Raw genomic sequence first — 45,502 nt, 5'->3', positions numbered from 1 at the left:
CTCGATATGACAAGCTCAAAAGAAATTATCAAAGTGCTGTTGCCTTAGCCTGTATATTTTTATGGCTACCTTTATAGGTTTAATTATGAACAGTAAATGTCAACAGACCCTAGTCAATCTTGAAAAAATAATTGGGATGATTCTTTGATCATTTATTTAATTTTCAATGTGCTGAATATTATTTCAAATGAAAAGAATAACTCGAAAAATCACACTTTCTTCATCCTGAGTTACTTATGCTTTGTTGGGAAATTTAACAGATTGATATTGAACGACAGCGAAGTGATTTCATTTTATGTTGAATACTAAAAATTATGATGATGGTGACCTTTCAAGAATTATTGAAATGGCATGGGAAGATCGAACACCTTTTGAAGCGCTAGAGCGCGAATATGGTCTGAATGAATCTGCTGTAATCAAACTGATGAGGCAAAATTTGCAAGCCAGTAGTTTTAAACTCTGGCGTAAACGGGTGACGGGTCGAAAAACCAAGCATTTGCAACTACGTTCACCTGAGATCAGTCGTGGCTACTGCTCACGTCAATATAAGCACCATTAATTTTGCGTTTGCTATCCTCAATTGTCCTTTTGGGGATTGCTAGCATTTCTATTGATATATCTCATGTTATTGAATTTAAGGTAATGTAATGTCAAATCTATCGATTGCTTATATTTTTCAGCAACAACAACTTTTAGTTGATGAACAGTTTCAATTACCACGAGTTGAAAAATTGCACAGTGATTTAGTACTGTCAGAGGACGAGCAGGTCGTTGCGCGAGATCTATTACCCAATGAAAGCATACCCGTTGGCTATCAGCTGGTGCCGATACGTCAGCTTTTACAATATTGGAATCACCAACAGTTTGAGCAAGCAAGTCGAGCTGTACAACTTTTAGAATGGCGACGTAACCATCAGTTTTGTGGACGATGTGGTGACAAGACACAACAAAGCACTGATCAGTTTGCGATGATGTGTCCAAGTTGTGGTTATAACCAATATCCACGTGTTAACCCTTGTGTGATTACGATTATCACAAGAGGGGATGATGAGATACTGCTTGCAAGAACAACGCGCAATAAGACCATGTATAGTCTGATTGCAGGCTTTGTGGAGGTAGGTGAAACCTTAGAAGAAGCAGCGCGTCGAGAGACTTTGGAAGAGGTTGGTTTAAATATCAAAAATATTCAGTATCTCGCCAGCCAGCCATGGCCATTTCCAAGTAATTTAATGGTTGCATTTAAAGCTGAATATCACTCAGGCGAAATTAAAATACAGGAAAAAGAAATTAGTGATGCACAGTTCTTCAAATTTGATCAACTGCCTGAAATTCCATTTAAAGGAAGTATTGCCTATGCAATGATTATGCACGTTATGCATGGAACGCCAGTCGCGGATGATACAAGTGAATGGTTATGAGCCTATACCTTTAAAGCTTATTGATCGCAATCATTCGGAAAAATGAGTTCAAAGCAAATACCATCTGGAGTGTTGTAAGCCAAATATTCACCTTGATGAAGGGTCATAATTGAGGCAACGATGGATAAACCAAGACCTCCAGTTTGGCTGCTTTGATGGCGGCTAGAAATACATTGATAAAAGCGTTCAAACAGAGAATCAAGATGCTCGTTTGCAATGCTCGTATCACTGGTGATCACATATAAACTAGTCGTGGAGCTTGGTTCATTTTTTTTGTTGTTTCGACTGCCAATATAGATCTGACGTTGCAAACCACCATGTGTCAGTGCATTCGAAATTAAATTATAAAGTGCTCGTTGCAGTAATTCTGGATCAGCCAATATTTTGGTTTGTTCTAACTGCAAAAGAAACTGACAAGCTTGTTCTTCAGCTTGATGCTCAAAAATGTCACAAATCGTCTCAACCAAGTTGGGTAAATCGACCCATTGTTTATTTAACATCACCATCTGACGATCCGCACGTGCAAGAAACAGCATACTATCAATCATTCGTTTTAGGCGTTGGTAATCTTCTAAATTTGAATACAGCAGTTCTTTGTATTGCTCATCTGTACGCTCACCCATGAGCATGATTTCCGTTTGTCCAATCAGGTTGTTGAGTGGAGTACGAAATTCATGTGCAATGTCTTCTGAGAATCGGTTGAGCTGCTGGTATCCGATTTCAATTCGGTTCAGCATGGTATTGATGTCTGCTGTCAGTTGTTCAATTTCTGATGGAGCTTGATCAAGCTGAATTCTTTGCTGCAATTGATGGACATTGATTGCCTGAGTTTGTTGTTGCAGTTTTCTTAAAGTACTGAGTCCAAAATGGCTAGCCAGAGCAGATAATATAAAAATCAGTACAACCCCGATGCTCACTGAAACCAATAAACCGTTACGGAATGGCTGAAGAATATTGAGACGTTCAGACCATTGCTTGCCCGCAATGAGCACATAAGGCTTTTGATGAATGTTGATCGTTTTCCATGACAAGCGTGTTGGGTGTTCGGTCTGAGTCAAATCTGTAAATTGGATGCTGCTTGAGGTTGCCAATTTGGGAAGGGGAATATTTAAGGGATTAATATCAATTAGACGTTGATTCTGATCCATTAAAATAAACAAGTTATCTTGGTTGCCTAACATATTTTGATAGAGCTTAGGACGAGCAACAATTTGATTTATATTTTCACTATCTTGTAGAAGTGTTTCGAGTCGTTCAATTCGGTCCGTCAGATCACGATCTTGTTGGATAATTAAAATTTGATTAATCCCAACATAACTAATCATTGCCACTACGCATAAAACGAGAGCGCTGCAAAAAGTCACCAGTAGGGTGAGTCTCAATTCTAATGAGCGAAAGATATGATTCATCATGCTTGAACCGATAGCTTATAACCTAAGCCCCGAATCGTATGAATTAACTTTAAATCATGTCCATCATCAATTTTGCTGCGTAAGCGGCGTACAGCAACATCGATAAAGTTAGTATCTGTATCAAAGTTAATATTCCAAACTTCTGATGCAATTTGGCGGCGCGTAATAATCTCATCTTGATGCAAAAGCATAAATCGAAGTAGGTTAAATTCCTTCTTACTGAGGTCGATTAATGCATCTTCTCGCCAAACTTTGTGTTGTGTTAAATCCATCTTTAATGACGCAATCGAGAGCTCATTTTCTTGATTATATTGTTGGCGTCTTAAAAGACTTTTGATCCGAGCAAGTAATTCAATATAGGAAAATGGTTTTGCTAAATAATCATCTGCACCTAGCTCTAAGCCTTTGACACGATCTAAAATCTGATCCTTTGCAGTTAAAAAGATCACGGGAACCTTAGAAAATTGGCGAAGTATTTTCAATACATCCCAGCCATCAAGATCAGGCAACATTACATCTAAAATCACCAAAGAATAGGATTTCATTTTTAATCTTTCCAAACCTTCTAGTCCTGAATGGACGCACTCCGCTGTATAGCCTGACTCAATTAAGCCTTTTACTAAATAAGACGCGATCTTCGTTTCATCTTCGATAATCAGAATACACATTTTTGTTCAGACTCTTTGTGAACATGACAATTTTGTAATGTGATTGTCATGCTGTGGCGGAATGGATTTGTTTAAGATTTTCAAAGCATATCAGGCAGGAATCAATATGAGTAAGCTTAAAATTCTTGGTTTAACGTTACTGCTCAGTAGCACTGTTGCACACTCTATGGAGTTGAAGCAAGTTTATTCATTGGATCTTCAAACAGCCAAAGTATTAGCCAGTGAAGCTGAGCGTGTATGCAAAAAATTCAGCAAAATATTGCAGTCGCAGTCGTTGATCAAGGTGGTAATACGCTTTATGCACACCGCCATGAGTCTGTGGGTCCACACAATTTAGACGCTGCAGAGCAAAAAGCATTTACAGCATTATCAACGAAAACAGCGACCTTGGCTTTGAGTCAAACAGCAAATAGCAATCCTGATGCAAAAAATTTGACCACCGTTTCTAAGCTGTTGTTATTGGGTGGTGGATTACCTATTCGATACCAAAATCAAGTGGTCGGAGCTATTGGTGTTGCTGGAGCAGGCGGTGCTAAAAACGATGATTACTGTGCTACATCAGCCATTCAAATATTGAAAAATCTGTGAGGAGTTTGTGATGTTAAAGAAAATCTTACCTTATTCGCTTATCTTATTCAGTTCAGCGGCATTTGCTGAACAGAACCCATTGAGTGTCCATGTTCTTAATTTAGAAAATGGTTTACCTTCAGCAAATGTTGAAGTTGTTCTTGAAAAAAGCTCTGGTGATCAGTGGATTAAATTGAATCAGAAACTTACGGGTGAAAATGGGCGGATTACTGCGCTATATCCTGAGAACAAAGCGTTGGAAAAAGGGGTTTACAAAGTGACCTTTAAAACTGAGGCTTGGTTCAATCAACAAAAGCAACAGACCTTTTTTCCAGAAGTTCCTGTGATTTTTAAAGTGGATGGAACGGTTAAACATTATCATATTCCTTTATTACTCAGCCCTTATGGTTATTCAACTTATCGCGGAAATTAGTACAAATATTGGCTGCTTTGGCAGCCTTTTGTTTAATCAGTTTTCTTGTTCTACTTTTTCAGTGTTACACATAATTGTAAATCTATATTTTTTATTTCAATCACTTAGATGAAAAATTAACAGTCTGTTAATACTTATAATATTTCTTACAACCCGTTGTTAGACAGACTTTGATCTATAGGGCATAGTCTAATCAGGAATTATTATTAAATGAGGAATACTATGAATAAGGTGACAGTGGTCGTAAAAGACCAAGAAGAAAATGAATCAATTGTAATTGCTCAGCTTAATGACCTTGAAGATAAAGACATTCCTTTTTTTAAGCGAGTGGAACATATTGAGGTAGATGGTGAAATTATTCATCCAAATATCGATTTGCTCTTTGAAAATGAGGCAGATGGAAAAATTTATAAACTTGTTGCTCCAGTAAATGATAAACGCTTTATATAAATCTTGATGAAATAAAAGAAACCACTTAAATCAAGGTTTAAGTGGTTTCTTACTGAAATATCTTTTATTGATCATGAGTCTTTTATATGAATTATTTGCTTAATATCTGAATGTGTTGCTTGTACTGTATAAATTTACACGAACGGAAACTTGTTTCGTATCTGAGCTAATTTGCATGAATGATTTTACTGAATTGGATTTAGTCCTTGAATAATATCTTGAAATTCAGAACCATTGAGCCAAAAAGATTTCTTTAAAAATAAAGTTGTCATAATACTTTCAGCCGCCTCACTATTGGGGCTGTCACAGAATAATCCATAACAACTACCCAAAACGGTATTGTTTTCAATGAGACGAATAAAATAAGCGTGTTTTTCGTCAGCATAGCCAAGAATAGCATCACGTTGATTGTTCATTTTTCATGTCTCCACATCAAAAAATCTTGAATAAAACCTAACTGCTGAAAAGATCAAAATAATCAATCTGTTAAATCAAATACTATCAAAGCGTAAGTTGCCTAAATATATGATTTAATTATCGAAAGTTAGTTTGTTTGACATCCTTGTTAACTTAAACAAGCCAAAATCTGATCTATGAAATTTATTCTTATGCAAAATTAATTTTTCGTCAACTTGAATTTGTAACTTTTTCAAGTTAGATTAAATAAAGGCGATGAAAACAAGGGAGGGGTCAGTTATGTCCAAAAAAACTGAGTTTGAACATGGTGGGGCTCGAACCAACGCTGGTCGTAAAGCTCAATTTAGCGAACCCACCAAAGTAATACGTGTTCCTGAATCACAAGTTGATTTCATTAAAAACTGGTTATTGAATAATGCCAAGACAGGTATTAATACCGATCTCAGCACTTCTTTGAAAGTTCAGAGTGTTCAAGCAAAGAATGATCGAATTTACCATATTCCTTTGGCGACGGAACGTGTTGCAGCAGGTTTTCCATCGCCTGCACAAGACCATGTTGAGCAAGCTTTGGATTTAAATGAGTTTTTAATTAGAAATGAAAACTCGACATTTATCGTAAAAGCAAATTCCTTGTCCATGTTGGATGCTGGCATTGATATTGATGATCCCTTAGTGGTTGATCGAAGTATCCCTGCAAAGTCTGGCGATATCGTCATTGCACTGATTGATAATGACTTTACGGTAAAGCGTTTGATGATTGATCATCATTTCAGTCCACCCAAAGTTTGGTTAAAAGCTGAAAACCCTGATTATCAAAATATTTATATACAAGAGGGACAGGAGTTGGTGATTTGGGGCGTCGTGACCTATAACTTAAAGCCGATGAGGTGATCCCATGCCATTGCCACAACGTATTTTTGCCTTGATTGATGTGAATAATTGTTATGTGAGTTGCGAGCGCGTATTCAATCCGAAGCTAGAAAAGCATCCCGTTGTGGTACTTTCAAATAATGATGGCTGTGTGGTATCGCGTTCGCATGAAGCAAAACAATTGGGTATCAAGATGGCGGTTCCCTTTTTCCAGATCGAAGATATTATTCGAAAGCATCAGGTTGCCGTTTTCTCAAGTAATTATGCGTTGTATGCAGAAATGTCACGGCGATTTATGAATATTTTGGGTAGTTTCGTTGCTCCATGTGAACAAGAAATTTACTCGATTGATGAGTGTTTCCTTGAGTTAACAGCATATCAGCATCATTTCGATTTAACTGAATATGCCCAAACCATCCTAACAACCATAAAAAACTGGTTAGGATTACCTTGTTGTATAGGCATTGGATATTCCAAAACACAGGCAAAAATTGCAAATCATTTAGCAAAAACCCATCGATGTTTTAACAGTATCTGTAATATGGTTGATGAAGATCCTTGTGTGATCGAGGATTTATTGAGTCATACCGCAGTGGGTGAGGTGTGGGGCGTAGGTCGTAAGATTCGCCAACGTTTAGAAGTGATGGGTATTCATTCAGTTATGGATTTGGTTGAAGCAGATCCAAAAATGATAGGAAAACATTTCTCTGTTGTTTTGGAAAATACAGTTAAAGAGTTGCGTGGCATCGCCTGTTTAGAAATTGAAGACGTGTTGGCTGATCGACGACAGGTATTAAGTAGTCGTTCTTTTGGGCAATTAATTCAAGATAAAAATAGCCTAAGCGAAGCATTGACTGAATTTACCTTAAGAGCAGTTGAACGGTTACGGAAGCAAAATCTTCTATGTAAGGCGATCGGTGTTAGTATCCGTACAAATCGTTTTAATAAAGCAGAGAATTATCGTCCATTTACAGTGGTGTATTTGGCTGATTATAGTGATGATCGTTTAGAGATTTTGAAGGCTGTGCAAATAGGATTAGACCGAATTTATCAAAAAGGTTACCGTTATAAAAAAGCAGAAGTCATTTTGTTAGATATCATTCCACAACATAGTCATGCTGTTGATTTATTTCATGATACGGATGAAATGCTGGCACGTAAAAGTTTATCGATGACATTTGATCATATCAATGAAAAATTTGGTAAAGATAAAATGACGCTTGGGCGTTTGATTACGCCAAATGGACGAGCTTGGGCGATGTCTCAGAGCTTCAAATCTCCTAGCTATTTAACAAAATGGAATGAAGTGCTCAGAGTTAGCTAGATTTTTTGAGCAATATATAAATGTTAATATATAAAAAAGACAGGCTAAACCTGTCTTTTTTATACCTAAAATATTTATTTATAACGTTTTGGCGTAGGCTTCGAGTTGATCAACAACCGTTCCCCAACCACTAAAGAAACCCATATCTTCATGTTGTTGTCGTGCTTCAGGAGTACGATGGCGTGCAATAGCTGTGTATTTCGTTGATCCATTTCCGAGATCTTCAAATAGGATAATTGCTGTCATAAATGGATTTTCACTGGGTTTCCATTCTTCAGTATAAGCATCAGTAAATACTAATTTTTCGCCATCAACGACTTCTAGAAAAACACCATTATTGGGAATCTGATTGCCATCAACATCAAACAATGTGTTGAATTTTCCACCTACTTTTAAGTCTATTTCACAGGACACGATGGAGTGAGGTTTAGGAATAAAAAAGTGTTTTATATGCTCTGGAGTTGTCCAGCATTCTCAAAGTAACTCACGTGGCACAGCTAGAGTTCGTTCTAGTTTTAAATCTGTTTGGGGATCAAGATTCATTTTTTCTTTTCCTTTGTAAATTTAATGCATAGTTATCTAATTGATTTAAGCGTGTTTCCCATATGGCTTGTTGTTCTTGCAACCAATGTTGTAAAGGGCTAAACGCATGGGGGCGAAGAGCATAGGTTCTCACTCTGCCATTTTTTGTTGTTGTGATCAGTCCTGCTTCTTCCAATTTCTTTAAATGTTTAAGAAAAGAGGGCAAAGCCATCGTATGCTCTTCTGCAAGTGAGGTGGTTGTTGCTTCACCTGTTGCAAGACGAGTGAGTATTGCTCTGCGTGTAGGATCACTTAAAGCATTAAATAACAGATCGAGTTGAAAATCATACTTAGCCATATGGATAAGTATCTGGTTAAAAAAACAACAAGTCAAGTAAAAATTATCTAAATGGCTAAGTTTTAGATTTAATCTTAAAAAATTTAAGAGCTGAATAAAGACTCAGAAACTCTATCTGATTCTTTATTCGAATCGCTCAACGAATATTTGCCCACCATTGTTTGAAACTTTGTTGTTCATTATCGAGTTCAACCAATTCACCGATCATGGGGGGGGCAAGTCGATAATTTCTTTGTTTTGAATATCTTACAATACGATTAATTGGTTCATTCCAAGGGTGTTTTGCGAGGCTAAACTTAGAATGATGCACAGGTAGCATGTTACGTGCTTGGAGTTCTTCTGTCGCTTGTGTAACTTCATCTGGATGACAATGTACGGAGCGCCAAGCAGCATCGTATTGACCATTTTCCATCAATGCCCAATCAAAAGGTCCGTACTTTTTACCAATCTCCACAAAATGTTTGTCATAGCCTCCATCACCTGTATAAAAAATCTTTCTATTCGGTGATTGTATGATGAAGGATACCCAGAGATTTTTACCGCCTTTAAAGGCACGCCGTGAATCATGATGAGTTGTTTCGGTGATGATCGTAATACCGCCTTCAAATTCAATTTTGTCACCCCAGTCTCGTTCGATCAATTGTTCTTTTGAATAGCCCCAGTACTCGAAGTGTTCTCCGACACCGAGACCAGTAATGACATATTTGACTTTGTTCTTTAGTTGCAAAATGGTTTTATAATCCAGATGATCATAATGGTCATGTGAGATCAATAAATAGTCAATTTGGGGTAATTCCTCGACTGTATAAATATCTGTACCTCGATAAGCACGTGTTCCCCAAGGCAGAGGGGAAACTTTGCCACTCATCACTGGGTCAATTAAAAAGGTTTTGCCATTCAGTTGGATAAAAACAGAAGAATGCCCAAACCAAATCATGACATCTTGTTTGGGATCGAGTGTACGTAAATTGGTTTTGATAGAGGGAATAATGTCTTTGGGTCTACGATGAGGAATAGTTTTAATAAATGTTCTATACAGTTCAATAAAGGTGTGGGAGCAGTCAGCCATATCAGGTTTATCTAGTCGATTTCTAAATTGACCCTGACGATAGTTAGGAGAGTTTTCGATACGTTTGAGTCGTTCACCAGTAGGGATTTTTCCAAATAAGGGATGTTGTGTATATAAAATACTTATGCCAAGCAAGAGTAAAACAACGATAGCAAAAAGGATTAGCATAGATTCAGTCCACCTTTTCATTTGAGCATTCGGTCCAGACTAGTAATAAAAAGAGAAAGCGACAAAATGATGAAGAAGTTAGAATTAGTCGATAAATGGAAGGACCTAAGAATTTTGTGTCTGTATCTAAGTGGAAATAGATTTCAAATCTTGAAAGATGTCTTGATCAGAGAAGGGTAATTGGATAAAACGAAGCCATAAAGGGGGGAGCTGTTTATGGTAGACTATGTAGCATTACAAGTATTGTGATGATCTAACGTGGTAGAAAGAGTAGTCAAATGATTGGGCAGCAAAGAAACATACTAGCAGCGATAGGAATTGATATTTGGATTCCTAAAGATGTTGTGTGTGAAAAAAATACTGCTGCACATCTATGGCGAGATCAGGTTGTTGAAAATCATACACCTATTGAAGAAATTTCCTTCGCATCAGATCTTGTTGAAGCGCATGATTTAGAACCAATCATCTCAGAACCAATTGTTGAAGTTCAATCACAACCACAAGAAATTACGCCTAAACCAATTATTCGAGAGGTAATGACAGCTAAACCGCAGATAGTTGTTGAAGGTTCTGTACAGTCATTTGAATTACAAATGTATGTCTTAGAGAACTGTTCAATTTTGGTTGAGAGCAGTCAATTAAACGTTGAACAACAGCAACTTTGGCAAAATATTCAAAAAGCTAAACTTGGCTACTATGCTGAGCTAAAGTGGCCATTTCCTTTAGCTGAATTTCAGGACAGTCGTGGTTTACCATCCTATATTCAAGGATTTTTAGATGCGACTTCAAATAACAAGAAAATATTATGTTTAGGAAAACTTGAATTTATTCAACATTCTAATATTTTACATTTAGCCAGTTTAGAAGAAATGATTTCACAACCTCTACTTAAAAAACGGTTGTGGCAACTTATGCAATAAGGTTCGGAACTCTTATCATGAAGAAAGTCGTTGTATTCAGCCAAATCGATCAAGATGTATTACTCAAGTTACAGCAAGATTATCAAGTGGTCGTGCTGAATCCCAAAATGGGTGATATTAATGAGCAGATTCGAACAGAAGTTGCTGATGCTGACGCGATGATAGGAGCAGGTCGTTTACTCAACGAAACTAATTTAGCGACAGCACAAAAGCTCAAAATTATTTCAACAGTTTCTGTTGGTTATGATAACTATGATGTTAATTATTTAAATCAAAGAAAAATTTGGCTCGCTAATACACCTCATGTATTAACCGAGACGACTGCTGATTTAGCATTTAGTTTACTGCTGAGCGCAGCAAGAAAAATCCCTCAATTAGATGCGTGGATAAAGCAAGGTCAATGGAAGCGTACAGTATCAACCGAACAGTTCGGTATGGATGTTTTCGGTAAAACTTTAGGGATTATCGGGTTAGGGCATATCGGCGCAGCAATTGCTCGACGAGGTTTTCATGGCTTTAACATGAATATTTTGTATCACAATCGCCGTGAAAAAATAGAAGTTGCAGAAGCATATAATGCTCAATACTGTGATTTAGATCGACTGTTACAACAGTCTGATTTCATCGTGGTGGCTGTAGATTTAAATCAAGAATCTAAAGCTTTAATTGGTTCAGCTCAATTTGATTTAATGCAAAAACATGCTGTGTTCGTCAATATTTCACGTGGTTCTGTAGTAGATGAGTCAGCATTGATCGATGCATTACAACAAAACAAAATTTTTGCAGCAGGCTTAGATGTGTATGCAAAAGAACCTTTGCAAGAATCACCATTATTCCAACTACCAAATGTGGTGACTGCCCCTCATATTGGTTCAGCAACTCTCGAAACACGCAAAAAAATGGTTCATCTTGCCTATCAAAATCTTATTGATGCACTTGAAGATCGACAACCTCGTTATCTAGTCAATCCTAAGTTTGAATAAATTCTTACATGTTGATTGCTGAATTATTCATCTAGTCTAGCATTTTAAATTGGCTATTATTGGTACACTTGCGCCCTTTGAAATTGCGTTTGGGGTTGTTGTGTTCGAGAAATTAGCTGAACAAACTTTGGGTTTGATGGGGTGGGAAATTGATAATCACTGGGACTTGGATATTGACCAATGTGTCATGATCGCAGCGCCACATACCAGTAATTGGGATGCGCTATATGCACGATTAGCATTGAAAGCTTTAGGTGTAAATGTTCGTTTGACGATCAAAGACAGCTATATGAAATTTCCATTTGGTCCTTTTGTGCGTGCGATGGGCGGAATAGGAATAGATCGCAGTGCTAAGCAAGAAGGTCAGGAAAGACCAAGCATGGTTCAGTTGATGAGTGATCTATTTAAAACACATCCTAAACTTGTGATGCTTGTAACACCAGAAGGAACACGTGCGAAACAAGAACAATGGAAAACAGGTTTTTATCATGTTGCTGTGAATGCAGGTGTACCTATTGCATTGGCATATATGGATTATGCAAAAAAGAAAACAGGTATTGGTAAAATTGTTTATCCATCAGGTGATTATCAAAAAGATATGACTGAGATTATGGCTTTTTATGCAGAAATTAATGCTAAATTTCCAGAGAAATTCAGTATTGATCAACGTTATTCGCCTGACAAGTAATTCTTTAGAATTTCAAAAATCATAAAGTAAGACAGGATTTTCCTGTCTTTTATAACACTTCGTTGCAAATTTCTCCCAAATCAAATGGTATATTAAATTTTTCCAGTAGAATCATAGAGAAACCACTTGAGACCGTTGCTGCTCGCATGTGGCTTATTTGCCACGACTCAACTTAGTCATACACAGGTCTTTTTACCTCCGCAAATTTCAGGTCAAACTGAAATACCTGATATCGGTAGTGGTGTCGGGTTGCTTGATCAGCAAAAAGAAAAACTGATCGGAGAGAAAGTCTATCGGGAAGTGCGTCGTCAAATGCCAACTGTACAAGATGCATGGTTGGAAGATCAGTTTCTTCAAGTGTTTTCAGGTATTCTCAGCCAAACTCAGCTTGGGCAACCGATTGGTCTAGTGGTGATTAAAGACCCTCAAATCAATGCTTTTGCAGTTCCTGGTGGTCTCTTTGCATTAAACACGGGTTTAATCACTTCTGCGAAAAATATCGATGAGATTGCTGGTGTTATGGCTCACGAGATAGCACACGTTTCGCAACGTCACTATAGCCGATCTCAAGAAGCCTTCAAAGGGCAAGGATTGCTTGCTTTAGCAGGTATCCTCGTAGGAGCTGCGATTGCTTCACAAGCTGACGGTGATGTTGGCTCTGCTGTAATGCTAGGTACTCAAGCTGCCTTAATGGATAAGCAATTGAGTTATAGTCGTAATCAAGAGCGTGAAGCGGATCGTATCGGTATGCAATTCATGTATTCCTCTGGTTACAATCCACAAAGTATGGCTGACTATTTCGAAACGATGCATCGTGCTACTAGCCGAGTCAGTTTCCTACCAGATTTCTGGTTTACCCACCCATTAACCACGGAACGTATGAGTGAGGCACGATTACGTGCAAACCAGTTACCTCGAGTGAAACCAAAAATTTATGATCTCGATTTTGATATCATGAAATGGTACACCTATGTCGTATCAAATCAGGCGACAGAAAATCAGCTTCAAGCTTTGGCTAATCAAAAGAATATTGCGGGATTACTGGCGATCAGTAAGTTTTATTTAGAGCGAGGTGATTATGCACAAGCCCAGACCAGCCTTGATCAAGTCAAATTAAAATTAAAAAATCACATACTTATTCCATTGATCCAAACGGATATTTATCTAGGTCAAAATAAAATTGATCTGGCTTATAACAGTATAAATTCAATCCAACGGACTATGCCTGAAAATCGTGCTTTATCTTATAAATTAGCGGAAGTGCTTATAAGACAAGGTAAAGCAGCTGAAGCCCAAACCTTAGTACAACGATTTATACATAAAAATCAAAGAGACGTGGAGGGGTGGCAACTATTACAACAGGCAACCAATCTAGATAAGAGTTCACCTTTGCAAGCGATTAATGTTTTATGTTATCGAGCAGAAGCTGAATATTGGTCAGGTCATGAAGAAAATGCTATAAAATCAATGCTACATGCCCAACGTTTGGCGAAAGGTAATATGGCGATGTCAGCAAAAATTGATTCGCGTTTAAAACAAATGCAAGATGATCGCCGAATGAAAATTTAATAATTGAGGAAAATAATGATAAAAGGACAGTGTTTATGTGGAACAGTTCAATATCAATATGATGGGGAAATCGAACTGAGCATTTTGTGTTATTGCCAGCATTGTCAACAAGCTCAAGGTAGTATCGCAGGTTGGAATAGTCCAATTGATCAAACCAAATTCCAATTCATATCTGGACAAGATCAGTTAAAAGAATACTTTCATACGCCCAATAAAGCTCGTGTGTTCTGCCAGAATTGTGCAAGTCCAATTTACTCGTATCGTACTGACCTACCCAATATTATTCGTTTGCGTTTGGGCTCTGTTACAGAGGGCAAACTTCCTGCGCCAAAGGAAGAATTTTTTATTGAGCATAAGCCAAATTTTCTTGAATTAAGATAAGATGTCCTGCGTAAGGAATAACTGAGAAGTTAAAAGATTTATGAAAAAGATTTTTATTTTTATTTTTGCAATAAGCATGATCGGGGTGAGTTCAGCGAGTTCTGTTGAACAATATGTAAATTCTGTAGAGAAGATTACTGCAAATTATGCGCAGGATATGCGTGGTTTTCTGCGTAGTTTAGATCCTCAACTTTCGCGTTTTAGTCCTGAACAGCAGGCAAAATTCTGTGGTATTACCAATCAATATGTGCAGGATTTATATCAAGCAATTGAACGTAATCGATCATCTTTGACTGGACAATATGCAACGATGACGAAACAAGATGTGATTAATCAAGTTGCAGAATCTAAAGAAATGCAAATGCTGAAAAAATACAATATTCAGTGTAATTTTAATTGATATAGATAGATGGGTTCATTTAAATGAATCCATTTACATTAATATAGAGAGGGGGATAAAAGCAGCTTAGCTTAATTTTGCTTTGATTTTAGCAGATACTTGTGCAGGATCGGCACGCCCGGCTATGATCGGACGTAGAGAATTCATCACCTTACCCATATCTTTCATGCTAGTAGCTTCTTGAGCAGCAATCGTTTGCTCAATGATAGAATCAAGTTCTTCCTCAGTCATAGCTGCTGGTAGAAATTGAGAAATAACCTCAACTTCGGCTTGTTCTTTACTAGCTAAATCATCTCGACCAGCGCCAGAAAAGGCCTTGATCGATTCTTTACGTTGTTTAATTTGTTTTTCAATGACCGCAAGAACCTGAGCATCGTCAAGCTCAATGCGCTCATCGACTTCGATTTGCTTAATTGCTGCTTGTAGACCACGAATGACCGTTACTGTTGCCATATCTTTAGCACGCATTGAAGTTTTTAATACGTCAGTAATTTGGTCTTTTAAAGTAGTCATAGTCTTTTCAGCAATCAATCACAAATTAATTAGTAAAGGCGAGTAGTACGTACAGATTCGCGAGTCAATTTCTTTTGATAACGCTTAACTGCTGCAGCTTTTTTACGCTTACGTTCTTGAGTTGGTTTCTCATAGAATTCGCGCTTACGAACGTCAGCTAAAACACCCGCTTTTTCGCATGAACGTTTGAAACGACGGATAGCTACGTCTACTGGTTCGCCTTCTTTCAACTTAACTTGTGGCATGTAAAATCCTCTAAGATTATGGATAAGACCCAATGCACGATTGCACTAGATCGCAAGTGAAGGTCAGTATTTTACTCATTTACAACTCAGATCACAAGTCTATAATAGCTTCGATATTATTTTTGATCGTTGTAAAGGCAGTTTAATGATTGTTTTGGGCTTAGAAACTTCGTGTGATGAAACTGGGTTAGCACTCTATGATAGCGAGCTCGGCTTACGTGGACAGGTTCTATATAGTCAGATCAAACTGCATGCTGAATATGGTGGTGTCGTTCCAGAACTTGCATCACGTGATCATGTACGAAAAATGATTCCTTTGATTAATCAGTTGCTTGAGCAAAGTGGGGTCAAAAAACAAGAAATAGATGCAATTGCATATACACGCGGACCAGGACTGATGGGAGCGTTAATGACAGGTGCATTATTTGGACGCACTTTGGCTTTTGCATTTAACAAACCAGCCATCGGTGTACACCACATGGAAGGTCATATGCTTGCGCCTTTACTTTCTGAAACTCCACCAGAATTTCCATTTGTAGCCTTACTAGTTTCAGGTGGTCATACGCAACTGATGGCAGCTCATGGAATTGGTCAATATGAATTACTTGGCGAGTCGATAGATGATGCAGCGGGTGAGGCATTTGATAAAGTTGCAAAAATGATGAAATTGCCATACCCAGGTGGTCCTAATATTGCCAAATTAGCTTTGCAAGGTAATTCACAAGCATTTGAGTTTCCTCGCCCGATGTTACATCAAGGCTTGGATTTTTCATTTAGTGGTTTGAAAACTGCGGTTTCTGTTCAGTTGAAAAAATTGGGTGAAGAAAATCGTGATGCAGATGTCGCAGCTTCTTTCCAAGAAGCAATCGTTGATACTTTGGTTAAAAAATCAGTGAAAGCTTTGAAGCAAACTGGTTTGAAACGACTAGTGATTGCTGGTGGTGTGAGTGCGAATGTTCGCTTACGTGAGCAATTAGAAACCTCTTTGAAAAAGATCAAAGCGCAAGTTTATTATGCTGAACCTGCCTTATGTACAGATAATGGTGCAATGATTGCCTTTGCTGGTTATCAACGTTTAAAAGCAGGGCAACAAGATGGTCTGGCGGTCACAACTACACCTAGATGGCCGATGACAGACTTAGAACCGACCTGATAGTTGGTCGGTTAAATATCTTATATCTGTTCTAAGTTCAGACATTTAAAGATCAAATCATTGATTAATGTGTAGCTTGAAGCTCAGGAGCTACAGCTATCGTGTTAAAGTATCGAATAAATTATTTATTTTGATGAGCTAAAACTCATAGCGGAGTACAAGTTGAAGATTTCTTATATTTTTACATGTGGTCGATTAGAATCTTTATATAAGATTCTATGCCTCATTCAACAAGGTGATGAGAACGAGACATCAAAAGAGAAAGTAATTGAACAATATAAAAAAGATCTTTCTTTGGGTCGTTCATTTGAAGAAACGGAACTTTATCAATTAATTGAACAAAGTGAAGAAAAAATCATTATCAATCGTTTGAGTAATATTCTTCGAGATAAACCAGCTCAACAGAAGAAAGAATTTGATTTTCAAGAATATAAAACAGGTGCGTGGTCTGAACTAAGTGACTATAAGTTAGCGGTTAGATTCTCGAATGCTAAAACACTTTTGAGTGAAAAGCATTTTGAGAAAACTGGTGAATATATGACTAGTCGTGGTATTGCGAAATTGACGGGTTTCAATCCAGCGAATATCAAAAATATGTTGCAGCATAAAAGAAGTGTGGTGAAAAAAATGCTATTTACTTTGGAAAAATTAGCGCAAGAATATTGATCTAAGTAACTAAGTATTAGAAAAAACAGATGCAGAGAAAGTTTATTTTCTGCATCTGCGATTTAAATTTTTATATTGAATTATTGATCATAGCTCTATGCTATTTAATATTGGTTGAAACTCGAAATTATTTTGGACGGTCTGTTTTAGACAACACGGCTAAACAAACAAAAATCAAAACCATGCCAACCCAACCAATCGGTGCTAATTGCTCACCGACTAAAAGAACTGCGAATAAAGCAGCAACGAGTGGCTCGAATAAAGTAAGCGTAGTTGCTGTGCTTGCGGAGATCGTTTTTAGTGCATACCCAAATAGTAGATAGCCCAGAAACATTGGAATCAACATCATATAGGCAACAACATAAAGATTTACAGACTCATCAAATAGGTTTGAACCCGTAAAAAATAATGTTGGTAATAAGATTAAAGCGCCAAAACCAAAAATTAAACCCATTGATGCTTTTGAATCTACACCTCGATCAATCATTTTTTTAGCAGCCCATGAGTATAGTGAATAGGTGAGAGCTGCAATCAATCCGAGAATGATTCCAATGGTTTTTTGATCTGTCGAAATGCTTTGTGTTGGTCCATGAGAGTGTGTTTCGCCCACAGATAAAAGTAATACTCCGATAACGCCAAAAATAAAACTAATAAACCATTTTAATGAAAGTGCTTTTTTATCGAAAAATTTTTCTAACAAAGCTGTAAATAATGGTGCCGACCCAATCGAGACTACCGTTCCAATCGTAATTCCAGCCATACGCATTGAGCTATAAAAAGCGAGAGGATAAATGGCTACTGAAATCATTCCAATCAGAAGCAAAGGGTAGTAAGACTTGATTTGTGGTAGATGATCTAAAATCTTTTTATGAGCGAGCAAGGCTTGTAGTAATCCACCACCACCCATTGCAATTGCTCCTATTGCAAGAGGGCTTAAATTAGGCGCATAAGATGCCGCAGTTCCAGTAGTACCCCATAAAATTGAGGCAATCAAAACTGCAATAAAACCAGAGTGGGAGCTGAGGTTTGAAGTTTTGCTATTCAATTTTTAATCTCTTGTTCTAATAATCGTTGAACCATTTGCTTCGCTGCAAATACTTTGATGCTTGAGCTTTCTAAACCAGCTCTAGCAATTGAGCCTTCTAAAATAAAAGAAATTAAAAGAGCAAGTTCTTGGACTTTCTGAGAATCTTCAAATTGTTGCATTAGATACCCAGCAACAATGTTTTCAATTTCATCTTTATGCTTTTTGACTGCTAGACGCTCAGGACTATGAGCAGGAAACTCAGCTGCTGCATTTAACAAGCCGCAGCCCCTAAACCCTTTTTCATAGGTAAACTCTGCATGATCATGGTAAGCATCAAAAATAGCGAGAATGCCATCAATAGGTGAGTGAATTTGAGCTTTCCTTTTTTCAAATAATTCTAACCATTCTTGATGACGGGCTTCGATGTAGCAGCTAATCAAATCTGATTTCGTGGGGAAATTATTATAGAGCGACATTTTCGCCACTTGCGCTTTGTCTGTAATGCTATTAATGCCAGTATTGGTTATCCCATCGTTATAAAACAGGATAGATGCTGCATCTAAGATTTTTTGTTTGGCTGACTTTGTACTCATAATTTAATATTAGGTATACCGATCTACCTAATATTATAGAAAAGTAAACTAATCTGCTAGCGAAATTTGTTTGTTTTAGATGATTATCGGAAATGTTAGAAAGAGAATTATGCTGACTTACCAGGTGGTGTTGTTTTATAGTCACATGAAATTTATATGGTTTTTCTAATTGACATCAGAGTTCTTTGACAACGCAATTGTTTCCTAGTTTTTATAAAATTTAATGAAGAAGAAACAATTGCGAGTGCTATTAAGAAGCAAGTTAAGTATCTGAGGCGTTTATGTTTGATCTTTATTCGCTAACTTTTCTAAATTTTTTGAACCAATCCAGTGTTTAGAAAATTGGTATGCTGCACGACCAGAACGTTGCCCTCGTGCTTGACACCATTTCAAGCTTTCGCCTCGAACAATATCGTTATATTCTAAGCCTGCTTTAACAATGTAATGTTCAACGATTTGCAAATATAGTTGCTGGTCCATTGGGTAGAATGAAAGCCACATTCCAAAACGATCTGAAAGAGATATTTTTTCTTCAATCGCTTCTTGTGGATGTAATTCAGTGTATTGAGGTACGTCTACTTTCCGTACTGGGGTATTTTCATGCATAAATTCAGGTAAAAGGTGACGACGATTACTCGTCGCATAAATAATAAAATTGCTCGAACCTGATTGAAGAGAACCATCTAGCACGCTTTTCAAACTTCGATAATTTTCATCTTCTGCGTTGAATGCTAAATCATCACAATAAACAATAAATTTCTCAGGACGTTGTTCAATGAGTTTTTGAATTTTGGGTAAATCGGATAAATCATCGCGTTCTATTTCAATTAAACGTAGTCCTTGATCAGAGTATTCTGTTAGTAAAGCACGAACAATTGAGGATTTTCCTGTGCCACGAGAACCTGTTAATAAAACATCATTGGCAGGTAGACCATTTAAAAACTGCAAGGTGTTTTGAATGATTTTATCTTTTTGACGCTCTATTCCTTTTAGATCTTCCAGATACATTTTTTTAGGTTGTTGTATGGCGATCAGTTCTTGATTTTCCCATTTAAATGCGATTGCAGAAAAATCAGTCGGTTGCTTCGGTTGTGGCAGAACATGCTGTAATTGAGTCAAAACATTCGACAAAGATGCAAGAATAGATTCTGGTAAGTCTAAGATAGCCATAAAAACATACAAAACTCAGTGATTAATGAAGATTGATACTAGCACTGCTTGCACGAAAATAAAGGAAATATCATCAAAACGATGCACAATAACAAGAATTTATACTTGATTGTTTAAGTAGGTTTTTGCATTGTATAAGTGCATGAATAGAAAAATGAAGACGGGATAGGACAGACGATGCTAAATAAAGTAAGAGAAAAGAAAAATAGCTATCAAAAACATCGGGTTGATGTCCTAAAAGAGGATTTGCAGCATGCTAGAAGTTATCAAGAATGGAAGGAAATCGCGCTAAAACTGGATGAGGAATCTGGCAGAGAGGAGTGGAAGTACGATAATCAGTCGCCCTATTTTGATGCCGAAGCATTATCAAATCGATACACCTTATTAAAAAAATATCGTACTCAACATCGAACACTTGATTTAATTTATGTTCTTCGTGAAGGATTATCTTATGATTTTGCAAATATTGGTCATCCGATGTTATTTGCTGAAACATATGTAGGAACAAAAAAAATTATTGAAAACTATGTAGAACTTGTGAGTGATTGTTTTCAATATCTCGCCTCGAGCGAATGTATAACTTTTCAATTAAAAGAGAAAATTCAATTCTTTGAAGAATGCCAAAAAGCCTATGGACAACCAGCCCTCATGTTTTCTGGAGGGGCAACTTTGGGTTTGTTTCATACAGGCGTGTGTAAAGCATTATTTGAGCAAGATTTGATGCCAAGTGTTCTGTCTGGGTCGAGTGCTGGAGCGATTATGACGGGTATGCTTGGTGTTTCAAAGAACGATAAGATCCCTGAGTTGCTTGGTGGACAGCATTTTTTTAGTGATGCATTCCGTTTTCGCACCGTGACTGAGCTAATTAAAGGGCATGGTGGTTTGGCTGATGTGATGTATCTCAAAAAATTCTTAATGAATAATTTGGGTGATTTAACTTTTGCTGAGGCATATCAACAATCTAAACGACATATTAATATTGTCGTAGCACCGCATAATACTGCTCAAAATCCTAGAATTATGAATGCATTAACTGCACCTAATGTTTTGGTTTGGAGCGCAGTGTTAGCATCTTGTGCTGTACCTGTATTATTTCCGCCTGTGCATCTAACCAGTAAGCGTTATGATGGACAACATACCCCCTATATGGCAAAGACAAAATGGGTGGATGGGAGTATGCGTAGTGATTTTCCTCAGGAAAAAATGGCGCGTCTTTATAATATTAACTACACCATCGCCAGTCAGGTGAATCCTCATATTGTGCCATTTATGCAGAGCGACACAGATCGTTTTCGTAGAGATGTATTAAGTTGGCCTCAACGCATTGTCCGTCATCAAGGGAAAGCGATTGCGATGGAAGTGATGGATTTAACACGAAACTATATGGGAGGTTTTTTCCCAATCCGTCGAGTACTTGATCATGGCTATGGCATACTTGGACAGCGTTATTATGGTGATGTAAATATCATCGCTAAATATGGTTTGCGCCATTATAACTATATGTTAAAAAATCCTCGACCTAGGATTTTCAAGATTTTGCAGCAAGAAGGTGAGCGAGCAACATGGCCAAAAATCACCTCAATAGAAACGCATGCGCGGATCGGTAAAACAATAGAACATTGTTTGGCATCATTACGTAAGCAAGAAAATAAGCAGCAGAATGAATTCTATTATGTTGATCTCTGACTTAGATCATTCGTTTGATGAGATAGCGTTACAGACCAAACAAAAAAGCCATTCATATGGACGGCGTTTATATACATTAACTCAAGGTCATAAAAAATATTGGCTAAAGTTTCATGTTGAGCAACACAACCAAGTTTTAGAAGATTCATTTAACGCCGAATTAGAGTTTTATCGCCAAAATAAGATTTCTAGTTCGGATTTTTTAGTCCCTTATGGCCTTATTGATTTATCCAAGCTGAATTTTTTAGATGAAACGAGACAAAGTGGAGAAGGGCTATTAACGTTAGATACAAACGATTTTTTTATAAAATTTAATCCTGAAAATGATCTGCACGAGATCAGAAAACAAATTTTACTTGCTTTAAATGCCCTTGAAGCACTTCATCAAAGTGGTTGGATACATGGTGATCTGAAATCAGAGCATTTTAGGCGTTATTTAGATACTTGTAGATTGATTGATTTTGAGCAGAGTCAACGAATTATTAGTCCGAAGAAATTATTGACCGCGACACCACATTACATGGCACCTGAACTGTTTCATGGTCAACACAAGTCTGTACAAAGTGACTTATACGCTTTTGGAATTATTCTATATGAATGGCTCTGTCAATCGAGATTATCTGCAAAAACCTATCATGATTGGGCAATACTGCATTGCCAACAGTTACAGATCAAACTTTCAGATCCTCTACAGTGTTTTTTGCCGATACTTGATGGTTTATTAAAGAAAAAAATTGATAAACGCTTTGGCTCAGTTGCAGAGCTAAGAAATGCGATTCGAACAATAAATTTGTTGTAAAAATAAACATAAATCTTTGATTTGAATATTATATGTTCACTTGAATTGGTTTTTTATCAGAAAGTCTTGTCATAAAGCCGCTTTGTCACTAATATGCATACCCATCGGGGGCGTGGCGAAATTGGTAGACGCACTGGATTTAGGTTCCAGCGCCGCAAGGTGTAAGAGTTCGAGTCTCTTCGCCCCCACCAAATTTAAGAAGCAAGGTTATCTTGCTTTTTTTATGGTTAAATCAGAAATGAATTAATCATGCGGTTATAGAGGATTGGTGTAATGGTAGCATGACGGTCTCCAAAACCGTTCGTCAAGGTTCGAGTCCTTGATCCTCTGCCAAATTAATAAAAAGCCTTTGTTAAATACAAGGGCTTTTTTATTTGGTTAAAAATTTCGTTTGCTCATGAAAAAAGCATTAGCTTTCAGATGCATGGTTTTTTTATAAAAAAGGCTTGTCAGCAAGAAAGTTTATCACTAATATACACATCCATCGGGGGCGTGGCGAAATTGGTAGACGCACTGGATTTAGGTTCCAGCGCCGCAAGGTGTAAGAGTTCGAGTCTCTTCGCCCCCACCAAATTTTAAAAAGTAATCTTTTACTTTTTAGTGATTAACGACTAAATAAGTTAATCAAGCTGTTATAGAGGATTGGTGTAATGGTAGCATGACGGTCTCCAAAACCGTTCGTCAAGGTTCGAGTCCTTGATCCTCTGCCAAATTAATAAAAAAGCCCTTGTTTGATACAAGGGCTTTTTTATTTCGCAGTATTTTGAAATTAATTTACTTTGATGAGTATTCACTAAGGGGCTTAGGAAGTTAAGCATATCAAAAAGTATGGTAACTTCCTTATATGAAAGCAAAAAATAGATACTATTTCCGTTCAAGAATCACAGAGGCAAAATTCAGACAGATCATTCGCTTTTTTGCCATGGATTTAACTGCTTCAGATACAGCTAAACTCACCAATATTTCTGTACGTTCCATCAATACAATTTACATCAGGTTGCGTAAAAAGATTGCGGCACAATGTGAGGAAATATCTCCTTTCAACGGTATCGTTGAACTTGATGAATCCTACTTTGGTGCTCGTCGTATTCGAGGAAAACGTGGACGTGGTGCATCAGGAAAAACCATTGTATTTGGACTACTCAAAAGAGATGGAAACGTATACACAGAAATTGTGCCTGATTGCTCCAAAGCTACGCTACAGGGCATTATTCGGGGGCAGATAGAGCAGCTTGATTCTGTGATCAATACAGATGGATGGAGAGGCTATGATGGTTTAGTTGATATTGGTTTTGACAAACATTTAAGAGTGAATCATGGGGACAACGAATTTGCATGCGGGGAGCGTCATATTAACGGCATAGAATCATTCTGGGGATATGCTAAAAAGCGACTCGTCAAGTTTAATGGAATTGACAAAAAGATGTTTTATTTGCATCTTAAAGAAACGGAGTATCGCTTCAATCATCGGAACGGTAATTTATATCTCGATTTGCTTAAATTACTCCGTAACAATCCTCTTTAACTTCCTAAGCCCCTACCTATTTATTTATAACCTTCTCTACGACCTGATCCATTTCCATTGCATCATAATAGGCTAGGGTGTTTTTCGCAGTTAACTCACCATGACAGTGCTGACATGTCATGGTTGCTTTAGTCTTATGACCGCAGTCTTTATGCAAATATTCCAAAATTGGATATTTATTATCTTCATTATGCCAATAATTGCCCCATGTCGTGACTGCCATAATAATTGGATAGAGGGCTAAACCTTTGTCTGTAAGTTTGTACTCGTAACGTTTTGGTGCTTCTTGATATAACACTTTTTCAAAAATTTTATTTTCAACTAAGCGATTCAAACGCTCAGTGAGTAAGTGCCGTGTGATACCGAGCTGCTTTTGAAAATCATCAAAACGACGTGTGCGAAGAAAAGCATTGCGGATAATCAAGAGTGTCCATCGATCACCGAAAATCGATAAGCTACGCGCAATAGGGCAACTCATTTCACCCAATTCATGCCATTTCATGTTTAACCTCTATTGATTCGCTTTGAGATAAGCAGATCGCTATGACTGTAATTGAACGTAGATAATCATAACGTTGACAAATTATCTTAACATAGATAAGGTATTGTTAATAAGTTCTAAATTAGAACTAATGTTGTTGCAGTCGTAAATGTACGATTTACTCTTAAAAGGGAAACTTCAATGAATCCATTAAAAATGACAGGTTTGGAAATCATTCAAGCATTTGCTCAAGGTCATTTTCCTGAGCCAGGAATTGCAAAGACAATGCCAATGAAACCTGTAAAGGTTGAACAGGGACGAATCGTATTTAGTGCGATTGCTGATGAACGACATACCAATCCATTAGGTGGTGTGCATGGTGGTTTTGCAGCAACAATTTTGGATTCAGTCACAGGTTGTGCAACACATACAGTATTGGCTGCGGGTGAGTCATATGGAACAACAGACCTTAATATTAAAATGTGTCGTCCGATTCCATTTAATACTCCGTTGATTGCAGAAGGAAAAGTCATCAATGTTGGGCGTAATCTTGTGATTTCAGAGGGTTATATTCGCGATGAGGATGGAAAATTGTATGCACATGCAACTGCAACAAATATGATTATTCGCCGTTCAGCGTGATTTTAAGATTATTGTTTTGAATGGACTTGAACTTGTTATGATAGCCATGTGAAACATCATAAAAATATGTTCAGTTCATTCAAATGAGATATAAAAATGTCAAACTCTATTGTTCTACATCAGTGGGAAATTTCACCTTTTTGTCAAAAAGTTTCACGGATGTTGAAGTTCAAAGGTATTCCTTTTGAAACAATAAATTACAATGGCTTACTGGGTAGCAAAGTCCCTTTGCTTAGTAAAGTCGGTAAGTTACCTGTCTTGGATATAAATGGCGAACGAGTTCAAGATAGCACTCGAATTGCACGTTATTTAGATCAACACTTTCCCGAGCTTCCTCGACTTTATCCTGAAGATCCTATGCAATGTGCTTACACAGAGCTTTGGGAAGATTGGGCGGATGAAGTCTTGTATTTTTATGAAGTGCATTTTCGTGTAAGTGATAAAAAAGCGTTCAATCAAGTTGTTGAAATCAGCTCAGAAGGTCGTCCTGCATTTGAAAAGCATTTAATGAAGCCATTACTGAAATCGGCATTGGGTTTTCAAGTAAAGATGCAAGGTACAGGTCGTATGGCTCAAGCCGATATTGAAGCTGAATTTACTAGACACTTAGAACGTATTGAGTTGGTTTTAAATCAGACAGGTTGGTTGGTTGGAGATCAGCAGACGATTGCTGATATAGCAGTTGCATCTCAACTTCTAGAAATTGTTAGAACTAGCCAAAAATTTGGTGCACAAATATTAGGTTTTGCAAATATTTCAAAATGGCTCGATAATTTTTAATTTATTGATTTAAATAAAAAAGCAAAGCCGAGGCTTTGCTTTTTTATGATTGAATGATCAGCTTAGATTTTGCTAATCAAATCATTGATTTGTTTTGCTTGTTCAGCAGCATTACCTGTATATGTAGCAGGAGTAAGCTCTGCTAAACGAGCACGTTCATCAGCTGGAACTTGAAGAAGTTCATCACCATTAACGAAGTTCACCATCATTTCACGTGTCATTGCTTGACCACGAGTAAGTGCTTTTAGTTTTTCGTAAGGTTTTTCAACATTATAACGACGCATTACTGTTTGGATCGGTTCAGCAAGAACTTCTTGTGCTTGGTCTAAATCTTCATTTAAACGGTTAGCATTGAGTTCAAGTTTACCAATACCTTTTAAGCAAGCATCAAAAGCAATCAAGCTTTGTGCAAAACCAACACCCATGTTACGAAGAACAGTTGAGTCAGTTAAGTCACGCTGCCAACGAGAAACTGGAAGTTTTTCACCTAAGTGACCCAATACCGCATTTGCAATACCTAAGTTACCTTCTGAGTTTTCGAAGTCGATAGGGTTTACTTTATGAGGCATTGTTGAAGAACCAACTTCACCGTCTTTTAATTTTTGCTTGAAGTAACCAAGAGAGATATAGCCCCAAACATCACGGTTAAAGTCGATCAAGATCGTGTTATAACGACGTAATGCATCAAACAATTCAGCCATGTAATCATGTGGCTCGATTTGAGTGGTGTATGGGTTGAAACTTAGACCTAAAGATTCAACAAATGCTTGTGCATGTGCAGCCCAATCAATTTCTGGATAAGCAGAAAGGTGAGCATTGTAGTTACCTACTGCACCATTGATTTTGCCCAATAATTCAACATTTTCAAATTGCTTGATTTGGCGCGCTAAACGATAAGCAACGTTCGCCATTTCTTTACCCAAAGTTGTTGGGCTAGCAGTTTGACCATGAGTACGAGATAACATTGGCTGTTCAGCATGTGTTGTAGCTAAAGCTGAAATCGCGTTCAGAATTTGCTTCATGCTTGAAACAAGAACTTCACGACCATTTTTAAGCATTAATGCATGAGACAAGTTGTTGATGTCTTCAGATGTGCATGCAAAATGAATGAATTCGCCCGCATTTTTTAATTCATCAATATTGGCAATTTTTTCTTTAAGGAAATATTCAACTGCTTTTACATCATGGTTAGTTGTACGTTCAATTTCTTTAATGCGGTTTGCATCTTCTTCAGAAAAATTCGTCACAATCGCATCTAAAGCAGCATTCGTTTCAGCAGAAAATGCAGGTACTTCGATGATTTCTGCACGATTTGCAAGTGCTTGTAACCAACGCACTTCAACAGTGACACGAGCGTGGATTAAACCAAACTCAGACAAAAAAGGGCGTAGCGCATCGCATTTGCTCGCATAACGTCCATCAAGTGGTGAGAGTGCGGTTAAAGCATTCATACAGATTCCTTAAAGTTTGTCTCTCTTGCAGAACTTTATTTATTCCTCAAGAGAGATTTATAGAGGTTGTAAAACGGTATAAAAAATTTGCTCTAGCATCGGTTTAAACGACCTGATACTGCAAACGAGCAAGAGCTTGAATATCTTGTAAAAGCTTACGTTTACTAAAGATCATACTCCATGAGCTACCGCCCAGTTGTCGCCATAAATGCGCAAGTTGTAGACCTGTAAAGAGGCAAGCACGGATTCGATTTGTATGATTCATATCTTTAAAAGCTTCAGCATTACCACGGACAAGGATACGTGGATTAATTTGCCCAGCAGTTTCAACATAGGTCTGAGCTAAATTGGCAATAATACTTGGGTGCAAATAGTTATTATCGAAAAAAGACAACTGTTTTAGGATTTTTTGTTGAGCCGTTTCGATAATTTTGACGTATTCAGGATTGCTATAAACTTTCTTTTCCAACTGCAATAATGCCATAGCATAGGACATGGGAAGTTTAGCTGTCGAAAGTTTAGGAACTCGGGATTTTGGTGCAGTATTAAATGGTTGAGTAATACAACCTTCTAATGTTTTTAAACCTAGTGAAATATCAGCCAGTTGATTAAAGAAATCTAAAGTTTGAGTCGCATTGTTGGTCGCTGGACGAATATTTAAACTTGCTTTGATCAGTAGTTCAAAATAAAAATTACCACTATCTCCAATACTCTGCTGTCCCGCCATCGCAGTCATATGGGTCAGCTGAGTTGCTTGGAAGACAGCAGCCAATGCTAAAGCACGGTTTTGTCTTACATTCAACGCTTGGGTGTGCTGAAAGGGTAACTCCGCCATGCTTCGATTCCAATATCCTTAAATAAAATCTGGTTGAGGTGCATCAGTATGGTGAATGACACCACCGCCTAAGCATACCTCTCCTGAGTAAAACACCACACTTTGCCCTGGAGTTACAGCACGTTGTGATTCATCAAACTCAACTCGAATACCATTTTCTGTATGTTCGTCACGATAAATTGTACACGCTTGGTCAGGCTGACGATAACGAGTTTTTGCTGTGCATCGGAAACCCGTAGTTGGGATCTCTTGTTCACCTGCAACCCAATCAATCGCTTCACTCCAAAGTTGTTTACTTTGCATAAGTGGATGCTCATGACCTTGTCCAATGACGAGACGATTGTTGGCAATGTCTTTGTGAAGTACGAACCATGCACCTTCTTGCGCACCTTTCATACCACCGATACCGATGCCACCGCGTTGACCGAGCGTATAGTACATTAAGCCGTGATGTTCACCAACTTCTTTGCCGTTGTCTAAGACAATTTTTCCAGCTTGAGCAGGAAGATATTGTTTGAGGAAGTCTGTAAATCGACGTTCACCAATAAAGCAAATACCAGTTGAGTCCTTTTTCTTCGCTGTTGCTAAATCAAGTTGTTCAGCAATGCGACGAACTTCAGGTTTTTCAATTTCACCGACAGGGAACAGCGTCTTATTGATTTCACGACCATGCACTGCATGTAAGAAATAAGTCTGGTCTTTATTATTATCAACACCACGTAATAATGGCGCATAGATTTCACCACGAGAGTTTTGTGTGCTTACACCACGACGTGCATAGTGACCTGTTGCTATAAAATCTGCACCCAAAGTCATAGCATGGTCGAGGAACGCACGGAACTTAATCTCTTTATTACATAGAATATCTGGGTTTGGAGTACGACCTGCTGCGTATTCAGCTAAGAAATGCTCAAACACACGATCCCAATATTCCATGGCAAAGTTTGCGGTGTGCAGTTTAATTCCAATCTTGTCTGCAACGGCTTGCGCATCTGCTAAATCTTCAAGGGCTGTGCAGTATTCCGTACCATCATCTTCTTCCCAATTTTTCATGAAAAGACCTTCAACTTGATATCCTTGTTGAAGTAAAAGCGCGGCAGAAACAGAGGAGTCTACACCACCAGACATACCGACGATGACACGTTGTTGCATCTAATTAAGCATCCAAATGAGAAGTTAATGAGGGAGAAAAAGGGTGCTCATAAATAAGCGATAAAGGATATTTCTTACCAGCGAGGGCATCTTCAATTACTTTTAAAACTAATGGGCTTCGCGCACGAGCGGATTCTTGCAGCTCTTCTAAACTCATCCAAACTGCACCGACAATATCGGTATCTAGTTGTGAATTTTCCTCAACCGAAGTGACATGAGCCAAGAAGCAAAAGCGATAATATGTACGATCTGGAAACATGGGAGGGGTATAGGTATAGATACCAAGCAAATGATCTATTTCTACGTGATGACCTGTTTCTTCTAAGGTCTCACGGATCGCTGCTTCAATAATCGTTTCACCGCATTCGACATGACCAGCAGGTTGATTAAACACGGTATGTACAAAGCCTTCGCTGTGTTCTTCAACAAACAGAAAACGTCCGTCTTTTTCAACTACAGTGGCGACTGTGACATGAGGTGTCCAAGCGGTCATAGAAAGCACCATGATTTTAAAAAACGTATTCTACAAAATTTGGGGCGCGGTGGCTAGTTGATGTCGTTGAGCAATTTTCTTACGCGTGCTAAAACTTATGTTTTTGTTGTAAAGTTACGCATGAATCAATTAGTGTTTAATACTAAATCTTAATATTTTCCCAATTTTTACAAATATATGAACTTAATTTCACCGATTCTGTTAGATGAACATCCAATTCATGGGTGTATTCATGACGCAAGTAATAATTTAAACCCATTTCCAATTCTTGCAATTGATGATGTGCCTCTAAATTTATGGGTGCAAGAGAATACGAATATTTTTGAGCGTACAGATAACTTGGTTCCAGCGCAAGGATGGTTATATGACTTTGAAAGTGAGTTAGCATTGAGTCATGCTTGGGAGCTTTTAATGCCCAACTTTTCTGAATATGGTCCAATTTCTACGATTGTTCCACTTTTAGTCTGTCCTGATGATCTAGATTTGATATGCAGTGTTATTGTGGTTGAGCAAGTCGTCACCAATATAGAAGTGAAGTGGGTGAGGTTTGGTCAGGCATTTGGAAATATTCAAGATATAGTGACATCTGTTATTTGGGAGCATCCTAAAACTACACCTGAGTTAACATTTCAGTTTGCACAATTTGAACAGGCTATTAATGAATTAAAGATTTTAGATAAAAGGTGGAGTGATGCTTAAAGTTGGTCATAAGATTTATTAAATAATACTAATACAGGGTATTTATTAAAAAATAGTCTGTGATGGTCTTTGTAATACATTTCTGCGTAGAAACATAAATATCATCCAAAAAGCATACCAGTTTGAGTTAATCGATGAGATCTCTTTTAACCGATTAAGAGAGGTCTATACTTGAATAGAAGTCCACCTCGTTTAGTGTTGTATAGATTTTTCTTAAAAATTTGATTTATTTAAATAATTATCCCTCACTTTTACATAATTTTGCGCCGAATAAGGTAAAAATGCTTTTTCTTTATCTGTGAGAGGGCGGACTTGCTGGACTGGGCTACCCACATACAAATAACCACTTTTTAAGACTTTACGTGGTGGCACAAGACTGCCTGCACCAATCATGACATCATCTTCAATAATCACGTCATCTAAAACGACAGTATTGATTCCAATCAGGACACGATTGCCAATAGTACAGCCGTGTAAAGTCACATGATGACCTACAGTCACATCATCACCAATTACTAAAGGTGAACCATTTGGTTTGGATTGATTTTTATGGCTGACATGTAACATACAATGATCTTGTACATTACTATTTTTACCAATCTGAATCGAATTGACATCACCGCGAATTACGGCAAAAGGCCAAACTGAAACATTCTCAGCTAATTTGACATCCCCGATGACCACAGACATTTCATCAATATAACAACTTGTATCAATATCAGGGTAATGATCTAAATAGGGGCGAATATTTTTAGCCATGAGAAAATACAATAAATAATTTGCATGAATTATAAAATAAAAAAGCATTCATACTAAATAGCATGAATGCTTGATTAGCTTGTTTATTCTGAGAATTAGAATAAGTTGCTAAGGAACTGTTTGATATGGTCGATCATACGAGCAAAAAAGCCTGCTTCTTCAACAGGTTTTAATGCAACTAGTGGTTTTTCAGCAATCACCTTTCCATCAAGACTCGCAACTAATTTACCTACAACTTGACCTTTAGCCAAAGGTGCATTCAGTTTTGGTTGAACGACGATTTGAGTTTTGATTTTGTCAGCTTGACCTTTAGGCATAGTTACATTGAAGTTTTCAGCCAAACCGATTTGAACTTCATCTTCTTTACCAAACCATACTTTTGCTTTTGCTAAAACTTGATTTGCTGGTTGAACATTAGCAGTTTCAAAGTTTGCAAAACCCCAAGCCAATAATGTACGAGTTTGGCTCGCACGTTCATTCATGCTTGGTGTACCGAAAATCACAGAAATCAAACGCATAGGACCACGTTTGCTTGAAGTGGTTAAGCAGTAACCAGCTTCTTCAGTATGACCTGTTTTTAAACCATCTACACTTGGGTCTGTGTAGAGAAGGGCATTACGGTTACCTTGTTTGATACCGTTAAATGTAAATTCTTTTTCAGAGTAAATTGGGTAGTACTTTGAGCTGTCTTTAATAATATGCTGAGCAAGAACTGCCATATCTTTTGCAGTTGAGTAATGACCATCAGCAGGCATACCTGTTGAGTTGATAAAGTGTGTATTTACCATTCCAACGCGTTTAGCTTCTTGGTTCATCATGTGGGCGAATGTACCTTCATTGCCCGCAATATGTTCAGCCATTGCTTTAGAAGCATCATTACCTGATTGGATGATAATACCGCGAAGCATTTCTAGAACAGTTGCTGTTCCATTAAGCGGTACATACATACATGATTCTGTACTACTTCCACGACACCACGCAGATTCATTCATGCGTACTTGTTCGTTTTCAGTCAATTCCCCCTTCAAAAGTTTCTGCTCAATGATGTAGCTTGTCATCATTTTAGTCATTGAAGCAGGTGCAAGTTTTTCATTTTCATTTTTTGCAGCGAGAATCTGTCCTGTCTCATAATCCATTAATACATAGGATTTATTATTTAGTTCTGGTGGAGCAGATAGGACAGTTGCTGCATATGAAAAGCTTGGCAAAAGTAATAATGCAGCAAGAGCGCTTTTTTGATTCATTCTAGATCGTTCCAATATCTTGTGTGAAGCAGAAGAGCCTAGCATTTTAGGACAAAGCAAAGCCGACTTCTATGGGGGAAGTCGGCTTTTTAACACAGTATTGTAACGAATCGGTTACTTAGAATAATAATTTCGAACATCGTCGCAAATTTGGCGATTATCTTCATCAGATGCGGCTTTTGCATCATTACGTGCTTCTGTCAAAGCAGTCTGAAAATCTTTACTTTTTGCGCGCTTATTGAGTACATCAACAGCTTTTGGATCATTATCTAAATAGGCTTTAACAAGATTGTCGTAGGCTTTATTAAACTTAAGATCTTTGCCGATTAATGGAGGGCAAATTTCAGAAAGCACATAAATTGCAGCTAACTCTTGTTGAGTGACATTTTCTGAGGTCGGAGTAACTTCAATTTTTTCGGTTTCTGATTTTTTTTCTGCTGCATAAGTGGTTGCAGAAAATGCAGTAGACGCTAAGAGAAATGATAAACCCAGTGTTTTTAAAACATTTTTAGTCATAAGAAATCAAACTCAAAAACAAGACTTAAAGAATTTGAATAACTTATAGCATAACTGGGATTGAAATTTGTATCTTTGCTGTAGAAACAATGGAGAAAATGTGATCTTAAATCTGAGAAATAAAACCACATTTACCTATATCAAAACTTATTCTTCGAAATTAAGGACATCTTCACATACTGATTTCTGTTCTGATTTCTCAACTTCTGTTGCAGCAGAACGTGCATCTTTGAGCAGACTTTGAAATTCAGCATCTTTTTGTAAGCTGTCTATAGATGCAGTCTTGTCCGAGTAGTTACTTAAATAAGAACCGACCATCTTTTTGATGTTTTGGTCAAATTTTGCATTCTTACCGATGAGGTTTGGACACATTTCGATAAGTACTTGTGCATTTGCAATATCATCTTTGATTAATGCATCTGCTTCTTTGACTGAAACCGCTTCGTCAGCAAATGCTACAGATGCTGCTACAAGTGTGAAACTCACCCCAAAAAATCGAATAAAATTAGATAAATGTCTCATGGCAATGTAAATTTCTAATACTAAGAAGTTATAAATATATATAATTCAATGAATAATTCAATTGAAAAAACTCCCTAGTAATATTTGAAGAGACTGGAATTTAGTGAATATTTTGATTGCAAATGATGATGGTGTTTTTGCCCCAGGACTACAAGCTTTAGCGCAGGCCTTAAAACCATTAGGTCGAGTGGTTGTGGTTGCACCTGAAAGTGAGCGGAGTGGTTATTCTAGTGCTTTGACATTAGATCGTCCTTTGCGACCAGTTCAAATCTCTGAAGACGTCTGGGCAGTGAATGGAACGCCTGCGGACTGTGTTTATTTGTCAATGAATGGTCTATTTGATTTTGAATTTGATCTGGTTGTGAGTGGTATCAATAGCGGTGCAAATCTTGGTGATGATGTATTGTACTCAGGTACGGTAGGAGCTGCATTTGAAGGAAGGTTAATGAAACATCCTGCGATTGCTGTTTCTTTGGCAGGTTCAAATGTTCGATCATATGAACACCCTCAGCATTATGCGCAAGCAGCACAATGGGTCCATGACTTTATTGCAAATGGATTACCTATTTTACCACCTCGTCATATTTTTAATATTAATATTCCAGATGTTGCTCAAATCCAAGGTACAAAAGTGACTTATCAAGGCCGAAGAGCGCAATCTAAACCTGTAAGTAGCCATGTTGACCCCCGAGGAAGACAAGTTTATTGGATTGGATTAGCTGGAGAGGCAGTAACTGATCCTCAGGCTGTTTCTAGCAATATTCAATCAGATTTTTTTGCAGTGTCGAATGGTTATGTCAGTGTTACTCCAATTCAAATGGATGCAACGAACTACGCGATTTTAGATAATTTACATGTTCTTGTTAATGGTTAGCGGTTGCTATGTTATAACTTTGTGAATATAGAAAGTGAGAACTCGTTTTTTTTCACTTTTTTGATACTCTTAGGCGCAAATATAATTCAGGTTTCGATGAGGGTGAAGATGCATTCAAACCAAGTCTCGATTTTTCTAACAAAGAAAATGATTAAAACAATCCTATTGTCTCTATCAGTAGCAACGACAGTAATTGTGACGGGGTGTGCATCTAAACCACAATACAAAGGTGGCGCACGCTACGTGAATGCACCTAATTACTATACAGTGCGTTCAGGGGATACACTGAGTGGGATCGCAAACCGCTATGGTTTGAACTACTTAGATATTGCTGCACTGAATGATATTGCAGCTCCGTATCGAATTTATGTGAATCAGTCACTAAGACTTAAAGGCTCAGTCAGTCAGCGTACTACGTCGACGCAGGCGATCACTCAAGCAACTCCTATCCAACGTCAAACGATTAATTTACCGACTCAACAGCCAGTTGTACCAAAAACACCTGTTATTACGCCAACACCTGTGAATCCACCAACTGCTTCAACTTTAGCATCGGGTTTACGCTGGGTAAAACCTAGCAACGGTCCTGTGATTCAAGGTTTTAATCTGGCAAGTAATGTCAAAGGGACCCGTTATGGTGGAAATGAGGGTGATCCAGTCTATGCAGCAGCAAATGGTCAAGTTGTATATGCCGCGGATGGTCTAAAAGAATACGGCAACTTGGTTCTGATCAAGCACATTGATGGTTACATTACTGCTTATGCACATAACAGTAAAATGTTGGTGAAAAGCGGTGAAAATGTGACAGCTGGCCAAAAGATTGCTGAAATGGGTTCTTCAGGAGCGACTAGAGTCATGCTGGAATTCCAAGTTAGATTAGATGGTAAACCTGTTAATCCAACCACTGTTTTACCTAACTAAATATACATCATTATTTGTTTAACAAACTTTCAACAAATTGTTAAGAATCTCTAGTCTAGGAGTAGACTTCTCTGTATACTCATATTGATTGCTTTAATTAGAACAATAAGCATATTAATAATTTGAGAGGGAAGTCTATGCTAGATCAGTTGCGTGCAATGGGGGTTTTTGCGTGCGTTGTTGAAAAAAGTTCATTTAGCGGTGCTGCTAGAGAACTGGGAATTACAACAAGCGCAGTCAGTCAACAAATCCGTTCTTTAGAACAAGATATGGATGTGACTTTGCTTCATCGTTCTACACGAAAATTAAGCCTTACAGAAGCGGGTCAAGCATTCTTTTTAAGCTGTCAAGAAATGCTTGCAGCAGCAGAGCGTGGCAAAATCCGCATCAATGAATTGCGCGATGATTTAGTCGGTGACTTACGTATTGCAACGACACCAGAACTCGGTGCGCTTCATGTTATTCCAGCACTTTCTCACTGGATGTCTGCACACAAAGCACTTGCAATCCATTTTGAAGCCGATCATCGTTATATTGATTTAATTGAAGAGCGAATTGATATTGCAATCCGCATGAGCCTCAAAATCGATGATCATCAGTTAACAGCTGTGCCATTAGCTCGAGTTGATCAGGTACTCGTTGCATCACCAAGTTATCTAAATCAAGCTCCTCCGATTTCGAGACCAGAAGATTTACGTCATCATGAATTGTTACCAGTGACTTTAATGCAAAATTATCAGCATTTCTCGTTTCGTCATGGTTTAAGTGGGGAAGTAGTAAATATTGATATGAAAACACGCTTAAGTACCAATAACGTGTTTGTTGCAAAATCATTGTGTCAGCAAGGGCATGGGATCGCGCGTATTTTATATATGGATATCCAAAAAGAGTTAGTGAATGGGTCTTTAGTTGAGGTATTACCTGATTGGAATATGCCAGCATATACCTTACATGCATTGACCTCGAAACGTGAACAATACCCAATGAAAGTCCATCGCTGTATAGACGCCTTAAAACAATATTTTGCTCAGCTTCCTGGTGGGCGTTCCTTGCAGGGCGTAGCCTAAATAAAAAAGCCATGTTCTCATCAGAACATGGCTTTTTTTCATCTTATTTTTTCTTGTGTTTACGCAGCGATTTTAAGTTTTTCGCTTGTGCGGTTGATTCTTCAGCTGCTTTTGAATCTACTTCATCTTTTTTGGTTTTTTTACGCTTTTTCTTTTTCTTTGGTTCATCATCTTCAACAGCTTCACCATCTTCAATCGCTTGCCAATACTCAAGTTGCTCCATCACAGCAGCATAGATTGAGTTTTTGCTATATCGACCTTTTTTGTCTAGTGTTCCAACAGGACGGGCCATCAGGATTTCTAAAGCTTGGTCAATCGTGTCAATTGCATGAACATGGAATTGACCACTATTAACAGCATCAATAACGTCTTGGCGTAGCATTAGATGTTGCATGTTTTGACGAGGGATAATTACGCCTTGCTTACCTGTTAGTCCTTGCAATTTACAAGCATCATAAAAACCTTCAATTTTGGCATTTACGCCGCCGATAGGTTGTACTTGTCCTAGTTGGTTCATAGAGCCTGTGATAGCCCAAGACTGATCAATTGGGATTTGACAAATAGCCGAAATTAAAGCAGAAAGTTCGGCAACTGTTGCGCTGTCACCATCAACTTGTCCATAACTTTGTTCGAATGCAAGAGCAGCAGAGAAGTGTAGGATCTGTTCACGACCAAAATGAGCTTTAAGGAAACTAGCCATGAGGAGTACGCCTTTTGCGTGTAGAGAACCACCAAGTTCTACACTTCGCTCAATATCAAGAATATCTCCACCACCTTGATAGACAGAAGCAGTTAAACGTGATGGGAGACCAAACTCAACATCAGCATAATGAATAACAGATAGGGCATTAATTTGACCTAAGCGATGCCCCGAAGTCTCAATTAATTGAGTACCTCGTGATAAGTCTTGCCAATAAAGCTCTCGTAAATAACCCAAACGGTATTGGCGATGATGTAATGCTTGATTGACATGTTGATCTGTTACGATTTTATCACCACTCTTAAAAGCGTGATGATGTGCTTCACGAATCAAATCACCCAGTGTCGAAGCATGAAGCGATAAGGAGCTTTGATCTTCAGCTTGACGACTAGAGTCAGTTAACAGTGCAGCGAGAGCAGAGCGATCAAAAGGTAAAAGTTTATCTGCTTGAACATAATCAGCAATAAGCTGCATATATGCTTGTTCGTTGCTGTCATTACGTTGTAATGTATCTGTAAAATCAGCACGAATTTTAAATACACTGCCAAGTTCTGGTTCTACTTCTAAAATTTCATAATAAATTTCAGGTTCAGCCAGTAATACGACTTTAATATCTAGTGGAACAGCGGCAGGTTCAATCGAAATACTACCTGTCAATGTCAGCATATGTTCCAAAGACGATAGTTTGAGTTGCCCTGACTTTAATGCGCGTTTTAAACCTTGCCAAGCGTAGGGTTGTTCCAGCAATTGCTCAGCCTCAAGCATAAGGAAACCACCATTTGCATGGTGCAATGAGCCTGGACGAATTAATGTAAAATCTGTCGTAATTGTGCCGTTGTGAGTGAGCTGCTCGACATGCCCAAGTAAGTTGTAATGCGTTGGGAAGTCTTCAAAAATAACAGGAGCACCACTATTCGGTTTATTGGCAATAATGACATTGGCTTGATATCTTGAAGGAACGCGATTGAACAAAGCAGGCGTGAAATCATCTTCCTCTTGTTCTAAGATCAGTTCAACGTTTTCTATAACATCTTCGGCATAATGCTTTAAATATTCTTCTAAACCTTTAACGTCTTTATTTTTATTTAAAATTTGTTCCATGCGAGGTAGAACAACTTGTGCTGCGATATCTCTATTTAAAAGTGAAACTTTATCTCGAGCATCGTCTTCAAGATCGCCTAGATGTAAACCTAAACGCTCTAATTTTTTCTCCATATAGCGGATATTAGAGCTTAGTTCAGAACGTTCTTTTTGGCTTAAAGCATCAATATCATGCTGTGTTAATTCTTGATATTCATTGTCGATCAATTGCATCGGCACGAAAACATGCTTGTCATTTCTTGAAATGAGTTTTAAGTCGAGTTCTGCGCCTTCTTTGGTTAATTCGGACAGTGCTTGTTGTTGTACATCACCCGTGTCTTGACGAATACGTTCAATTCGATTGTGATAGGTCTCTGCACTAAAGCGACGTTCTAATTGTTTAAGAATGGTTTGCCAAGTTTGTTGAAGTGCAGCTTGGAACTTTACGCCTTGTCCAGCAGGGAAGCGAAGTGCGATAGGTTGTCTAGGATTTTTAAAATTATTAACATATACCCAGTCATCAGGTGTTGGCATCGTTTTGGCATGCTGTTGCAGTAAACGTTTGATCATCGTCCGTTTACCAAGTCCAGCAGTTCCGACAGCAAAAATATTGTAACCTGAATAAGGCAGAGAGATTCCAGCTTCAACAGAGGCACGTGCTCGATCTTGCCCTAAAAAATTGTTGAGCGGTTTGATTCGTTTCGTCGAATTCGGAATTTTGACTAGGTCTAGAACATGAGTGAGTTGTTCCGAAGCTAGCGAGGTTCTTTTTAATGTTTCTTGTATATCCGTCTGGTCAAAAGCGCTTGGAAAGGTATTTAAATTTGCTGTAGTTGTGTTTGTTGGTGTTAAAGAAAGTGCGGTTGCAGTCATTTGATCAAGTTTTTGGGTCACTATTGATATCCAACAAATAAACGATAATTGAAATTAGAACTATAGATGCATCTAAACATATCTCATGACTTGCGAACAAACATAAATGGTGTGATTCATCATTTAACATTTGGTGTCAATTTGGCTAGATTTCGCAAATGTTTAGAAGTATTTATAGCTTCTGTTAAAGGTATACAGTTTTAGGTCTAAAGATCAAGCGAACTTGTGTTTTTTATCGACAAAACAAAACAATGGTTGCACAAAGCAACTTGCAAGCGAACACAAGAAACGATTGAATAGGCACATTCAGGCATGTTCATGGAAAATAATAACCAATGACAACACAAACCACAGGTTGGGCATCTGCATTTAAAGCATTTTTAGATCGCCGTGCTTTGATTATGTTATTTTTAGGTTTCTCAGCGGGGATACCAATTTTACTCATTTTTTCTAGCTTATCTTTATGGCTAGGTGAGGCAGGAATTGAAAAAAGTGCAGTAACTTTTTTTAGTTGGGCTGCATTAGGCTATTCTTTTAAATTTGTTTGGGCACCATTAATTGATGAGTTGCCTGTCCCATTTCTAACACGCACATTAGGGCGACGTCGAGCATGGCTGTTAATTGCACAGTGTTTAATTATATGTGCAATTTGTATCATGGCATTTTCAGACCCAGCTCTTGGTCAAAGTTATATTATTCAAATGGCGGTTGGGGCAGTATTACTTGGCTTTTCCGCAGCTACGCAAGATATTGTGATTGATGCCTATCGTATCGAGTTAGCTGAAACAGAAATGCAAACTGTCTTAGCATCGACATACAATGCAGGTTATCGCATCGGAATGATTGTTGCTGGTGCTGGTGCATTATTTCTTGCGGCTTACTTAGGAACTGCCAAGGGAAATTATATCTACGAAGCTTGGAAGTATACTTACTTAGCCATGGCAGCAGTCATGAGTGTTGGTATCATCACTACTCTAAGTATTCGTGAACCACAAGTAAATCGAATTTATAAAGAATATAAAAAGACAGATTATTATCGTTTGGTATTGGTATTTTTTGTTGCTGTTGCAAGTTTTGTCGTGAGCTATATCTATTCAGGTAATCTCACAAATTACATCACCACTTCGGCTGAGATTAAGGATACCGCAGCTTTATTTGGTTTAGAAGCGCTTCGCTTTTTGACCGCAACAGCAGTCGCTTTATTGGTTGGTTCTGGGTTAGTAAAAGCTGGTGTCGTAAATCAGCAGATGGCGAAAGAAACATGGGTTGCGCCGATTCTTGATTTCTTCAAACGCTACGGTCTAAAACTCGCTTTAGTATTATTACTGCTTATTGGTTTTTTTAGAATTTCAGACATTATTGCTGGCGTCATTTCAAATGTTTTTTATCAGGACTTGAATTTTACTAAAGAGCAAATTGCTGAAGCAGTAAAAATATATGGTGTTTTATTTAGCCTTGTCGGTGGCTTTCTTGGGGGCTTGTTGGCACAGCGAATGAATATTATGAAGTTAATGTTTGTTGGTGCTGTTTTAGCTAGTTCTACCAATTTGATTTTCATTGGCTTGGTAAACTCAGGCAAACCTTTAGCTCAGGTTGAGGTACAAATCGCAGATAAGCACTATCAAGTAGATACGGATGAGGTGGGGTATTGGAAATTATCTGTACCAAGTGAACAGTTATTAAAAGCAAAAGATATCCAAGTCACTAGTCAATATCAGCAAGAAGCGGACTCAAAGTTTCAATTAACAGTTCCATATTTGATTGCATCACAAAAGCCTCAGATTCAATTATTGCCAATGAGTGGTAATGATCAACTTAGCTCAAATGATCTAAAGCAAAGTTTAGTTATTAAAGGTCAGCTTGCTGGCGTAAATGTTGATACATTAGACACAGAGCGTCCAGTTGTCATTATGGTTGACGATAAAGAAATTGTTGCTAAAGTTGATCCTCATGGAATATTCACTGGAGCAGTTGATGGGAAGGTTTTATTAAACTCTCCAACGAAGTTAGTTAAAGCTTCAGTTAATTTTAAAAACAACAACCAAACTGAATTAGCTACAAGTAGAGCTTATTTTATTGATACAGCAACACATCCAGATTCCGCTTTAGATATGGATGTTCAACCAGTGCAAGTAATCCAACCAGATCAAAAAAGCTCAGTTGAACTTTCTGGTAAAGTCATTAAAAGCTATAGTACCTTATGGTTATATTTGGCGATTATTATGGATAATTTAGCATCTGGATTGGCTGGTGCAGCATTCATTGCTTTTTTATCAAGTTTAACCAGTGTTTCATTTACAGCGGTTCAATATGCAATTTTTAGTTCTTTAATGACATTAACGCCAAAACTATTGGGTGGTTATTCAGGAACAATCGTGAGTAATATTGGTTATCCAAATTTCTTTTTAATGACGACTTTAATCGGTATTCCGATTCTAATTTTAGTGGTTTGGGTTGCGAAATTATTACGTGATCATGAACGAAACCAAACAACACAACAGACAGGTGAATAACTATGCGCATGTTACATACAATGCTACGAGTAGGTAATTTAGAACAATCTCTCAAGTTCTATACTGAAGTGCTTGGTATGCAATTACTTCGCAAACGTGATTACGAAGAAGGACGTTTTACACTCGCATTTGTGGGTTACGGTGATGAGCAGAACAATACGGTTCTTGAATTAACTCATAATTGGGATACATCTAGTTATGATTTAGGCAATGCTTATGGTCATATCGCAATTGGTGTTGATGATGCTTATAAAGCATGTGAAGAGATCAAAGCTCGTGGCGGTAAGGTCGTCCGTGAAGCTGGGCCTATGAAAGGTGGTGTGACGGTCATTGCTTTTGTTGAAGATCCAGATGGCTACAAAGTTGAACTTATTCAACAAGATCAGAATGCAAGAAATAATTAGTTTTAATGCGTTAGACTGAGGTCTAATTATTTAAAAACTAGATTTATTTATAGAGCTCAGTATGATGGTTTGATCAAATGGTCAACAATATCATATTGGGCTTTTTATTATTTTGAGGGTAGGTCAGGGAAAGAATTATGTTGAAGTTATTAGCACTAGATCGCTTTACGATTTTATTGGTACTCATGGTCTTATTAGCCACATTGTTACCCATATCAGGTCAGCTTGCTTATTATTTTAATATTTTAACGACAGTCGCAATAGCCGTTCTTTTCTTTTTACATGGTGCAAAATTATCACGAGAAGCTGTCATAGAGGGAATGTTGCATTGGAGAATGCATGCTTTAGTCTTTATTTTTACTTTTTTGATTTTCCCATTGATTGGACTTTTGTCGAGACCTGTTTTAGAACCAGTATTGGGGCAACAGTTATATTGGGGCTTCTTGTTTATGTGTTTCTTACCTTCCACGGTTCAGTCTTCGATTGCATTTACGTCTATGGCTAAAGGGAATGTAGCGGGTGCAGTGTGCAGTGCTTCCTTTTCTAATATTATAGGCATGTTTATCACACCGATTTTGGTCAGCTATTTTATCTTAGGGCAAAGTCAACATGATTTTGACCCGACAAAATCAATTGTACAAATTACATTATTGCTGCTTGTGCCATTTATATTAGGTCAATTATTAAGACCATTTATTTTCCCACAAATGCGTAAATTTCCGAGCGTTGTAAAGGTTTTTGATCAGGGTTCAATCCTCATGGTTGTTTATGGCGCATTTAGTAGCGCAGTTGTCGCTGGTCTATGGCAACAAGTAAGCGGAATTACATTGATTTATTTAACACTGGCATGTTCAGTTTTACTTACCGTAGTAATGTTACTTGCATTGTATTTGCCTAAATGGTTGGGATTCAATCAGGCGGATCAAATTACGATTTTCTTTTGTAGTTCTAAAAAAACTTTAGCGAGTGGTGTTCCAATGGCTCAAATTCTTTTTATTGGGCAGCCTTTGGGGATGATTGTATTACCCATCATGATTTTCCACCAAATTCAGTTGATGGTTTGTGGGGTAATTGCGAATCATTGGTCAAAATCAATGCAGGAATAGTTCGCAAAATATAATTTATTCGCGTATAATCTGCGCCACTTGTTGGCTTTGCTCTGACCTAAGATGTCTCGGTGAGTCAAAAGAAATGGTCTGTTGTGGTATTGATCTGCGAGTATTAAAACTCTGCTTTCCTCATCTTGAGAGTGATCAATTGCGATAACAGCTTAAGCCTTTCTTACTAAATAGGAGCATCGACCATGCGCGCCGATATTCACCCTAAATACGAAAAATTAGTTGCTACTTGCTCATGCGGTAACGTAATCGAAACTCGTTCTGCACTTGGTAAAGAAACTCTTTATCTTGACGTATGTTCAGCTTGCCACCCATTCTATACTGGTAAACAAAAGAATGTAGATACTGGTGGTCGTATCGACAAGTTCAAACAACGTTTCTCTGGTATGTCACGTTCTATCAAACGTTAATATCTAGAAAAACAAAAAACGGGCTATATGCCCGTTTTTTGTTGTCTCTAAAGCCTCTCCTTTGTAAAAGAAGAGGTTGGTAGATTTTTTATTGATCTTGTACGTCAGTTAAACGATCAAGTTTCTTTTGGAAGTAGTTGCCTTGCAAGAAGCGCGCCTCAACATTCCAAGCATTTGCGAATAAATTCATGTCATTTAAATCAGTCAGTAAAATTTCTACAGATTTCATACCGATGAAATTCAGAATTTTTTCCTGTAATTTTGCCATGTCTTTCTCGCTAGCTAACATCTTGGAGAGTTTGCTATGTAGGCATAAATATTGGGTATCAATTTGCGTAAGAATAGATTCGCTATAAAGTGAATCACCAAAATTGCGTATTGAAACTTCAGCGCCGTATTGACGGAGTAGAGCGACTTGCTGCTGAGCTTGAGACAGATTTTGTTGCAGACTATACTCTGAGAATTGAACAATAAGCGGATGAGCCTGTTTACTTCCAATAATTGTAAGAAGTTTTGCGACCAACTCAGGTAGTTTTTTATCATTAATTAGAATGTGATGATTCAAATTAACGATTAGTTTAGCTTTTGGATATTGGGTAATAAAGTTGTGTAGTTGTTTACACGCTTCTACAAGAATCCAGCGGTCAAGTTGTACAGATAACTCAGGATCATCTTTTAAATCGGCTAGATCACTTAAATCAATCCATTGATTATCATGAATAAATCCTGCTGTAACCTCATAGGTATGAGTATGTTGATCCTGCTTATCATAAAGTTGTTGATATTTTAATTGGATGGAGCCAGCATCTAGTTTCTGTTTTAACTCTTGTAATAAGGTTAATTTAACAGAGGTTTGAATATGTTCGGTTGTAAGACCGATATCGGCATCTATCTTTTGACTATTGAAAACAGGAAGAGGTGTAGCAAAAGCTTTTGAGAGTAATTGTTCAAAAGCAGTTTCATTTGAAATTGGTTGATTTAACTCACAATATCCTAATTTTAATTGGAGTGGAAAGGTGTGATTATCTGTCACAAGAAGTTGAGGTTTTTGTAGACCATTTAAACCAATCAATAATGAGTTTAATACTTCTTTGGATTCAGCTTGGATTAAGCCAGCATAGAGTGCTGTTTCAATTTGATGAATTGGGACGTTGACTTGTTCTTTAATGAAATTTTGAATATTTGAAAAATAAGACTTTGTTCCACGCCAATCAGATTGAAAAACTTCATTTGGACAATGATTTAAGCCAAATAAAACTAAGGCATTCACATTTGCAGGATGATTGCTAAGATGGCGATTAATTTGTTGTAAAGATGAATTTAAACTTGAAAGTTTTTCTGCTGGAGCAATCGTTACAGTAGGCGCGACTGTAGTTGGTTCGGATTTTTGTGTGGCTTGAGAAGGACATTCGATATTGAGTTGAATTTCATCATCATTTCCAGATGGTAAAAACTCTACATGTAATGGATTGTTTTTTACATTTGAATTGAGTGTTTTGATCTCAAAGCGAGCATGTTCAAATTGACCTTGAGAAATCTTCTTGAAGCGTAGTTTAAATTGAGCCAAATCTTCAGGTTGTAAAACATCTAGTAATGGTAAACCAATCAAATCATCTTCATTCTCGAAACCAAAAAGAGTCGCATACTCTTTGTTGGCACTGAAATGAATTCCTTCTTGTAATACTGCGACCGCTTTATGAGTTTCTGCAACTAAAGATTGTGCTTGTGTTTGTGCGGCTTCTAATTCATTTAATAGACGATGTTCAGCTTGTACCAACCGACTATATGATAATGCACGAATGATGCTGATATAAAAATGATCAGGGGATTTTAAACTAAGAACATCATAGATGCCTTTATGAATAGACCTCTTGCAAAAATCATTTTTCAACCAACTCCATGTTGTAAATTGCAGCAATTAAATTCAGACGTAAACCCATGCGTTTACGCCTATTTCGATAACGTGTAGCCAGA

General features: G+C 37.7%; 47 protein-coding genes, 4 tRNA genes and 4 pseudogenes. 32 read left to right on the top strand and 23 right to left on the bottom strand.

The window, feature by feature from the left end; translation table 11 throughout:
• Nucleotides 1–295: 295 nt before the first annotated feature.
• Both ACSC97_RS09000 and nudC read left to right on the top strand, forming a co-directional pair.
• Nucleotides 296–559 carry a TIGR03643 family protein gene (locus ACSC97_RS09000; RefSeq protein WP_151691069.1) on the top strand — a complete coding sequence of 88 codons (264 nt, stop codon included), beginning with the start codon at nucleotides 296–298 and terminating at the stop codon, nucleotides 557–559.
• An 88-nt stretch (nucleotides 560–647) separates the two neighbouring features.
• Nucleotides 648–1,418 carry an NAD(+) diphosphatase gene (gene nudC / locus ACSC97_RS08995; RefSeq protein ID WP_279675726.1) on the top strand — a complete coding sequence of 257 codons (771 nt, stop codon included), beginning with the start codon at nucleotides 648–650 and terminating at the stop codon, nucleotides 1,416–1,418.
• A 17-nt stretch (nucleotides 1,419–1,435) separates the two neighbouring features.
• On the opposite strand, the gene ACSC97_RS08990 is transcribed toward nudC, so the two are convergent.
• Complete coding sequence (locus ACSC97_RS08990) at nucleotides 1,436–2,830, bottom strand: heavy metal sensor histidine kinase (RefSeq protein WP_436660510.1); 1,395 nt, start codon at nucleotides 2,828–2,830, stop codon at nucleotides 1,436–1,438.
• The gene (locus ACSC97_RS08985) at nucleotides 2,827–3,498 is read right to left on the bottom strand and encodes a heavy metal response regulator transcription factor (RefSeq protein ID WP_005053282.1); all 672 of its coding nucleotides are present in this window, start codon (nucleotides 3,496–3,498) and stop codon (nucleotides 2,827–2,829) included. Before ACSC97_RS08985 ends, ACSC97_RS08990 begins: the two co-directional genes overlap by 4 nt.
• 106 nt (nucleotides 3,499–3,604) lie before the next feature.
• Here ACSC97_RS08985 and ACSC97_RS08980 point away from each other — a divergent pair.
• The 3 genes and pseudogenes from ACSC97_RS08980 (at nucleotide 3,605) to ACSC97_RS08970 (ending at nucleotide 4,948) form a co-directional block, all read left to right on the top strand.
• Nucleotides 3,605–4,086 (top strand): annotated as a pseudogene (locus ACSC97_RS08980) (GlcG/HbpS family heme-binding protein).
• Nucleotides 4,087–4,096: 10 nt separating this feature from the next.
• Nucleotides 4,097–4,498: a hydroxyisourate hydrolase gene (uraH, locus tag ACSC97_RS08975; RefSeq protein ID WP_004913226.1), complete on the top strand. Its 402-nt coding sequence runs from the start codon at nucleotides 4,097–4,099 to the stop codon at nucleotides 4,496–4,498.
• A 222-nt stretch (nucleotides 4,499–4,720) separates the two neighbouring features.
• Nucleotides 4,721–4,948, top strand: a complete 228-nt coding sequence (locus ACSC97_RS08970) for a hypothetical protein (protein ID WP_004913223.1) — start codon at nucleotides 4,721–4,723, stop codon at nucleotides 4,946–4,948.
• Between the two features lie 185 nt (nucleotides 4,949–5,133).
• On the opposite strand, the gene ACSC97_RS08965 is transcribed toward ACSC97_RS08970, so the two are convergent.
• On the bottom strand, nucleotides 5,134–5,364 hold the full coding sequence (locus ACSC97_RS08965; protein ID WP_004913221.1) for a hypothetical protein: 231 nt from the start codon (nucleotides 5,362–5,364) through the stop codon (nucleotides 5,134–5,136).
• 280 nt (nucleotides 5,365–5,644) lie between these two features.
• On the opposite strand from ACSC97_RS08965, the gene ACSC97_RS08960 reads away from it, so the two are divergent.
• Together ACSC97_RS08960 and ACSC97_RS08955 are read left to right on the top strand one after the other, a co-directional pair.
• Nucleotides 5,645–6,256 (top strand): LexA family protein, encoded by a 612-nt coding sequence (locus ACSC97_RS08960; protein WP_004953212.1) that lies wholly within the window; start codon nucleotides 5,645–5,647, stop codon nucleotides 6,254–6,256.
• Nucleotides 6,257–6,260: 4 nt separating this feature from the next.
• Complete coding sequence (locus tag ACSC97_RS08955; protein ID WP_436660506.1) at nucleotides 6,261–7,559, top strand: Y-family DNA polymerase; 1,299 nt, start codon at nucleotides 6,261–6,263, stop codon at nucleotides 7,557–7,559.
• Nucleotides 7,560–7,637: 78 nt separating this feature from the next.
• Here the strand turns inward: ACSC97_RS08955 and ACSC97_RS08950 are convergent.
• The 3 genes and pseudogenes from ACSC97_RS08950 to ACSC97_RS08940 all read right to left on the bottom strand — a co-directional run bounded on the left by ACSC97_RS08950 (nucleotide 7,638) and on the right by ACSC97_RS08940 (nucleotide 9,676).
• Nucleotides 7,638–8,102, bottom strand: a pseudogene (locus ACSC97_RS08950) (SRPBCC family protein).
• Nucleotides 8,092–8,439: an ArsR/SmtB family transcription factor gene (locus ACSC97_RS08945; RefSeq protein ID WP_004953221.1), complete on the bottom strand. Its 348-nt coding sequence runs from the start codon at nucleotides 8,437–8,439 to the stop codon at nucleotides 8,092–8,094. The pseudogene ACSC97_RS08950 and the gene ACSC97_RS08945 overlap by 11 nt, the downstream one beginning before the upstream one ends.
• A 136-nt stretch (nucleotides 8,440–8,575) precedes the next feature.
• Nucleotides 8,576–9,676: an MBL fold metallo-hydrolase gene (locus ACSC97_RS08940; RefSeq protein WP_436660504.1), complete on the bottom strand. Its 1,101-nt coding sequence runs from the start codon at nucleotides 9,674–9,676 to the stop codon at nucleotides 8,576–8,578.
• Between the two features lie 278 nt (nucleotides 9,677–9,954).
• Between ACSC97_RS08940 and ACSC97_RS08935 the strand changes: the two genes are divergently transcribed.
• From ACSC97_RS08935 to ACSC97_RS08910, 6 genes are all read left to right on the top strand, one after another.
• Entirely contained in the window at nucleotides 9,955–10,596 is a 642-nt protein-coding gene (locus tag ACSC97_RS08935; RefSeq protein ID WP_436660502.1) for a hypothetical protein, read from the top strand.
• A 17-nt stretch (nucleotides 10,597–10,613) separates the two neighbouring features.
• Entirely contained in the window at nucleotides 10,614–11,579 is a 966-nt protein-coding gene (locus tag ACSC97_RS08930) for a 2-hydroxyacid dehydrogenase (RefSeq protein WP_004913210.1), read from the top strand.
• A gap of 100 nt (nucleotides 11,580–11,679) precedes the next feature.
• Nucleotides 11,680–12,267, top strand: a complete 588-nt coding sequence (locus ACSC97_RS08925) for a 1-acyl-sn-glycerol-3-phosphate acyltransferase (protein ID WP_125298340.1) — start codon at nucleotides 11,680–11,682, stop codon at nucleotides 12,265–12,267.
• A gap of 126 nt (nucleotides 12,268–12,393) precedes the next feature.
• The gene (locus tag ACSC97_RS08920; protein WP_436660499.1) at nucleotides 12,394–13,836 is read left to right on the top strand and encodes a M48 family metalloprotease; all 1,443 of its coding nucleotides are present in this window, start codon (nucleotides 12,394–12,396) and stop codon (nucleotides 13,834–13,836) included.
• A gap of 15 nt (nucleotides 13,837–13,851) precedes the next feature.
• On the top strand, nucleotides 13,852–14,217 hold the full coding sequence (locus ACSC97_RS08915) for a GFA family protein (RefSeq protein WP_436660497.1): 366 nt from the start codon (nucleotides 13,852–13,854) through the stop codon (nucleotides 14,215–14,217).
• A gap of 40 nt (nucleotides 14,218–14,257) precedes the next feature.
• Nucleotides 14,258–14,617 (top strand): hypothetical protein, encoded by a 360-nt coding sequence (locus tag ACSC97_RS08910; RefSeq protein WP_005402919.1) that lies wholly within the window; start codon nucleotides 14,258–14,260, stop codon nucleotides 14,615–14,617.
• A gap of 66 nt (nucleotides 14,618–14,683) precedes the next feature.
• Here ACSC97_RS08910 and ACSC97_RS08905 read toward each other — a convergent pair whose 3' ends face one another.
• Entirely contained in the window at nucleotides 14,684–15,130 is a 447-nt protein-coding gene (locus ACSC97_RS08905; protein ID WP_004913195.1) for a GatB/YqeY domain-containing protein, read from the bottom strand.
• Nucleotides 15,131–15,159: 29 nt separating this feature from the next.
• Nucleotides 15,160–15,375 (bottom strand): 30S ribosomal protein S21, encoded by a 216-nt coding sequence (gene rpsU, locus ACSC97_RS08900; RefSeq protein WP_004652785.1) that lies wholly within the window; start codon nucleotides 15,373–15,375, stop codon nucleotides 15,160–15,162.
• 145 nt (nucleotides 15,376–15,520) lie between these two features.
• Between rpsU and tsaD the strand changes: the two genes are divergently transcribed.
• The gene (gene tsaD, locus ACSC97_RS08895; protein ID WP_004953241.1) at nucleotides 15,521–16,528 is read left to right on the top strand and encodes a tRNA (adenosine(37)-N6)-threonylcarbamoyltransferase complex transferase subunit TsaD; all 1,008 of its coding nucleotides are present in this window, start codon (nucleotides 15,521–15,523) and stop codon (nucleotides 16,526–16,528) included.
• A 162-nt stretch (nucleotides 16,529–16,690) separates the two neighbouring features.
• The gene (locus tag ACSC97_RS08890; RefSeq protein WP_004913191.1) at nucleotides 16,691–17,194 is read left to right on the top strand and encodes a hypothetical protein; all 504 of its coding nucleotides are present in this window, start codon (nucleotides 16,691–16,693) and stop codon (nucleotides 17,192–17,194) included.
• A gap of 127 nt (nucleotides 17,195–17,321) precedes the next feature.
• Here ACSC97_RS08890 and ACSC97_RS08885 read toward each other — a convergent pair whose 3' ends face one another.
• From ACSC97_RS08885 to ACSC97_RS08875, 3 genes are all read right to left on the bottom strand, one after another.
• Nucleotides 17,322–18,239, bottom strand: coding sequence for a DMT family transporter (locus ACSC97_RS08885; protein ID WP_436660493.1), 918 nt, complete (start codon nucleotides 18,237–18,239; stop codon nucleotides 17,322–17,324).
• Entirely contained in the window at nucleotides 18,236–18,814 is a 579-nt protein-coding gene (locus ACSC97_RS08880; RefSeq protein ID WP_436660491.1) for a TetR/AcrR family transcriptional regulator, read from the bottom strand. The genes ACSC97_RS08885 and ACSC97_RS08880 overlap by 4 nt, the downstream gene beginning before the upstream one ends.
• Before the next feature lie 279 nt (nucleotides 18,815–19,093).
• Nucleotides 19,094–19,984, bottom strand: a complete 891-nt coding sequence (locus ACSC97_RS08875; protein WP_004913187.1) for an ATP-binding protein — start codon at nucleotides 19,982–19,984, stop codon at nucleotides 19,094–19,096.
• Between the two features lie 177 nt (nucleotides 19,985–20,161).
• On the opposite strand from ACSC97_RS08875, the gene ACSC97_RS08870 reads away from it, so the two are divergent.
• From ACSC97_RS08870 to ACSC97_RS08840, 7 genes are all read left to right on the top strand, one after another.
• Entirely contained in the window at nucleotides 20,162–21,670 is a 1,509-nt protein-coding gene (locus ACSC97_RS08870; protein WP_004953257.1) for a DUF3336 domain-containing protein, read from the top strand.
• Nucleotides 21,645–22,469 (top strand): protein kinase domain-containing protein, encoded by an 825-nt coding sequence (locus ACSC97_RS08865; protein ID WP_436660488.1) that lies wholly within the window; start codon nucleotides 21,645–21,647, stop codon nucleotides 22,467–22,469. The genes ACSC97_RS08870 and ACSC97_RS08865 overlap by 26 nt, the downstream gene beginning before the upstream one ends.
• Nucleotides 22,470–22,575: 106 nt before the next feature.
• Nucleotides 22,576–22,660, top strand: a tRNA-Leu gene (locus tag ACSC97_RS08860).
• A gap of 68 nt (nucleotides 22,661–22,728) precedes the next feature.
• Nucleotides 22,729–22,802, top strand: a tRNA-Trp gene (locus ACSC97_RS08855).
• Nucleotides 22,803–22,955: 153 nt separating this feature from the next.
• Nucleotides 22,956–23,040: transfer RNA gene (locus ACSC97_RS08850), tRNA-Leu, on the top strand.
• Between the two features lie 65 nt (nucleotides 23,041–23,105).
• Nucleotides 23,106–23,179 (top strand) — tRNA-Trp (locus ACSC97_RS08845).
• Nucleotides 23,180–23,313: 134 nt separating this feature from the next.
• Entirely contained in the window at nucleotides 23,314–23,994 is a 681-nt protein-coding gene (locus ACSC97_RS08840; protein WP_436660486.1) for an IS1595-like element ISAju1 family transposase, read from the top strand.
• Nucleotides 23,995–24,010: 16 nt separating this feature from the next.
• Here the strand turns inward: ACSC97_RS08840 and ACSC97_RS08835 are convergent, their stop codons facing one another.
• Nucleotides 24,011–24,496, bottom strand: a complete 486-nt coding sequence (locus ACSC97_RS08835) for a winged helix-turn-helix transcriptional regulator (RefSeq protein WP_436660484.1) — start codon at nucleotides 24,494–24,496, stop codon at nucleotides 24,011–24,013.
• Nucleotides 24,497–24,676: 180 nt separating this feature from the next.
• On the opposite strand from ACSC97_RS08835, the gene ACSC97_RS08830 reads away from it, so the two are divergent.
• Together ACSC97_RS08830 and ACSC97_RS08825 are read left to right on the top strand one after the other, a co-directional pair.
• Nucleotides 24,677–25,117: a PaaI family thioesterase gene (locus ACSC97_RS08830; RefSeq protein ID WP_436660482.1), complete on the top strand. Its 441-nt coding sequence runs from the start codon at nucleotides 24,677–24,679 to the stop codon at nucleotides 25,115–25,117.
• 96 nt (nucleotides 25,118–25,213) lie between these two features.
• Nucleotides 25,214–25,897: a glutathione S-transferase family protein gene (locus ACSC97_RS08825; protein WP_436660480.1), complete on the top strand. Its 684-nt coding sequence runs from the start codon at nucleotides 25,214–25,216 to the stop codon at nucleotides 25,895–25,897.
• 62 nt (nucleotides 25,898–25,959) lie between these two features.
• Here ACSC97_RS08825 and purB read toward each other — a convergent pair whose 3' ends face one another.
• The 4 genes from purB to ACSC97_RS08805 form a co-directional block, all read right to left on the bottom strand.
• Nucleotides 25,960–27,348, bottom strand: coding sequence for an adenylosuccinate lyase (purB, locus tag ACSC97_RS08820; RefSeq protein WP_004953312.1), 1,389 nt, complete (start codon nucleotides 27,346–27,348; stop codon nucleotides 25,960–25,962).
• 103 nt (nucleotides 27,349–27,451) lie between these two features.
• On the bottom strand, nucleotides 27,452–28,183 hold the full coding sequence (gene hflD, locus ACSC97_RS08815) for a high frequency lysogenization protein HflD (RefSeq protein WP_004913152.1): 732 nt from the start codon (nucleotides 28,181–28,183) through the stop codon (nucleotides 27,452–27,454).
• An 18-nt stretch (nucleotides 28,184–28,201) separates the two neighbouring features.
• Complete coding sequence (gene mnmA / locus ACSC97_RS08810; RefSeq protein WP_436660477.1) at nucleotides 28,202–29,335, bottom strand: tRNA 2-thiouridine(34) synthase MnmA; 1,134 nt, start codon at nucleotides 29,333–29,335, stop codon at nucleotides 28,202–28,204.
• Between the two features lie 4 nt (nucleotides 29,336–29,339).
• Complete coding sequence (locus ACSC97_RS08805; RefSeq protein WP_436660475.1) at nucleotides 29,340–29,828, bottom strand: NUDIX hydrolase; 489 nt, start codon at nucleotides 29,826–29,828, stop codon at nucleotides 29,340–29,342.
• 177 nt (nucleotides 29,829–30,005) lie between these two features.
• Here ACSC97_RS08805 and ACSC97_RS08800 point away from each other — a divergent pair, with 177 nt between their 5' ends.
• A complete protein-coding gene (locus ACSC97_RS08800; RefSeq protein WP_404489140.1) occupies nucleotides 30,006–30,527 on the top strand; it encodes a hypothetical protein in 522 nt (173 codons plus the stop codon).
• Between the two features lie 213 nt (nucleotides 30,528–30,740).
• Here ACSC97_RS08800 and ACSC97_RS08795 read toward each other — a convergent pair whose 3' ends face one another.
• The 4 genes from ACSC97_RS08795 to ACSC97_RS08780 all read right to left on the bottom strand — a co-directional run bounded on the left by ACSC97_RS08795 (nucleotide 30,741) and on the right by ACSC97_RS08780 (nucleotide 33,568).
• The gene (locus ACSC97_RS08795) at nucleotides 30,741–31,286 is read right to left on the bottom strand and encodes a gamma carbonic anhydrase family protein (protein WP_436660473.1); all 546 of its coding nucleotides are present in this window, start codon (nucleotides 31,284–31,286) and stop codon (nucleotides 30,741–30,743) included.
• 95 nt (nucleotides 31,287–31,381) lie between these two features.
• A complete protein-coding gene (gene dacC / locus ACSC97_RS08790) occupies nucleotides 31,382–32,530 on the bottom strand; it encodes a D-alanyl-D-alanine carboxypeptidase PBP5/6 (RefSeq protein WP_004913142.1) in 1,149 nt (382 codons plus the stop codon).
• 114 nt (nucleotides 32,531–32,644) lie between these two features.
• The gene (locus ACSC97_RS08785; RefSeq protein ID WP_436660471.1) at nucleotides 32,645–33,046 is read right to left on the bottom strand and encodes an MCR_0457 family protein; all 402 of its coding nucleotides are present in this window, start codon (nucleotides 33,044–33,046) and stop codon (nucleotides 32,645–32,647) included.
• A 147-nt stretch (nucleotides 33,047–33,193) separates the two neighbouring features.
• Nucleotides 33,194–33,568, bottom strand: a complete 375-nt coding sequence (locus tag ACSC97_RS08780; protein WP_005402906.1) for an MCR_0457 family protein — start codon at nucleotides 33,566–33,568, stop codon at nucleotides 33,194–33,196.
• Nucleotides 33,569–33,671: 103 nt separating this feature from the next.
• Here ACSC97_RS08780 and surE point away from each other — a divergent pair, with 103 nt between their 5' ends.
• From surE to ACSC97_RS08765, 3 genes are all read left to right on the top strand, one after another.
• Nucleotides 33,672–34,442 carry a 5'/3'-nucleotidase SurE gene (gene surE, locus ACSC97_RS08775; RefSeq protein ID WP_004913134.1) on the top strand — a complete coding sequence of 257 codons (771 nt, stop codon included), beginning with the start codon at nucleotides 33,672–33,674 and terminating at the stop codon, nucleotides 34,440–34,442.
• A gap of 108 nt (nucleotides 34,443–34,550) precedes the next feature.
• Nucleotides 34,551–35,363: a peptidoglycan DD-metalloendopeptidase family protein gene (locus ACSC97_RS08770; RefSeq protein WP_436660468.1), complete on the top strand. Its 813-nt coding sequence runs from the start codon at nucleotides 34,551–34,553 to the stop codon at nucleotides 35,361–35,363.
• A gap of 137 nt (nucleotides 35,364–35,500) precedes the next feature.
• Complete coding sequence (locus ACSC97_RS08765; protein ID WP_004953334.1) at nucleotides 35,501–36,430, top strand: LysR family transcriptional regulator; 930 nt, start codon at nucleotides 35,501–35,503, stop codon at nucleotides 36,428–36,430.
• 43 nt (nucleotides 36,431–36,473) lie between these two features.
• Here ACSC97_RS08765 and ACSC97_RS08760 read toward each other — a convergent pair whose 3' ends face one another.
• Nucleotides 36,474–39,104, bottom strand: coding sequence for a Lon protease family protein (locus tag ACSC97_RS08760; protein ID WP_436660466.1), 2,631 nt, complete (start codon nucleotides 39,102–39,104; stop codon nucleotides 36,474–36,476).
• Between the two features lie 314 nt (nucleotides 39,105–39,418).
• Between ACSC97_RS08760 and ACSC97_RS08755 the strand changes: the two genes are divergently transcribed.
• From ACSC97_RS08755 to rpmE, 4 genes are all read left to right on the top strand, one after another.
• Nucleotides 39,419–41,596, top strand: coding sequence for an AmpG family muropeptide MFS transporter (locus ACSC97_RS08755; protein ID WP_436660464.1), 2,178 nt, complete (start codon nucleotides 39,419–39,421; stop codon nucleotides 41,594–41,596).
• A gap of 2 nt (nucleotides 41,597–41,598) precedes the next feature.
• Complete coding sequence (gene gloA / locus ACSC97_RS08750) at nucleotides 41,599–42,000, top strand: lactoylglutathione lyase (RefSeq protein ID WP_004913115.1); 402 nt, start codon at nucleotides 41,599–41,601, stop codon at nucleotides 41,998–42,000.
• Between the two features lie 137 nt (nucleotides 42,001–42,137).
• Nucleotides 42,138–43,106, top strand: coding sequence for a bile acid:sodium symporter family protein (locus ACSC97_RS08745; protein WP_042891922.1), 969 nt, complete (start codon nucleotides 42,138–42,140; stop codon nucleotides 43,104–43,106).
• A 197-nt stretch (nucleotides 43,107–43,303) separates the two neighbouring features.
• Nucleotides 43,304–43,528 (top strand): 50S ribosomal protein L31, encoded by a 225-nt coding sequence (rpmE, locus tag ACSC97_RS08740; RefSeq protein ID WP_004662919.1) that lies wholly within the window; start codon nucleotides 43,304–43,306, stop codon nucleotides 43,526–43,528.
• 88 nt (nucleotides 43,529–43,616) lie between these two features.
• Here the strand turns inward: rpmE and ACSC97_RS08735 are convergent.
• Nucleotides 43,617–45,392, bottom strand: a pseudogene (locus tag ACSC97_RS08735) (EAL domain-containing protein); the annotation flags it as partial.
• 16 nt (nucleotides 45,393–45,408) lie between these two features.
• Nucleotides 45,409–45,502 (bottom strand): annotated as a pseudogene (locus ACSC97_RS08730) (IS5/IS1182 family transposase); the annotation flags it as partial.

The organism is Acinetobacter sp. P1(2025), from assembly GCF_051390655.1.
Lineage (GTDB): Bacteria > Pseudomonadota > Gammaproteobacteria > Pseudomonadales > Moraxellaceae > Acinetobacter > Acinetobacter junii.
This window is presented reverse-complemented; position numbering and strand designations above follow the sequence as displayed.

What these genes read in the sequence shown, in the direction of transcription:
- ACSC97_RS09000 (WP_151691069.1), top strand. Translation starts at nt 296, where the DNA reads ATGTTGAATACTAAAAATTATGATGATGGTGACCTTTCAAGAATTATT.
- nudC (WP_279675726.1), top strand. Translation starts at nt 648, where the DNA reads ATGTCAAATCTATCGATTGCTTATATTTTTCAGCAACAACAACTTTTA.
- ACSC97_RS08990 (WP_436660510.1), bottom strand. Translation starts at nt 2,830, where the DNA reads ATGATGAATCATATCTTTCGCTCATTAGAATTGAGACTCACCCTACTG.
- ACSC97_RS08985 (WP_005053282.1), bottom strand. Translation starts at nt 3,498, where the DNA reads ATGTGTATTCTGATTATCGAAGATGAAACGAAGATCGCGTCTTATTTA.
- uraH (WP_004913226.1), top strand. Translation starts at nt 4,097, where the DNA reads ATGTTAAAGAAAATCTTACCTTATTCGCTTATCTTATTCAGTTCAGCG.
- ACSC97_RS08970 (WP_004913223.1), top strand. Translation starts at nt 4,721, where the DNA reads ATGAATAAGGTGACAGTGGTCGTAAAAGACCAAGAAGAAAATGAATCA.
- ACSC97_RS08965 (WP_004913221.1), bottom strand. Translation starts at nt 5,364, where the DNA reads ATGAACAATCAACGTGATGCTATTCTTGGCTATGCTGACGAAAAACAC.
- ACSC97_RS08960 (WP_004953212.1), top strand. Translation starts at nt 5,645, where the DNA reads ATGTCCAAAAAAACTGAGTTTGAACATGGTGGGGCTCGAACCAACGCT.
- ACSC97_RS08955 (WP_436660506.1), top strand. Translation starts at nt 6,261, where the DNA reads ATGCCATTGCCACAACGTATTTTTGCCTTGATTGATGTGAATAATTGT.
- ACSC97_RS08945 (WP_004953221.1), bottom strand. Translation starts at nt 8,439, where the DNA reads ATGGCTAAGTATGATTTTCAACTCGATCTGTTATTTAATGCTTTAAGT.
- ACSC97_RS08940 (WP_436660504.1), bottom strand. Translation starts at nt 9,676, where the DNA reads ATGCTAATCCTTTTTGCTATCGTTGTTTTACTCTTGCTTGGCATAAGT.
- ACSC97_RS08935 (WP_436660502.1), top strand. Translation starts at nt 9,955, where the DNA reads ATGATTGGGCAGCAAAGAAACATACTAGCAGCGATAGGAATTGATATT.
- ACSC97_RS08930 (WP_004913210.1), top strand. Translation starts at nt 10,614, where the DNA reads ATGAAGAAAGTCGTTGTATTCAGCCAAATCGATCAAGATGTATTACTC.
- ACSC97_RS08915 (WP_436660497.1), top strand. Translation starts at nt 13,852, where the DNA reads ATGATAAAAGGACAGTGTTTATGTGGAACAGTTCAATATCAATATGAT.
- ACSC97_RS08910 (WP_005402919.1), top strand. Translation starts at nt 14,258, where the DNA reads ATGAAAAAGATTTTTATTTTTATTTTTGCAATAAGCATGATCGGGGTG.
- ACSC97_RS08905 (WP_004913195.1), bottom strand. Translation starts at nt 15,130, where the DNA reads ATGACTACTTTAAAAGACCAAATTACTGACGTATTAAAAACTTCAATG.
- rpsU (WP_004652785.1), bottom strand. Translation starts at nt 15,375, where the DNA reads ATGCCACAAGTTAAGTTGAAAGAAGGCGAACCAGTAGACGTAGCTATC.
- tsaD (WP_004953241.1), top strand. Translation starts at nt 15,521, where the DNA reads ATGATTGTTTTGGGCTTAGAAACTTCGTGTGATGAAACTGGGTTAGCA.
- ACSC97_RS08880 (WP_436660491.1), bottom strand. Translation starts at nt 18,814, where the DNA reads ATGAGTACAAAGTCAGCCAAACAAAAAATCTTAGATGCAGCATCTATC.
- ACSC97_RS08875 (WP_004913187.1), bottom strand. Translation starts at nt 19,984, where the DNA reads ATGGCTATCTTAGACTTACCAGAATCTATTCTTGCATCTTTGTCGAAT.
- ACSC97_RS08870 (WP_004953257.1), top strand. Translation starts at nt 20,162, where the DNA reads ATGCTAAATAAAGTAAGAGAAAAGAAAAATAGCTATCAAAAACATCGG.
- ACSC97_RS08865 (WP_436660488.1), top strand. Translation starts at nt 21,645, where the DNA reads ATGAATTCTATTATGTTGATCTCTGACTTAGATCATTCGTTTGATGAG.
- ACSC97_RS08840 (WP_436660486.1), top strand. Translation starts at nt 23,314, where the DNA reads ATGAAAGCAAAAAATAGATACTATTTCCGTTCAAGAATCACAGAGGCA.
- ACSC97_RS08835 (WP_436660484.1), bottom strand. Translation starts at nt 24,496, where the DNA reads ATGAAATGGCATGAATTGGGTGAAATGAGTTGCCCTATTGCGCGTAGC.
- ACSC97_RS08830 (WP_436660482.1), top strand. Translation starts at nt 24,677, where the DNA reads ATGAATCCATTAAAAATGACAGGTTTGGAAATCATTCAAGCATTTGCT.
- ACSC97_RS08825 (WP_436660480.1), top strand. Translation starts at nt 25,214, where the DNA reads ATGTCAAACTCTATTGTTCTACATCAGTGGGAAATTTCACCTTTTTGT.
- purB (WP_004953312.1), bottom strand. Translation starts at nt 27,348, where the DNA reads ATGAATGCTTTAACCGCACTCTCACCACTTGATGGACGTTATGCGAGC.
- hflD (WP_004913152.1), bottom strand. Translation starts at nt 28,183, where the DNA reads ATGGCGGAGTTACCCTTTCAGCACACCCAAGCGTTGAATGTAAGACAA.
- mnmA (WP_436660477.1), bottom strand. Translation starts at nt 29,335, where the DNA reads ATGCAACAACGTGTCATCGTCGGTATGTCTGGTGGTGTAGACTCCTCT.
- ACSC97_RS08805 (WP_436660475.1), bottom strand. Translation starts at nt 29,828, where the DNA reads ATGACCGCTTGGACACCTCATGTCACAGTCGCCACTGTAGTTGAAAAA.
- ACSC97_RS08800 (WP_404489140.1), top strand. Translation starts at nt 30,006, where the DNA reads ATGAACTTAATTTCACCGATTCTGTTAGATGAACATCCAATTCATGGG.
- ACSC97_RS08795 (WP_436660473.1), bottom strand. Translation starts at nt 31,286, where the DNA reads ATGGCTAAAAATATTCGCCCCTATTTAGATCATTACCCTGATATTGAT.
- dacC (WP_004913142.1), bottom strand. Translation starts at nt 32,530, where the DNA reads ATGAATCAAAAAAGCGCTCTTGCTGCATTATTACTTTTGCCAAGCTTT.
- ACSC97_RS08785 (WP_436660471.1), bottom strand. Translation starts at nt 33,046, where the DNA reads ATGACTAAAAATGTTTTAAAAACACTGGGTTTATCATTTCTCTTAGCG.
- ACSC97_RS08780 (WP_005402906.1), bottom strand. Translation starts at nt 33,568, where the DNA reads ATGAGACATTTATCTAATTTTATTCGATTTTTTGGGGTGAGTTTCACA.
- ACSC97_RS08770 (WP_436660468.1), top strand. Translation starts at nt 34,551, where the DNA reads ATGCATTCAAACCAAGTCTCGATTTTTCTAACAAAGAAAATGATTAAA.
- ACSC97_RS08765 (WP_004953334.1), top strand. Translation starts at nt 35,501, where the DNA reads ATGCTAGATCAGTTGCGTGCAATGGGGGTTTTTGCGTGCGTTGTTGAA.
- ACSC97_RS08755 (WP_436660464.1), top strand. Translation starts at nt 39,419, where the DNA reads ATGACAACACAAACCACAGGTTGGGCATCTGCATTTAAAGCATTTTTA.
- gloA (WP_004913115.1), top strand. Translation starts at nt 41,599, where the DNA reads ATGCGCATGTTACATACAATGCTACGAGTAGGTAATTTAGAACAATCT.
- ACSC97_RS08745 (WP_042891922.1), top strand. Translation starts at nt 42,138, where the DNA reads ATGTTGAAGTTATTAGCACTAGATCGCTTTACGATTTTATTGGTACTC.
- rpmE (WP_004662919.1), top strand. Translation starts at nt 43,304, where the DNA reads ATGCGCGCCGATATTCACCCTAAATACGAAAAATTAGTTGCTACTTGC.